Genomic DNA, 57,671 nt, shown 5'->3' on the forward strand with positions numbered 1-57,671 from the left:
TTATTAAATATACTTTTAACCTGTTGATGTCTTGCTAACGGTAAAGTCGCAATTGCGCATACACATAGTCTCATGGAAGAAAAATCTTTTGCGGAAAGACCAGGTTGGTCTGAAATTTCAAGCCACATCGGGGCAGAAAGCATCGTCCAAGTCGTCCTGTATTCTTCCATCGTATTCAATATCTTCGATGCATTATATCGTCTGATCAATACATTTGTCCCGCCTACCAAAATGTTTGGCAGAAGAATGCAGGTTAGTCCCCCTACATGGAATAAGGGCAACATAACGATGGAGGAATCATTATGATCCAATTTATATTGCAAAGCTGTGCTCATTGCAGAAAAGTAAATAGCAAGATGGCTTGTCTCTACTCCCTTTGGTTTTGAAGTGGTTCCAGAGGTGTACATTAATTGGAGAGTATCTCTATCTTCAATAATCACTTCAATTTCTGTATCATCCCCGGACTCCAGATGTGAAAAAGGGAGAATGTTCTTTCCGCTTAACATAAACTCTTCATCGGCTTCTGTCATGAAGAGATCTTGTAAGGAAGGAACTTCATCGATTAAAATCTCCACCTTATCCTTCGAGCTTTGCGTGAAAACAAGAACTTTGGTTTCAGATTGGTTTAACTGATAAGCAAGGTCGTCAAACGCCAGCTTTATATTCAGAGGCATGACGACTAAACCGCATTTTGCACATGCAAAATAAGTGATGACGAATTCATTCGTATTTTCACACAGGAGTGCTACAACATCGCCCTTTTGGTAGCCCCTTTGAAGAAGGGAACGAGCGACCTGATTTACTTTTTCATTTAATTCCTTATATGTTAAAGTGACATCCTCATCAACTAAAGCAACTTTATTGGGGAAACGTTGGGAAGTTCTTGTGAGCATATCTCCTACGCTGACTCTTTGAATAAGGTTTCTTTCCAAATGACTATTTACCATTAAAACATTCTCCATTCTCGACATTAGAAATGATCTGACTTCAAGGTCTCCGAACATTCGAATTCCAACAAGACCATTCTACCAAAGATTTGAAGATTATTCTCCCGATTATTCTCAATTAAAATACCTTTAAATGTAAATTTGTTATATGACATTACCATGACATCAAAAACTATCAATTAAGGAAAAATCATAATATAATCTATTAAGTCATTTAAATTACAATTAAAAGAAATTTAGTTCAGATGCGGATTAAGAATTTAGCTCTGAGATGAAATGGATTCTAGAGAAGGAATACGCTCAACAGGGTGGATGTGGCAGATATGAAAAAGATCCCGGACTGGTTATATATATGCGGATTGTCATTTATATTAATAGGCATTACTTTTATTATACAGGGCCATATTGGCATTAATTTAGCGGATGAAGGCTATCTCTGGTACGGTGCCATTCAAACATCAAGTGGAGAAATTCCATTAATGGATTTTCAGTCCTATGATCCTGGCAGATACTATTGGGTAGCCTTCTGGTTTATGATATTCGGTAACACCAGTATACTTACGCTTAGAATTGCCGTACTTTTATTTCTACTGATCGGACTGATAAGTGCCTTGCTTGCAGTAAGGCGCGTGACTAAATCATGGGGCTACTTATTGATCGTAGGAGCTCTCTTGATACTATGGGTATACCCTAGGCATAAAATGTTCGATATCAGCATCAGCATGATTGCGATATATATGGTTATTCTCTTATTGGAGAAACCTAAAATTGTGCGATACATATATAGTGGAATCATTATTGGTCTTGCTGCTTTCTTTGGTAGTAATCACGGCTTGTATCTACTTATCTCCTATGCTATTGCTTCTGTGTACATCTTCTTCAAAATAGACCGAACGAACATCATAAAGAAAATCGGTTGTTTAGGAATCGGCATCTTCATCGGGTATTCTCCGAGGCTTCTTATGTTTATTTTTATCCCCGGCTCTTTCAAGAACTATATTGATTCAATCATCTGGCTGTTCCGATCAGGGAATACCAATCTTCCTCTTCCTATTCCTTGGCCATGGAGAGTAGACTTTACCAACCTTCCCGTTATGAACATCGTCAGCGAACTCATTGTGGGCTGCTTGTTTGTTCTAGTATTCCTATTTCCTGTAGGATGGGCGATCCATAGCTTTAGATCAAAAAAAACAAACTTATATCTTGTCGCATCAGTATCTGTAGGCATTCCCTATATACATGTTGCTTTTTCGCGTGCAGATTTAGGGCACTTAGCTCAAGGAATTTTCCCGCTGCTGCTGGGAGCTTGTTTTTGGGCTTTAGAATATTTTAGACGAAGCAAGGTTAAATCCATCGTTTTTTTAACCGTCATGTTGATCGTCTCATCCTTGTCCATAGGCAGGGTTCAACCCTTGTATCAACAAATGCAGGCACCTCCGAATACGTTTGTGAGGTTCACGCTAACAAATAATGAATTATGGATAGATAAGTCTAGCGCTGACTTTATTCGAACCGTACAGGATATCAAGAATCAATATCTCAAAGAAGGGCAAAATCTCTTTATTGCTCCTCATACGCCTACGTTGTACCCCATACTGAATCTGAAAGCACCCTTGTGGGATATTTATTTACTGTTTCCTGAAACTGAAGATAGGCAACGTCAACAGATTCAAGAACTAAAGCAGAACAACGTAACTTTGGTTATTCTCGGAGATATCGCTTTGGATGGAAGGGATGATCTGCGTTTTCGAAATACGCACAAGATTCTATGGGAATACCTGAATAACAATTATGAGGTAATAGCTGTAGAAGCGATGCCCCCGAATTATACAGTACTGCGCCTTTTAGATACGTCAACGAGATGAACGGAGATGCAGTGAAATGATTCCTTTTAATAAACCCCTGATTACAGGGAAGGAAGAATTTTATATTCGTAAAGTGATGGAAACTGGGAAAATGGCAGGCGATGGCCCTTTGACCCAACAATGCAGTAGATGGTTTGAAGATACGTTAGCTTGTGACAGAGCGCTTTTAACCACATCTTGCACACATGCGCTAGAGCTAGCTGCCATCTTGCTTAATATTGCAGAAGGGGATGAAATAATCATTCCCTCCTTCACGTTTGTCTCTACAGCCAATGCCTTTATTCTCCGTGGTGCTAAACTCGTATTCGTAGATATTCGTCCAGATACGATGAATATTAATGAGATGCTAATAGAAAGAGCCATTACGCATAAAACGAAGGCGATTGTTGCCGTACACTATGCAGGTGTCTCCTGTGAGATGGACATCATTATGGGGCTCGCTCATCGATATAATCTGGTTGTTATCGAAGATGCAGCCCATGCATTAATGGGCAAGTATCAGGACAAATATTTAGGTACAATTGGCCATTTTGGGTGTTTCAGTTTTCATGAAACGAAAAATTATCAATGTGGCGAAGGCGGAGCATTGATTATCAATGACAAAAGATTTATAGAAAGAGCAGAGATCATTAGGGAAAAAGGAACCAATCGCACAAAGTATTTGCAAGGGGAAATCGAAAAATATACATGGATCGACATCGGTTCTTCTTATTTATTAAGCGAATTGAATGTTGCATTCTTATATCCTCAATTGTTAATGGCTGATCTAATTAATGCAGACAGGTTAACAAGTTGGCAAACTTACTATGATGCATTAGAAGAGTTACTGATTGACGATAAACTGGAATTGCCAGTTATTACGAATAACGCTAAACATAACGGACATATTTTTTACATCAAAGTTAGAAATCAAACCGTCCGCAACGGATTAATGTCTTATTTAAAACATTACGGGGTAGCGACTGCAGTGCACTATGCTCCCTTGCATAGTTCCGACATGGGAAAAAGATATGGACTCTTTCATGGCACGGATATCCATACAACTAGCGAAAGTGAAAAAATCTTGAGGCTTCCTATGTATTTTGGCCAGCAACAAGAAGATATTCATTATACGGCGAATTTGATTAAACAATATTTTGTAGATGATATAGTACATAAAGGAAGATAAGCTAAGGAGCCATGCAATGATAAAGATAGATGCATATTGGGAAGAACGGAATTTCGATAAAAAGGTGCTGGAAATCAAAATAGATGCAAACGATTCAGCGGATTGTTTGTTGGCTCTTGAGGATGATTATGCAACCTATGATTATATCGTGGCTAAAGTACCTAAGCTTAGACTAGATCTCGTGCATGGTCTTGAGGAAGTTGGGTTCAGATTTATGGAGTCGCAAATAGAAATGACTTTGAATCTAACGAAGTTCATAGAACCATCCCGATTCTCGAAAGTGATTTCGGAGCCCATTCAATTCCAAACGATAGATGCCATGGAGCAGTTGAAAGATTTGCTGTCCAAAATCGACGAGGATCTTTTTGTTACCGATAGAGTGTCGCTTGATCCGGCATTAGGTAGTGGCTTAGCGCTCAAACGTTATAAAAATTGGATCAGGGATGGATTTCTCAGCGGAAATGCGATCATCGTAGAGGCGACATTAAAGTCGAATAAGATCGGGTTCTATTTTTTTCTTAAAGGGAAAGATAAAACCATCCATGCGGTACTAGCCAGCCTATATAAAGATTATAGAAGAAGAGCGATTGGAGTGCGCTATATGAAGGAAATTCTCACCTGGTCGGCCAAGGAAGGATATACTAAAATGAATTTAATGGTCTCTTCTAACAACCTGGAAGCATTAAGAGCGTACTCATCTATCGGTTTTGAAATGAAGGAGATCTACTACATATTAAGAAGAGTGACACGATGACATACGGGAAAGAGAATAAAGAAGCGAAGCCCGCTGAATTATCTATAGTGATCCCCGTGTATAACTCACAGATCAGCATTGAGATCGTGGTAACATCGCTGCTTCGCTTATACAATCATTTATTTTCATTAGAGATCATTCTAGTAAACGATGGCAGCAAAGATGATAGCCGCCGAGTATGCGAGAACCTAGGGGACCAGTACACGAATGTTATTGTTCTTCATCACGAGACGAATAGGGGTCAACAGCTTGCATTAATGACCGGGCTTAAACATTGCAGGGGCGATCTTGTTGTTCTAATGGATGATGATATGCAAAATCCGCCCAGCGAGGTTATTAAGCTAATTAATAAGATTAACGAGGGTTACGATGTGGTCATGGGTCAAAGGATGATTAATAATCAATCCTGGATTAGACAGCTTGCATCTCGCCTGAATCATTTTATTGTGTTCATGAGCACGAACCGGAGGATATCGTTTAGTAACTTTGTAATCATGAGAAGAGCGATCGTGACGATGATTATTCAGAATCAATCGCCAAAACCCGTTATTCTAGGGCCACTGTTAAAAAGTAAAGCTAGCATGGCAAACACCTTAACTGAGCATCACCAGAGGAAGCACGGAAAATCAAACTATAATTTAATGAAACTATTGAATTACTGGATAAAGGCAGTACCTTATTACATGTCCCCGAGGGTAAAGTATTCAATATTACTGATGAGTATTATCTTAGTAGTGGGACTAACTGCCGGTGTTTATTTTATTATGGTACCAGGACACATTCGTCCTTGACGAATGTGTCTTTTTGTTTCAATTAAGCTATCGCGGAGAATCGTGCTGTGGTAGAAATTGCTTGAAATCCGGTGGTACTTCTGTTATTTTGATAGTAACAATATGTAAGTATCAAAATGTTACTAAGTTAAATTTGAGTTTGCGCTCCGAGAATGATCGGAGAAAGCGGAGGGGTTGCAACATGAAGAAGTATACGGGCAGTTGGAACTTGTTCGAAATCGCCTGGCTAGTTTTGTTTACCTTGATTGCTGTAGGGTTTACGGTTCTTTCCAAGGATTCTTTTTTCGGGTTCACGGTCTTTATCACCGGGGTGTTATGCGTGGTGCTCGCGGCGAAGGGGAAGCTGATGAGTTATGTTTTTGGCATGTATAATACCGTCGGGTACGCCTATTTGGCTTATATAAACGGTTTGTTTGGAGAAGTCATGCTGAATTTGCTCTTCTTTGTGCCTATGAATATCGTCGGCTTTTACTTGTGGAAAAACAACCTTCAAGGCGGCAAGCTGTCCATGCGCCAGATGGAGCTTAGGGGAATGTTTCTCGTGGGGGTTATCTGTATAGCAGGCTCCCTGCTGCTGGGGTTTGGCTTATCGTTCATTCCGGAGCAGAACTCGCCCTACATCGATGCCATAACGACGGTGTTATCCATCGTGGCCACTATTTTGATGGTGAGAAGGTTTAAGGAACAATGGCTCGTCTATATTGTGCTGAATATGTTCACGGTGCTGCTATGGGTGATCCGGACGCTGGATGGCAGCGGCGAAGGTCTTCTGATGATCGTCATGTGGAGCGCGTATCTGGTTAACGCGGCATACGGCTACTATAACTGGAACAAAGGGGTTAAGGAGGCATTGGCATGAAGACGTTGGGATTAACGTTGGGGAAGTTCGCCCCGCTGCATAAAGGGCATCAGTTCATGATCGAGACGGCACTGCAGGAAGTCGACGAATTGATCGTGGTGATTTATGAGACGACGGTCACCCCGATTCCGCTCCATATCCGGGCCAACTGGATTCGCAAGCTCTATCCCTCTGTTCGGGTAATCGAAGCCTGGGATGGTCCGGATGGGTACTCGGACGACCGGGAGCATGAGATCCGGGAAGAGCAGTACATTCTAGGGTTGCTGAAGGGTGAACAAGTGAGTCACTTTTACTCTAGCGAGTTTTATGGCAGGCATATGAGCGTCGCTTTAGGCGCGGTGGACCGGCGGGTGGATGAAGCTCGCCAGCATGTACCGGTATCGGCCACAATGGTCCGTTCCGATCCTTACAAATATCGGGATTTTGTTAGTGAAATCGTGTACAGGGATTTAATCACGAAAGTGGTTTTTGTGGGAGCGATGTCGACCGGGAAATCAACGATTACCGAAGCATTAGCCCAGCAGTACCGGACAACTTATGCAAGCGAGTACGGGCGGGATTATTGGACCGAGCATCAGGTGGACCGCAGAATCGGCTTCGATGCCTTTGATGAAATCGCCGTGGGCCATATCGAGAGGGAAGAGCGGGCAATGCTTAAAGCAAACCGGTATCTCTTTGTCGATACCAATGCGATTACCACTTATATGTTTGCCTTGGATTATCACGGACGTGCTCCGGAACTCCTAACCCGGATCGCCCTGGAAAACGCGCAGCGGTATGATTTGTTTTTCCTTTGCGACGACGATATTCCTTACGACGATACATGGGATCGCAGTGGGGATCAGAAGCGGCATATCTTTCATAAGCAAATCATCGCGGATTTGAAGGAGCGACGAATTCCCTTTATCACTCTAAGGGGAACATTGGAGGAGCGTATGCGCAAGGTAGACGAAGTGTTGGCGAAATTTGAGCCTTATAGCAACTATTTCGGAGAGCGGAACGATTAAAGAACCAGGGAGGCGAAGCCGTTGGATTTGTTGGACCGCAACGGACTTACGGAACGTGAATTTTTGGAGCAGTACCGGGCAGGTGATTACGAGCGGCCTTCGGTAGCGGCGGACATGGTTATTTTCACCGTCACGAACTTAGAGGCGGACAGCTACCGCAAACTCCCCGAAAAAGAGCTGCGAATTCTGCTTATTCGCAGAGGGGGGCATCCCTTCCTGGGAAAATGGGCGCTGCCGGGCGGCTTCGTCCGACCGGAAGAGTCCGCGGAGCAGACTGCGGCGAGAGAGCTTCGTGAGGAAACCGGGGTTAATGACGTTTACTTGGAGCAGTTGTACACCTTCAGCGATATTGGACGGGATCCCCGTACATGGGTGATGAGCTGCAGCTATATGGCCTTGGTCGACAGCGGCCGGTTTCAGTTAAAGGCGGGAGACGATGCCGACGATGCCGCCTGGTTCAAGGTAAGCTATCGGCTACTGCGGGAGCAAAAGGAATTGATCGGCGAAGGATATGTTAAAACATTGACATTCGAGCTCAAGCTCAGCACCGAAAGAGAGGAGCTTAATGCGGTTGTAAATCGGATTGTCACGGCAAAACCGACCTCGAGGTCAACCGTCTATTCTATCGTGGCGAATGACGGGTTGGCTTTCGATCATGCAAAAATGGTTGCCTGCGCGATCGAACGGCTGCGGAAAAAAACGAATGATACCGATATTGCCCTGCACTTGATGCCGAAGCTTTTTACCTTGACAGAACTGCAGCAAGTGTACGAAGTGATATTGGACAAAGAGCTGCTGAAGGCTGCCTTCCGGCGCAAGGTGGCCGATCTCGTGGCGGAGACCGATCACTACACGGAGAATGCGGGACACCGGCCTTCTCGTTTATATCGAAGAAATTGGGAGGAAACTTGAAATGAACCGAAAAGAAATAGCAGAAGAAACTTTACTGTTACAGCGGCAAGGCTTTTATAAATATGAGGGGCACCGGGTAGAATTCGCCGAGCTGCAAAAGCATTCGGAGGAAAACAGCGGACTGATAACGCCGGAACACGGGCAGGCGCTCGTGCGAGAAAGTGCCGGTTTGCTTCGGCGGTCGCAAGCTGCCGTTTATTCTGTCGTCAATGAAGCTACGGTGAAGGCGATTTTGGATTTTGCGGAGGCAGGGAAGGAACGGGTCGGTGTACTCAACTTTGCCAGCGCCAAAAATCCGGGGGGCGGTTTCTTAAACGGTGCGATGGCTCAGGAGGAAAGCCTTGCAGCATCCAGCGGATTATACGAAACGCAGTTGCGCAATGAAGGCTACTATAAGGCGAATCGGGCTTGCCAATCGATGATGTATACGGATTACGCCATCTATTCACCGGATGTGGTATTTTTTCGCAACGAGAAGTTTGAACTTATCAAGCGGCCGGTGACCGCTTCGGTACTGACGCTGCCCGCCGTGAATTATGGGCAGGTTCAACTTAAAGGAGAAGACTCCCAGAAGGCGGAACGCGTGATGAAAGACCGAATGCGTCTGGCCCTGGCGATATTTGCTCATATGAACAATGACAACCTTATCTTGGGAGCTTATGGCTGCGGGGTATTCCGGAACGATCCTGTGAAGGTGGCCGGGTGGTGGCGGGAGCTTTTGGAAGACGAAGATCTGGGATCGCTGTTTTCGGAAATTAGGTTTGCTGTATTGGATACTTCCAAAGACAAAAATTGCATAAATGCTTTTGAGAAGGAGTTCAAATAAAAGGTCGGGCGAGATGAGCTCAGATATTCATTCTCCGCGCGCAGCCTAAGAAGTTCGTCTTCCACACTTTGTTCTCTAGTTCGGGGTCTCCCCTTCAAGGCATCCAACGTCTCCTCGAAAGGAAAGACGCGATCGATGACGGGTTTGATCCGATGGTTGTCCAACACCCGGTTAACGGCTTGAAAGTGAGCGCGGCTACCGAGAGCAATTCTTCGAAGAGTAAACACGTTTGAAGCAAGGGCACTGATCGGGAGAGTGGTCACATCGTTCGCCAACCAACCTCTTACATTGAAACAAGCGGATAGGAAAATAGGAATGGATGAAAACGATGGAAGTGCGGAGGTAATAACTTGAGATATGAATTTGTGATTATCGGTGCGGGAGTAGCGGGTATTTTTGCTGCGCTTGAGTTAAAGAAGAAGGGGCGCAACGTATTCATTATCGACAAAGGCAAATTGCTGAAAGATCGAGATTGTCCTTCCGATCAGAACAAGGAGTGTAACTGCGATACTTGCGACAAGTACGTGGGCTTCGGAGGCTTGGGTTTATCGGAAGGAAAGTTTAACTATACAAACGATTTCGGAGGAGATCTTGAGCGTAAAGTCGGATATGAACGGGCGCTAGAGCTGATGAACGAAGTGGATGACGTGTTAACTGCTCACGGCGGAAACCGGGCGCAGATTTACAGCACCTATGACTCGGAGTTGACTGCTCGAGCACAGGAAGTGGGCTTCGGAATTTTATCAACAAGAACGCGTCATCTTGGGACGGATCTGTCTCGGATGATTTTGCGAGAATTTTATGAAGAACTAAAGCTAGGAACTGACTTCTGCTTCCAAATGGAGGTTCGAGCGATGATCCCGCAAGCGGCGGGAGGCTTCGAGTTGATCTTGGAGAATGGAGAGGTTGTCCAAGCGGATACGATTCTCCTCGCGACCGGTCGTAGCGGTAACGAGTGGCTCGCGCGGCAATGCGATATTCTTGGCATCGAACGGGGAGAAACGCGGATTGATCTCGGGCTGCGAATCGAAATGCGAGGCGACCAGCTAAATTCGATTCTTAGTCGATCTGTGGAAACTAAATTGCATTATGAAGGTAACGGATATTCGGCGACAACATATTGCATGAACCCGCGGGGACGGGTGATCCTCAAGAAACAGGAAAGACTCGCGATGCCGGACGGACAAAATTACCGGGAGCAAAAGGACGGAGGGACTTCGAATTTGAACTTCACTTTATTCGTACCGTCCTTTTTCCCATCGCTGGCAGAAGCGGACCGCTACCTTCACGACGTTGTCGGTAAAATTAATCGTGGACGTTCTCGTATTGCAGCGCAGCGACTTCGGGATCTTCAAGGGGTCCGAAGTTCCAATAACCTAGTATCGGATCGAGAGTCTAGCACCGTCATTCCAACTCTCGAAGCGGAGTTTACGGACCTGAGGTCAGAAGTGCCTGAGTTATACGTTCGTGCGACGCTCGAATTTTTGGACGCCTTAGAGAGGTTGATTCGCGAACCAATCGACAAGGAGACGATATTATACGCGATTGATGGCAAGCTGTACTCGCCGGGCATCAAGACTGATGAACGATTCGAGACCCAGATTCCTCGAATGTTTGCAATAGGAGACTGCTCCGGCACGACCCATTCTCTGTCACAGACAGCGGCAAGCGGCCTCTATGTCGGAAGATTGTTGTCAACAGAACCTCGACTAGATTAGGTTCAAGACCATATGTGACGGCGAAAAACTTCTTTTCCTCTAAATAATCCCGCTTTATTTTGCGGTAAACCGGAACGTTTTGACGACTTTTGGAACGTTGTCGTTCACCATACGCTTTATTAGTCTAATCTGTTTGCCGTATTTTCGATAATCATAGTCGTTGCCGGTTTTATTGAGAAACTCGTAAGGAAGCTCTTCCGGCGTCAAATAGGCAAAAGTGTTCCCGTTGCGGCTGGCAAGCATCACATAAGGAGAATCTTTGTAGCCTTTTTTGCGCCATTGTTGCAAGGTCATCCGGAAGACGTATATACCGAGAACCTCTTGATATACTTTCCCTTTGTACTTAAAACGGAAAAGTAGGGCACACCGCGCATCTCCGGGATGATTTGTCCTTTTTACGACGATATAAGGTTTCCACCATCTCGGAAGTTTAAGCGAGAAACTGTATTTTGGGTCAGCGTACATCCAGAAACGATCGACGATAACCACCTCCTCAAACTAATCAAGGCTGGACGATTATCATCAGGATATTCACTTTTATTTGCTAGTGATTGTGCGTTAGCTGAACCGCTTGATATCACTCACCGGAGAGAAGCCGAACAGGCGCGCATATTCCCGGCTGAATTGGGAAGGGCTCTCATAGCCTACCTCGAACGCGATATCTGCCACATGGGTAGATTCGGTTAACAGGCAGGCCTACCAGTCTGACGGCTGCATCGAGGAGAGCATGATTCATTTTGCCTACGAATAGCCCTCTGTGATATCTATTTCAATTGCGTGAAGAACTGGAAGCGAACAAGGACATTAGCTTCCGAACTGATTTTGTATCCTAGCCACGAAATCGAAAGCGGCGTTCAGCATGTCGCTGTATTAAAATGCTAGCCGGGTGGAAATAACTGAATCGTATAGCTGTCGAAGGAGGCTCAGCGTTGTCGGATCATATTCAATCACATTCTGAGAGTCCCTTATTTACAAATAGCGAGTCTGATGTTTTTGTCCAACAACTGGTAAATGAAATTGGGAATCCACCCGACTTAAAATACCTTGCGTTAGAGCTGCGCCCAGGTATTCTAGGGAGTTATTTATTCATCGAGACGTTAGTGGACAAAAATAAAATCGAAGATAACGTTCTTAAATTTTTATCGGAAAGTCGATTACTCGACGTATCAGAGAGCGTGTCGGATCTAATGGAAACGTTGAAGAGCAGAATCCCTGTTGCCTCGATTTCAAAGGTCTTCGATTTGATCTCCTGCGCGCAAGGGCTTCTGAAGGGAATGTGCCTGCTCGTCATTCCCGGGGCTGATCATGTGCTTATGCTGGATGTAGCAAAATCTCATCATCGTACGGTAACGGAGCCCAAAACGGAAACGACTGTACAGGGGCCGAACGAGGCATTTAATGAAGACCTATTAACCAGCATCGGCCTGATACGCCAAAGAATCCTCACTGCAGACTTGCGATTCGAGCAAATGAAGATCGGTAAATCCACCGAAACGAAAGTGTGGATTTGCTACATTCAAGATCTCGCGTCGGACGAAATCCTTAATGAGTTCCGCATCAGGATTCGTTCAATAAAGGCGGATAGCATATTGGACAGTACCTATGTAGAAGAGTGGATCCAAGATAAAACATTCACGCCTTTTCCGACACTTATGAAAACAGAGCGGCCCGATGTTCTGGCTTCTCACCTGTTGGAAGGACGTGTTGCGGTAGTGGTGGATGGCACCCCGTTCACGCTGATCGGCCCCGTCACTTTTATGCAGTTTTTTACTTCGCCGGAAGACTATTATCAACGAGCGGACATCGCCACTTTTTTGCTCTGGATCCGATTTCTTGCCTATTTATTCGCCGTATTCGTCCCTTCCCTCTACATTGCCGCTTCCTTATATCATCATTCCCTGCTCCCTCCCACGCTTCTTGTCAGTCTATCGGCTCAGAGGGAAGGGGTGCCTTTCCCCTCCTATGTGGAGGCTTTTTTGATGATGGTGCTTTTTGAAATGCTGCGCGAAGCTGGCCTCCGTATGCCGCGGATTTCCGGTCAAGCGATCGCGATCGTCGGGGCGCTTGTACTGGGGGAAGCGGCGGTTCAGGCCGGGCTCGTGTCGGCGGCGACGGTTATCGTGGTAGCCGTTACCGCAATCGCGAATTTTGTCACTCCTTTCTACAACTTTGGGATCTCGCAGAGATTTTTGCAATATGCGTACATGATATTGGCCGGATTTATGGGAATGTTCGGCATATTATGCGGCGTTCTGTTTACCGTCATCCATCTCGCCTCTATCAAATCGTTCGGTGTTCCTTATCTGGCCCCGATAGCGCCGACATTTCTGTCCGATTGGAAGGATGTTATCCTACGCGTACCGCGGCCATGGATGAAAACGTTGCCCCGCATGAACAAACCAAAACGCAAGAAAAGGTGACAAGCATGAAGGGACAACCAATTATCCAACATGGCAAGCGGTTCCTTATCGTAATAATATTCATCTTAAGTTTCGGTTTGACAGGTTGCTGGGATTTGGTGGAAGTCAATCGGCTCGCCATCGTCAACTTTGTCGGTTTGGACAGAAACCCTGTCGACGGGAAGTTTACCGTTTACTATCAAGTCATTAATCCAACAGGGGTAGCAGCGCAAAAAACGTCAGGCATCAAATCCCCCATTTACACGTATCGGATCGAAGCAAACACATCAACCGACATTGCCAACAAAATATTCGACATCATTCCAAGGCAGCCTTTCTTCGATCATTATTCGGCGATGATTGTGTCCGAGAGGACTGCGAGAGCAGGCATGAAGGAAATTCTAGAATTCATGGAGAAACAACGGGACAGGCGCGCTACGGTCACCCTGTTCGTAACCGATGATCCGCTCTCGGATATCATGAAAACCTATATTCCATTGGAACGATTACCCGGTCACGCCGTTGGCTCTATCAATGAAAGCGAATCAATGCAATCCGGTCGCGCAGGTAAACAGTCGCGGGTTAAAGATTTAGTCGAAAATATGGAAAGCGCCGCTTTTACCGTCCTGCCCTTTGTCCGTGTATCCGGCAAAGTGATGCCAAATACCGACCGATATGAAGAAATCGATGCCAATCAGGGGAATATCGTCCTGCAAGGTGGCGCCGTTTTCAAGCAGGATCGGATGGTAGGAGAATTAACTTTGGATGAAATGCCCTGGTTCTATTTGTTAAACGGGAAGATCGGAGTTTTCAATCAATCGCTCATCTTAGATAAGGCACATGTCGGTGTCCAGGCGACAAGAACTTCGGTCCGTAAACAACTGACCATGAGTTCCGGAAGACCCATTCTGAAAATCAATATCGAATCGAAGCTCCAAATTGTCGAAAATACGCAAGGTGAGAAATTAACCGTACAAAATTTGGCCAAAATCAAAAAGCAGTACAACCGGCAAATTTCGGATAAAGCCTACGAGTTCTATGAGAAAGCGAAGCGAAACCAATGGGATCTGCTCGGAATCGAGCAACAGATCATGCTTAAACGAGGAAAGCAGTGGAAGGATGCGAAAAAGGACAAGGAAATATGGCACCAAACGAAGCTTGATCTCACCGTAAAATGTACAGTCGATATGGTCGGCATTACAATCGATCCGTACTAAAGAGAAGAGGAACTAGCGTGGAAAACGCACGCATAAGCGGGTGGCAGTTTTTTTTATTGTCGCTGAATTTTATAGTAGGCACTGCTTTTTTTGTCCGGCCTGGAAGCATTATTGCCGTTTCCAAACAAGACGGCTGGATCGTTCCCTTAATCGCGGGAATATTTGCGGTGTTGATCGCCTGTTTGTGGTTGACACTGGCGAGTAGAAATCCGGGATTAAGCATCGTGCAGATATGCACGAAGGTAGCCGGGAAATATTTCGGGGGATTCATTGCGCTTCTTTATATTTGGTTTTTCATCCAACTCGCTGGTTGGGTCACCCGTAATCTTGGCGATTTCATGAAGACCATCCTTATGCCTCGTACGCCGATCTCCGTGTTTCACCTTATGTTTTTAATCGTTGTTTGTTATGCCGTGATCAAAGGCGTAGAGACGATAGCAAGAACGATCGAGTTTTTAGCCCCTTTGGTCGTATTGATTGTCGTTGTTATTTACTTGTTCACCCTATCTGAATGGAAATGGGAACGTTTCGAGCCCATGTTTCAGGTAAGTACTTGGCAGTTGATAAAAGATTCGCTCCCCGTGATCGGTTTTCCTTATATGGAGGCTGTCACGCTTATGATGCTCGTTCCCTATGTCAAAAGCAGAGTCAAAACAGGGCTGCTGCTTGGTATCACAGTGGCGACATTGCTGATAAGCGGTATCGTCTTTGTGACGATCGGCGTGCTAGGCGTGACACGTACTTCCCATTTTGCGTACCCGCTATATATCATCGTGCAGGAGCTTCAAATTGCGGAATTCATCGAACATGTGGAATCGACGATCGTGATCGTCTGGTTGATTTGGATTTTCATTAAACTTTGCATTTCGTATCATTGCGCGGTCACAGGAATTTGTCAGCTATTTCGGGTAAGTGATCGAACATGGATCGCGATCCCGCTAGTACTATTCATCTCCGGAATCGCGATTTTGACTCACGAGAATATCGTAGACAATATAGCGGTGGACACACGATACATTTTTCAATATACGAGTCTATATGGAATCGTACTCCCCGTTCTGCTTCTTTTCCTGACGTGGATTCGTCGATTTCGCAAGGGAGAGAGTGGAGGTTCGGCGTGAGCGGATTTATCATTTGTTTTCTTATCGGACTAGGGGGCAGTCTCGTCTATTTGTTGCGAAGAAAAAAATCAGTAAAAGAAATAAGTCTTTTCGTAACTTTCTCGCTGCTCGGTTTTATCGTTTGGCTGAGTATATTTCTTGGGTACAAGGTCAGTCCGGATCGATTTTTCGGGTGGATAATCGACAGCATAGGATTGTAGGTGACCATTAAGGCTATTGAATCTTAGAGACCTCGAACAAAATTTATTGAGAATAGAAGGACTCAAGAATGTTACGAATAACCTCCGAACGAGATCGTTTATTGTCTGTGCAATGATCGTCGATTTTTTTCCACATTTCCTCTGTTAGGGTTAAAGATACTTTTTTCGTCACACCGAAACCCTTTCTTCCTGAACCTTCTCGAAGACCACCTCTCGAAAAGACAAATCCTAACTGACCTTCTTTATTAGAGACACCAACTTTAATCTTATTATTGTTCAATTTACTACGCCCCATAATTTGATTTAGGTAACCTTATTCAAAAATGCTTCATACTCATCTTATCATGTCGCTGGCAGGTTTAAAATATTTTCAAACCTATATTTGAGAGATAACTCATATTTTGTCGAATTTTACAAACTTATAGTGTACAATTCCTATCAAAATAGTGTAGTATTAAAATACTCACATCATACAAACAAAAAGGTGGTCACGATGGCAAAAATTAAAAATGACTATTTAGTAATTGGTGATATAAATGCACCGGTGAAAATTGAAGTGTTTCTAAATTATGCTTGTCCGTATTGCGCAACATTCTATGAATTAGTAGACAACACGCTTCCGCAATATTTTGAACAAAACAAAGTTGCTCTAGTCGTAAAACATTATGATAAACCGCGCGAAATGCTATTACCTGGAACATTGATTAATGCTAACTTAGATTATTCAAATCCGGAAAGAACATTAGAAATCATAAGTGAATTATTTAAAAATCAAGCAACATGGGATAAATATTCAAACCATGAAATTAAAAAGTACATTGAAGAAAAGTACGATTTAAAAGAAGAATTTTCAAACATTGATCGCAGCTTATTAATTACAGCAGAGGCAATTGAACGTGGCGTAACAATGGTACCAACTGTATTCATTAATGAAATTGAGTTCCAATACCCGCGTGAAATTTTTGCAGATGAATTAGTAGAGGTTATAGAAAAAGAATTAGAAAAGGCAGGGGTTTAATTTGAGAAACTTTAAAAAATTATCGGTTCTATTAGTAATGAGTACATTAATTCTTATTTTAGCGGCATGCGGTGATAAAAAAGAAAATGTAGGATCACCTGAAGCTTCTGGCAATTCTAAGGCGAAAAAAGACGTATTAGTTGTTGGTTCATCCGGAATATATCCACCATTCATCTCAGTAGATAAGGATGGCAAAGCGCAAGGCTATGACGTAGATGTATTAGAATTAGTTGGAGAAGCATTAGGTTATAAAATTAAATGGGAGTTTGCGGAGTTCTCGGGTATTTTCGGCATGTTAGATACAGGTAAAATTGACACGGTAGCAAACTTAATTGCGATGACAGATGCACGCCGTGAAAAATACGATTTCTCTACACCGTATGCCTATTCTGGGGCAACATTAGTCGTTCGTGAAGACAATACTAGCATTAATAGCATTGAAGATCTAAAAGGTAAAAAAGTTGGCGTACTTTTAGGCAACAATTTACACACATTTTTAGAGAATTGGAATAAAGAGAACGGTAATGAAATCATTATTACTCCATACCAAGATGTAAGTGGTACATATAATGAAGTCGCATTAGGTCGCTTAGATGCATTCATTGATGTAAAAATTACAGCAGCTTCTCGAATTCGCAATGAAGGTTTACCATTAAAACTTTATGGTGAAGACTACTTAATTAATTTTGACTATGGCTTCCCATTCGTACGCTCTGATGAAAATAAAGAGTTTTTAGAAGCATTTAGCGTAGAAATTCAAAAGTTACAAGATAGCGGTAAGCTCAAAGAGCTTTCAGACAAGTGGAGTGCCATTGATGTAACGATTCCACACAAAAAATAATAATGATTTGAGGGCTGTTCAGAGGAAACTCTGTGCGGCCTTCACATGTTTTACGTGTTCTAACGATAGAAAAGAGGGGTTAATGTGAACTTCGATATTGGCTATATGTTTGATATTTTTCCAAGAATACTACAATATTTACCGATTGTTTTATATATGGGGACATTATCATTTGTTTTAGCAGTCATTGTGGGTTTAATTTTTGCAGTTATTATTAATGCGAAGGTGCCCGTTTTGTACCAGCTACTGCGAGTCATCATCTCCTATTTCCGCGGGGTACCCACGTTAATTCAAATTTTTATTTTTTATTTTGGTTTACCACAACTATTTCCGAGCTTAAGCTCCATACAAGCTATAACGGCGGTTATTATTGCATTAAGCATTAAAAATGCTGCTTATTTATCTGAAGTATTCCGCTCAGCATTTTTAGCGGTAGATAAAAGTCAATTTGAAGCTTGCGAGGCAGTGAATATGACGAAGTGGCAAGGACTGCGCACAGTTATTTTGCCACAAGTATTTCGTGTAGCTATTCCAGCTACGGGCAACTACTATATTATGATGATTAAAGAAACTTCATTGGCATTTACAATCGGCGTAGTCGATATGTTAGCCCGTGCTAAGCTTGAATCCGCTGTTACCTATAAATTTCTAGAGGCGTATTTAGCCGTTGGATTAATATATTGGGCAATTACAGTCGTATTGGCATTTTTACAGTCAAAGCTTGAAAAATATATGGAACGTCCGTACTTGAAGGAGGCGACAAAATCATGATTAAAATTCAAAACCTCCATAAAAGCTATGGGAATACAGCTATTCTAAAAGGCATTGATGTGGAAGTAAAAGATGGTGAAGTGTTGGCCATTATTGGCCCATCAGGTTCTGGGAAATCAACATTGTTACGCTGCTTAAACTTTTTAGAAAAAGCGGAAAAAGGGATCATTGAAATTGATGGAGCAAAAGTTAATGTAGAGCAGTATACGAAGGCAGATGTTGTTCAATTACGCAGCAAAACAGGAATGGTTTTTCAAAACTATAATTTATTTAAAAATAAAAACGCCTTACATAATGTTTCAGAGCCGCTGCGCTTAACGAAAAAGATGCCGAAAAAACAAGCAGAGCAAGTAGCGTATGATTTATTAGCTGAAGTAGGCTTAAAAGGAAAAGAGCTTAACTATCCAGTTGCCTTATCTGGTGGCCAACAGCAGCGTGTAGGAATCGCAAGAGCACTGGCGCTTAATCCGTATGTTGTTTTATTTGATGAACCGACATCATCTTTAGATCCGGAACTTGTAGAGGAAGTACTGAATGTGATGAAGGATGTTATGAAACAAGGTAGAACGATGATAGTTGTGACCCATGAAATGGAGTTTGCGAAAGAAGTAGCAGATCGTGTCATTTTTATGGCAGATGGGTATATTGTAGAACAAGGCACACCAGAAGAATTATTTACAAATCCACAAAATGAAAGAACGAAGCGATTCTTAAAAAACTATTTAACATTGCACAATTAGAGCCGGCTATTTGCGTAAGTTGAGAGGACGATTGCCCAGAGGGGTAGCCGTCCTTTTTTGCGAACAGTACGAGCCTTATCCTAAGCAGCTCTCGTTATGTGGAGAACACTCATTTAAGAACGATCGTTCAAAATTATTCTTGACCGATCGTTCTTAAAGTGCTAAATTTATTTTTGCAACGACGCACACATCTAAGAACGGTTTTTCAAATTCATTCTTGACCGACCGTTCTTAATTCTCTAAATTTGCTTTGAAAGAAGGGTTATGGATGGCCAGGACAAAGGAGTTTGATCATGATTCCGTTTTGCTTAAAGGCATGCGGTTATTCTGGGAACAAGGGTATGAGAAAACCTCCATGCAGGAACTCGTATCGCACATGGGGGTTCATAAAGGGAGCATGTATGATACCTTTGGCGATAAGAAATCCTTGTATCTCAAAGCATTGAATCGCTACAGTGAAAAGCTAGAGCAATCGTATAAGCTTCGTATAGCAGGCCTTTCTGCCACAGAAGCAATTCGAATGCTATTTGAAAGGGCAATTCATCCGGGAGAGGAGTCTCCTGTGGGCTGCTTCATAGTGAATACTGCGGTTGAATTGGCCCAACATGATTCAGAGGCAAGAGAATGTGTTCATCAGTTCTGGGACTATACGGAACAGTTAATACGTGATCTTATCATGGAAGGTCAACAATCGGGGGAACTTTCCAAGACGCTCGACGCTGAAAGCCTTTCTCAATATTTTAACAATGCACTGATTGGACTTCGCGTTATGGTCAAAACGATTACAGACGAAGATAAATTACGCCAAATTATTGAAATGAATATGTCTGTATTAAATGGCTGATATTTTATGATTTATAAGGATGTATGTTATGGGTTTAATTTGGAACAATATCAAAATGAAGCTTCTTCAACGAGTACGGAATCTAAGAAATCGGAAGGGAATGCTTATCCATGACAAAGATCTACCAACCAACTACAACAGGGCTGCTTTTGGTTGACCCATATAATGATTTCTTATCACCGGAAGGCAAGAGTTTCGCACGTGCGAAAGAAGTAGCTGACTCCGTAAACTTGCTTGAACATCTAAAAGAGATCCTTAATGCTGTTCGGGAAGCTGGCATTCAAGTCTTTTTTGTTCCTCATCATAGATCTGAACCGGATGATTACGAAAACTGGATGCACCCAACTCCTTATCAGCTTCTTACGAAACAAAGACAGGTATTTGCTAAAGGTTCTTGGGGTGGAGAATTCCATCCAGATTTTGAACCTCAGAAAAACGATGTGATTATTAAAGAGCATTGGGCCAGCAGCGGATTCGCGAACACTGACTTGGATCATCAGCTTAAAATGCATGGTGTACAAAAAATTATCGTTGTTGGTATGTTAGCCAATACGTGCATCGAAGCGACTGCACGCTTCGGCATGGAGCTTGGTTACCATGTCACACTGGTTAAAGATGCAACAGCTGCTTTCAGTAAAGAAGCCATGCATGCGGCGCATGAAATTAATGGCCCTACATTTGCACATGCCATTTTAACAACAGAAGAACTTCTTGCAGGCATATAAAATAGGAGAGATGTACCATGAAAACCGTTCAGCTAAAAAACACCCGTATCCCGGCTATTGCTCTCGGTACCTGGTCTTGGGGAACCGGCGCCAACGGAGGGGACGCGGTTTTTGGAAATGATCTGATGTCCGAGGATTTAAAGCCCATATTTAATGCGGCAATGGACGCCGGATTGAATCTTTGGGACACGGCCGCGGTTTACGGCATGGGCGCTTCGGAAGAAATTCTAGGAAAGTTCATTCAAGGAAGAGACGACGTCCTGATCTCAACGAAATTTACGCCTCGCATCGAGCAGTCAGACAACGCTATTGAAGAAAGCCTCGCAGAAAGCTTGCAACGGCTTGGAACGAATCATGCTGATATTTATTGGATCCACAATCCGAAAGACGTTCAACGCTGGACGCTAAAACTGATCCCATTAATAAAAAGCGGAAAAATCAAGTACGCAGGCGTATCCAATCATAATTTAGATGAGATTAAGCTCGCGGCGGACATTTTGGCTCAAGAGGGGCTCCAGCTCTCAGCAGTTCAAAACCATTACAGCTTACTTTACCGTTCTTCAGAAGAAGCCGGCATCATTGAGTATTGCAATGCCAATGACTTGATCTTCTTCTCCTATATGGTATTGGAGCAAGGTGCATTAACTGGTAAATATCATGCTCAGAATCCCTTTAAGGCGGGAACCCGAAGAGGAGATGCCTTTAATGAAGAGGTACTTGCCAAACTTGAAAACCTGACGGAGCTGATGAGAGAAATCGGCTTACGGCATCATGTCGCTCCTGCTGAAATCGCCATTGCTTGGGCAATCAACAAGGGAACGGTACCGATTATCGGCGTAACAAAACCATCGCACATTGCCAGTGCTATTTCTGCCATTGACGTCAAATTGACAAATAAGGAAATTGAAGAACTGGAACGAGCAGCGAAGTCGTCAGGCGTGGAAATTCGAGGTGCATGGGAAAATAACATGATCTAAATTGTAAAGGAGAGCAGCGAAAATGGATAAAATGGAAAAGAAGTTGTACGACTTGCAGAGCATTTGAATTTAAGAACGGTCGTTCAAAAATGATTTCTTGAACTGTAAAGGAGCAACGGTAATTATCGAGGTATAACAACACGACAGGACGGTATCCACATGAAAGATAAAATCGTCATACCGGTATGGACAATCGGTGTTTTCATCGTCATCATGAACACGACGATGTTTAACGTCTCCATTCCAAGCATCATTCGGGATATCGGCGTTTCAGCAGACCTTGGCTCTTGGATCGTTTCCAGTTACTCGATCGGCTACGCCTTGTCAACGGTCATTTATAGCAGGCTTTCAGACACGCTGCCAATTCGAAGATTGATGGCGGTCGGACTCGCGATACTCGGGCTATCTTCAATCTTCGGCATATTCGCGAATAGTTTTCATACGTTGCTGATTGCGCGGATCGCACAGTCCGCCGGCGCTGGTTCGATGGCGGGACTCGGTCTCGTCATCGCCAGTCGGTACATTCCTTACGAAAGGCGCGGCAGAGCAATTACGATGATTTCTGCGGGATCCGCCATGGCATTCGGGCTTGGGCCGATTGTAGGCGGGCTGATCAGCGAGTTCATCGGTTGGAACGGGTTGTTTGCTGTCACTTGCCTCGTGCTTGTGCTTCTTCCGATTTTGCTACGTCTGCTCCCTAAAGAGCAGCCCAAGCCGTTCCGGTTTGACATCGTAGGCGCCCTTCTGATCGTCGTGAATGCCGTGACGATTCTGACTGCTGTATCGCATCGCTCGATCGTATGGTTGGGAGTCGGGATTTTATCAATTGCGGTGCATGCTGCGTACATTAAACGTGCCAAAGCACCGTTCATCAATCCAGACGTATTGGCTATTCCTGCATATCGGAGATTGCTTCTGGTCGGTTTCTGCATTCTGTTCATGAATCTCGGCAATTTGTTTTTAATGCCGCTTGCGCTTGCGAACCTATTTGGCAAATCGCCGCTAGAAATCGGCTTTACGATCGCGCCGGGAGCTGTTTTATCCGCTATTCTGACGAGTTACGTCGGGCGCTGGATCGACCGATACGGAAATTTACGGTTTCTGTTGATCGGGCATGTCATTTTGGCTTTGGTATTGACGCTTTTTTGGACGAACGTCAGTGTGTCATCGGCTGTCTTTCTTATAGGATATCTATTCTTCTCTCCAGCGGTCTCGACATCGTTATCGTCCTTAAATAACGAAACATCCCGTATTTTACCAGCTGAGCTGATCGGCTCTGGCATGGGCTTTATGCAACTGATTCAATTTTTCGGCGGATCATTTTCCGTTGCGGTTTGCGGGATGCTGCTTACTTTTCAAGAGAAGATTTCACTGATTCACGCCTATAAATACGTGTACGGAGTTTTGACTGCGATTAGTATTTGCTCATTAATCGTGCTGCTGTACCATGCTTCCGGTCGTCAAAACGCACAGTCCAATTAAAGGAGTTTTTAATATGAATTCGAACACTCAATTAATTATCAATCGCAAAACACCATCATACTGGCGCATAACATTTCATAACCCGCCGATCAATTTGGTTGATCCGGATACGGTATATGAGCTGTTGGAGCTCATGGATCAAATCGAGAGCGACCCCGAGCTGAAGGTTGTCGTATTCGATAGCGCTGATCCTGATTTTTTTATCTCTCACTATGACATGACACGCGCCGGAGAGAAGCAAAAAACGCCGAAAGCCATTGATCTTCCGCCGCTTATTGACTTCACGACACGGCTTTCCAAATCCTCGGTCATCAGCATCGCTGAAATTCGGGGCCGGATTCGGGGAGTCGGCAGCGAGTTTGCCCTAGCATGCGACATGCGGTTTGCCAGCCTAGAAAAAGCCGTCTTCGGACAGCCGGAAGTCGCCGTAGGCATCGTGCCAGGCAGTGGCGCAATTGAGAGGTTGTCCCGTCTGTCGGGACGTGCGCGAGCGTTGGAAATCATTCTGGGCGCGAACGATTACGATGCCTTAACGGCGGAACGTTACGGATGGATAAACAGGGCGATCGCCGACGTGGAGTTGGAGGAGTTCGTCGAGAACTTGGCTCGTAGAATTTCGACCATAGATCGCCAGGCGATAAGCGATGCTAAACGGCTCATTAATCGTATCGGACTACCAGAGACTTCGGAATTGCTAGAATCCAGATCGGCGTTTATCCAGGGAGCGATGGCCCCGGGCACGCAGGATAAAGTATCAAAAGCGATGGCGCTAGGATTTGGACGACAAGGGGATTTCGAGCTTTATTTAGGTCAACGATTGTTAGATGTAGAATAAGAGGGGGAGAACCACCTCGTTTTAATATGAGCTTATGAAGGAATTGACAGCGCCGGTCATAGCAATGACCTCGGCGCTGTTGAAACACTTGGTCCGGATGTTGGTTACCCGCCACTTAATTTCATCATTTCGGAACATAAAATTGCATATACAAATGAATCGTGCCATTTGCCTTTGAAGAATCGATGTTCTCGTAAGTGGCCTTCTTTACGCATGCCGATTTTCTCCAAAACCCGAATAGAGCCCACATTGTTTGGTCTACATGTCGCATAGATACGATGAAGATTCAGCTCATTAAACCCAAAGTTGAGCATTGCTTTAGCAGCCTCTGTAGCAAAACCAAATCCCCAATAGTTACGATTTATGCTATAACCAATTTCCCCTTGATATCCGTCTCTTTTAAAACTGCAAGCTCCGATTAATCCATTCGTTTCTTTAACAATAATAGCAAGAGTAAATTGATTTCTTGGATGAATGCCTTGCTCTTCAACAACTTGTTCGATGAATGCTTCCGTGTCTTCGAGTCTGTTTGGTCCCCAGTCGGAATATCTACAAACCTCTTCATCAGAAGCATATTTGTGAACTTCCTGTAAATCTCCAGAAATAAAATCACGTAGAACTAATCGATCCGTCTTTACAATCAAGCCCTGCACCACCTTGCTATTTAATAACAATATACAAGTTGAGAAGTAGTTTGATAATAAAGCAATATTCATAAATGATAGTATTCTTGAAGAAGTAAATAAATTAAAGAATAAGCCTGGTAAAGACATCTGGCTTTATGGTGGAGCAAGTCTGATTACAACTTTTATCAAATTAGCAAGGCGACAATGGTCGCTACGGCGTTGTCCGCAAATGTTCGATCGGGGCGTGATTTCATCAACGTGGTAAGACCGATCATTGAAACGACGAGTGTCTGGGCGAGCGATTTGGCGCTCACATGATTCCCTAGTTCGCCGGATTGCATCCCCCGTTCAATGGTTTCCTGAAAGATCGCCGCCAAATACATCTGGTGCTCTCTGGTCAGCACTTCAAATTTGGCATCATGTGGAGCAAGCTCGACCATGACATTGAGGCAAAAACATCCCCGGTATGGACCATCCTCGTATCCTTCCGCCACAATGCCCGCAAAGAAAGTGCGAAACGCTTCTTTGACAGACGGCACGCTCTGCAGCCTAGCGCGCACATAAGAAGCATGGGATTGATTGTATTTGCGAAGTGAAGCTTCAAAAAGTTCCATCTTATCGCCGAACGCGGAGTAGAGACTTGGCCGTTGAATGCCCATTTTTGCCGTTAAATCGCTTAATGAGGTCGCTTCGTAGCCCTTTTCCCAAAACAGTTCCATCGCGGCATGCAATGCTTGCTCTTCGTTAAACGTCCGAGGCCGAACCATATGCAATCCTCTTTCTTTTTATATCGTTCAGTATATTAAAATGATATCTCAAGGCTAAAAAATAGTCAAATTCATATCATTTTGTGGTTGACGTCATGCTAAATCTTCATGTATATTAACCTACATTGATTTATATACCGATCAGTATATTATACTATTCGGTACGTAATTGATTGAAATTAACTCTGGTCAACCCAACCTGAAAGGTGAGAGTAGATATGGAAAAGCTTAAAGACATAGCGGAGGGAGGTGCCGGAGAAACCTGGATTACCGGGTCGGCTTCTGAGAGTAAACCCGTTACCAGTGCTTCCACGCCCCATTCATCGCTATCGCGTACACTTGGTTTGCTGTTTGCCATCGCTTGCGGGCTTGCTGTGGCCAATGTTTATTATGCACAGCCGCTGCTTGACGCGATGGCAGTCGAGTTCGGCATCCGCGAGTCGACTGTCGGGGTTGTCGTCACCATCACTCAGATCGGGTATGCACTTGGCCTTCTGCTGTTGGTACCACTTGGCGATTTGCTGAATCGCCGACGGTTAATCGTTGGTCAGTCAGCGTTGTCCGTAGCGGCTCTCGTCGCTGTCGGCTTTTCTCCCAATAGCACGCTGCTCTTTTTCAGCAGCGCTTTGGTTGGGTTACTCGCGGTGGTCACGCAGGTGCTGGTTGCATTCTCGGCCGTATTGGCAGCGCCGGCTGAGCGTGGCCGTGTAGTAGGAACTGTGACTAGTGGCATTGTCATTGGTATTTTACTGGCGCGGACCATCGCGGGGTTCATGGCCGATCTCGCGGGCTGGAGGGCGATCTATTTCGTATCGGCGACCTTGACGCTGCTCATCACCATACTGTTGTTTCGTGTGCTGCCGGAGCACGACAAGGTGAAGGGAACGATAACTTATCCGCAATTACTGCGCTCGGTTTTCATGTTGTTCTTGGAGGAGCCGATTTTGCGCATACGTGCTTTGATCGCCTTCCTGATCTTCACCTCAACTACGGTCTTGTGGACGCCGATGGTGTTTCCGCTCAGCGAACCGCCGCTTTCGCTCTCGCATACCGAGATCGGGTTGTTCGGCCTGGCTGGCGCCGCTGGAGCGTTGGGTGCGGCTCGGGCAGGGCAGATGGCGGATCGCGGCTGGAGTCAGCGGGTTACCGGCATCGGGCTGTTCATCATGTTGCTGTCCTGGCTACCGATTGGGTTCACTATTAATTCCTTGTGGGCTTTGATCGCTGGCGTAATCGTCTTCGACCTCGGTTTGCAGGCCGTGCATGTCACGAATCAAAGCATGATCTACAGTGTTCGCCCCGAGGCTCATAGCCGGCTTACTGCCGGGTACATGATTTTCTATTCCCTCGGCAGCGCTGCCGGCTCGATTATCTCGACGTTCGTGTATGCGTGGGCTGGTTGGACTGGTGTATGCCTATTGGGCTCGGCCATAAGCTTTCTGGCATTACTATTCTGGGCGTTTACCCGCCATTTGACGCCCACTGCTTATACTGATTCGGCCAGCCAGATTTTACGATTCAATTCTAAGGGGGAACATTTCTCATGAAGTATTCTTATAAACTCAACCGCGATCCGCTTGCGGATTGCGACGGTACCTACCCATTCACACCACACTTCACCGACGCTCCTGGGTTTGCCATGCACTATGTTGACGAAGGGCCGCACGGAGGTGATACCGTGCTTTGTCTTCATGGCGAGCCAACCTGGGGCTATATGTTTCGGCACCTCATCCCGGTCCTGAGCTCGGACAGTCGTGTCATTGTCCCTGATCATATGGGGTTCGGCAAAAGCGCGACTCCTCAGGATCGTAGCTACTGGCTGCAAGATCATATCGACAATCTCGAACGGTTCGTGCTTGCGCTCGACTTGAGGGATATCACGTTGATTATGCACGATTTTGGCGGGCCGGTGGGGATGGGATTTGCTGCCCGTCATCCAGATCGCATCCGCAGGCTGATCTCGACCAATGGGCCGACACCGTTCGGCCAGTCCAGCCTCGGAGACCGGTTGAGCGCCAATGTAGGCGTCTCGCCCTGGTTCCAATGGGTTATCCAGGCGGAGAAAGACGGGAGTCTCGAAGCCGTGTTGGGCCAACTCGGTTTTAATATTCTCAGCACGCTCAAACTGAACGGTTTTGAGAACAATACCCTAATTACCGACACCTGGCTGGCGGCTTACGGCTCACACTTTGCCGATCCGTCGGATTGTCTCGGAGCGATCGGCTGGGCAAAAGGATATGCTACAGGCGCACACCAGTTTGAATTACCTAATGCCGAAGCCGTCCGCATGATTCGCACGAAGCCTGCAATGGCCATTTGGGGAGAGTCTGACCGAACGCTGCATGCTGAACATTTTCTGCCGCTGTTCACAGAGTTGTTCCCCGATTCTCCCGTTCACCGACTAGCAGGCGTGGGTCATTATTGTCTAGAGGATGCACCGGATGAAATTGGACGTCTCGTTGCAGACTTCATCCGCCGGAACTGAAAGCTGTACCAGCTGCACATCGATGTGCAGCTTTTTTTCACCCTCATCTTGACTCTCCCCTTAACGGAAAAGTTATACTTCTGAAGAAGTGAGCAGAGGCGCAATATCTACAATTGAGGGGTGCATTTATGTTCAAAATCAGCGAGTTTTCGAAGATCAGCCAAGTGTCTGTCAAGACGCTACGGTACTACGACCAGCTGAATTTGCTCAAGCCGGCCCATACCGATCTTTATTCTGGATACCGATACTACACTGCCAATCAGTTATTTCAGCTTCACCGCATATTGGCCTATAAAGAACTGGGGTTCTCGTTGGAGGAAATCCGTCGGATGATCGACGAGCAAATTCCGCTTGAGCAAATCAGAGGGATGTTCCGGTTCAAGCAGCACGAGATACAGTCCAATGTGGACAAAGAGCAGGCCAAGTTGGTTCGCATCCAAGAACGGCTAGACGCCATCGAGTATGAGGGAAAACAGAGGTTCACGCATGATGTCGTGCTGAAGGAAGTGGAACCGCAATTGGTGGCGTCTTATCGGCAAAGAACTTGTTTTCGGCAAATTCCGGATATGTTTCGGCAACTGGACGATTATTTGGGCAATGCCGGTCGATCGTCCTTGTCGCAGATTATTTTGTGGCATGGCTCTGAGGAAAGTGATGAAGATATGGACATTGAAGCAGCTCGGCTGCTAACCGATAAAGTGCCAAGCCGGTCGCCCTTTGCAGTCCAACAATTGCAGGGCATCCCGCTAATGGCCACGTTGATCCATTATTGCCGGACGACGAGCCGTTGCACCGCAAGCACGGAACTGGCGCTGTGGATTGAGCGAAATGGTTATCGAATGATCGAAAATGAGCCGCGGCGCGAAATTTGCATCCCTCATGAACAGACAGGCGATCCGGAAGCTTATGTCGCGGAGGTGCAGATTGCCGTCGAGAGAGCTTAGATTAGACGTAGGAGGAGGAGAGAGGGTGGAAGTGTTGACAAGACACCATAAATTGTTGACGTTGAATTTGTTTCTATTAACCTTTGTGCTGGGGACGAGCGAATTTGTTATTGTAGGGCTGCTTACAGAAGTAGCGGCTGATTTTCAAATCGACATATCTACAGCCGGGGTGCTTGTATCGGCGTTTGCCTTGTCGTTTGCAATCGGCACACCGATCTTAACGGCTCTGTTCAGTCGGTTTGCCAAATATCCGCTCATGCTGACGCTGATCGCCATTTTTATAGCTGGCAATATCGCAACCGCCCTGTCTGAGTCGTATACACTTTTGCTTGTTTCCCGAATCATCACTGCTGTCGTAACCGGAGTCTTGATTGCGCTCGCGATGGTGGTTGCCAGCGAAACGATGCCCGCCGAAAAGCGGGGGGCGGTGATTGCCATCGTTTTTGCAGGATTTACCGTGGCCAGTGTCATCGGAGTCCCGATCGGCACTTCTATCGGGCAATGGGGCGGATGGCAAATGGCGTTTGGATTCACCGCCATGTTGGGGGCTATTTCCTTGATTTTCAGCTGGGCGACCCTTCCTAAGGGGCTGAAAGGGACGCGGAGTTCCTTAAAAAATCAGATCGGCTTGCTCGCCCATCCGCGTATTGTGATCGCATTCTTCATTCCGGCCTTCAGTATTGCGGCGACTTATACCGTATACACGTATCTGACGCCTTTGTTGCAAGTGGTGCTCGGGGTGCCCAAACGGTATATCAGCTTAGTGTTTCTGCTTTACGGGGCAGTGTCCATCTTCAGTACGTTGATTGGCGGAAAATTGGCCGCACGAGATGGGATCAGTAAGCTTCGATATGTGTTCCTGATTCAGGCCGTCATTCTTGCATCGCTGTATGTTTCCTCGAATTCGTTGGTCGGGGGGATGGTAAGCATCTCCTTTATTGCCCTGGTCCTCTATGCGATGAATTCCACGATGCAATTATACTTCATCGATTTGGCCGACCGGCATTTTCCGGCTGCTCGGGATCTGGCCTCGTCGCTTACGCCTGTATCCGTGAATGTCGGCATTGCGGTCGGATCGGCTCTCGGAGGATGGGTAACAACGAACATGAGGCTGATCGATATATCCTGGTCCGGAGGCATCGTGGCAATCGCCGCATCCTTGCTGGCTGTAGTCAGCTATCGTCTCGACCAGCAAAGACAGGATGGCCAGAAAGTTTTCGTGAATTGAACGTCTCTAAGGCGGTACTCGGCTGTCAGTCAATATGACTGGTCGATACGGGGGGGATCCTATGTCAAATGTTGCTTTGAATCAAGCCGTACCGTCGAAAACTAACGTTCGAAGCTGGCTGGCGATCGTTGTTCTCGGCATTGCCATGTTCACTGTTGTCGCCACCGAATTCGCTCCGATCGGACTGCTATCGTCTATCGCTTCCGATCTTGGGCGCAGTCCCGCAACGGTAGGGCTTATCGTAACGGCCTATGCGCTGATTGGAGCAGGCAGCGCGTTACTGTCCGCCGTACTGCCGAACCAGTTCCCGCGCAAGCCGCTACTTATCGGGCTGATGCTGATGCTGGCTGCCGCGAACGGACTTGCGATGATCGCCCATTCGTTCCCGTTTCTGATGCTGGCGCGGGTTATCGGGGCACTGTCGCATGGCGTTTTCTGGGCAATGGTGGCCGCTCTTGCGACACAGATGGCTCCTCCGAACCGGACGGGCCTTGCGACTTCGATCGTTTTCGGCGGCATGTCGATTGCGAACGTGCTGGGTGTTCCGCTGCTCAACGTGATCGGACAGTCATGGGGCTGGCGTGCGGCATTTGGTACCCTCGTCGCGGCCTGCATGTTCACGGCGCTGTTAATGGTCATCGTGCTTCCGCAAATAAAGACCGCAGGATCGGTCGGATTCGCCACCTTGGCCAGTGTGCTGCGCAGCGGCAAACTGTGGCGCGTCTATACGGTGGCGATCTTCACGGTAGCTGCGCATTTTGGAGCGTTCACATACATCGAGCCGTATCTGAGAAACGTTCCTAGCATTGCCCCCGCTATGATCGCCGCTATGCTCTTTGGCTTCGGGGCCGCAGGCTTGCTCGGAAATGTGCTTACTGGGGCGCTGATCGACCGCTTCATGAAGACGGTCATCGCCGTATCACTACTGCTTATGTGCGTATCGCTCATTGGTCTGGGCACATTCGGGCTGAGCTCCGGGGTAGGGCCGGTTTTGACACTGCTCGTTGTTTGGGGCGCGGCAATCTCGATACTTTTTATTGGTATCCAGACATGGGTATTGCGAACAGGTGGGGAGGCGGCGATACCGGCGTCAGCCGTGTATACGACCGTGTTCAACTCCTCTTCAGGCGTGGGAGCCGTACTCGGTGCATTCGTTTTGAATAATGCCGGTTTGTCTGCCGTTATGACCTCGGCTGGTCTGGCTATTGTCTTGGCTTTTGCTTTTGTCGTTTTGGATCGAGTCAAACATACAAGAGGAGGAAACATAGATGCTTGAAACCGTACTCACGATCACTTCGATGCAGACGCCTGAAGAGGCTCGGGCCTTCAAAACACTTAACGAGGAATGGATCTCCCTCCTCTTTGCCATCGAAGAGGAGGACCGGGTTATCCTCAATAACCCAGTGGAGAACATCGTGAACAAAGGGGGAGACGTACTCATCGCACGCGAAGGCGATTCGATAATCGGATGCGTTGCACTCGTTCCGAATGGGACCGGCGTGCTAGAGCTCTCTAAGATGAGCGTTACACCCGGGTCGCGGGGGCGCGGATACGGACGGAGAATCATCCATGCCGCCATTAACCGCGCACGCGGACTTGGCGCAACAAAGCTCTTTTTGGGCAGTAGCAACAAGCTGCCGAACGCTGTTCATCTTTACGAATCGGTTGGATTCAAGCACGTTCCTGTTGAGCAGATCGGGCCCATGCCCTATGTAAGAGCGGATGTGTTTATGGAGTTGGAACTAAAATGAATACGGAGACAAAATGGTGCAGAGGAAGCTATCGGTACTACCAGCTGGGGAATAGCGAAAAGCTTGGGATATCCGGATGGTGAAGCAATTGAATTTGATATTCTAGTAAATCGCATAAAAACGATATTGGATCATGTGAACATCCCTGTTTCTGCTGATATTGAATCAGGTTATGGAAAAGATGAGGAAACGATCGTCGAGAATGTGTTGAAGCTTGCGGATATAGGAGTTTCGGGGATAAATATAGAGGATTCTTGTAAATTGAACGAACAATGTATGCTTTTGTCGAAAATAAGAATGGCACTAGAGAAGAGCGGCTATAAAGATTTTTATATTAATGCAAGAACAGATACCTATTTGCTGAATATAGATCCGCGCAACGAAACGACGGTCCGGGCTCATGCCTACGTGGAAAGCGGAGCAAGCGGAATTTTTGTTCCTGGATTGAAAGACGATAACGAAATCAAAGCGGTTACAGCGCTAATAGCCGCTCCTCTTAACCTTATGTCTGTACCAGGGCTAACAAGTTGTAAAAAGCTCCGGGAACTTGGAGTCAAGCGACTAAGTCTCGGCGGCGCCTTATATCGGAAGCTTCAATCGTTGCTGGACACATGTGCGGCTCATATTTATGAATCTCAGGATACGTCTTTGCTATTCGATTGAATATAGAAAGAAAATCGCTTAACCATTGAATTAAAAATAAATTTTTTGAAGCCGGTATGGAGTGGTGCGATCAGGGCGGAAGCAAAAGTAATGAAGAAAGGACAAACCGTTGGATTCATTGATTGTAGTGTATTTGACGAGAACCAAAGTCTGGAAGAAGCTCAGACAACACACGCCCCAGCCTAAGATAGGAGCTATCTTAGGCTGGGGCGTGTCGTGAATACGACAGACGTTAGATGAAAGCCCACAAAGGCTGAAAATACCAAAGATATGGTATAATTTTCTTAATAAGCCTGAGAAATGAGGTGGAGCCGTGAATTGGGAAACTTTAAGAAGTCATTATCCAGATCAGTGGGTACTTTTCGAAGCAATTGAAGCACATTCTGATAACGGCAGAAGAGTGGTTGATCGAATAGCATTGATTAATCAATTTGATGAAGGCAAAGACGCTTTAAATGAATACAAATTAATTCATAAGACAGAACCTAAACGAGAACTTTATGTTGCTCATACAAGTAAGATTGAGCTAGAAATTATAGAACGCAAGTGGCTAGGGGTTCGGGTATGAATGCATCAATTGAACTTTCAAACAGTGATCTGCCTTTAATTGAGATTAAGATTTAGTACAATAATCAGAGCATTAGATTACCACGAGTACTGATTGATACCGGTTCATCAAGTACGATCTTAAAGTTAGATATAGTTGAAGAGATTGGATTGACTGTCGAACTAGATGATGTATTAGGAACAATTAGCGGTGTAGGTGGAAGTGAATTTGTATTTTTTAAGACTGTAGATGCAATTGAAGTAAATGGATTTAAGGTTGAAGATTTCAAGGTTGATATAGGAACAATGGATTACGGGATAGATATCGATGGGATTGTCGGAATGGACTTTTTATTAAAGGCAAAAGGGATAATTGATATGAGTGAATTAATATTGATTTGCAAATAAAGCAGGAAGAGTGGACCTTCGTATAACACCATATTCACGCTTCGGGCCATTTGGCCCTCGTTCTGCCCGAAGTATTTCAAAGTAAAATATTGAGCAGACACATCGATCCTCCTAAGATATAGAGCTATCTAAGGGGGATCGACGTCTTGGATCGATTGAAGCAATAATGCAGTAAGTACAATAATCAGAAAGCGGAGGAATTAACAGTATGCTTCGTTGTTCTTGGTGTATGAAGAAAATCAAAGAAAACAATGGATGCTTGGGCTTGGACGTAAAATTCAAAGATGGAGTAGATTTTAAACAAGCTCAAGGGACAATCCAATCAATTTTTCTAGCAACTAGGAATACAAGTGTTCCGTAAATTATTGTCGCGGATAACTCGGAAGCAAAGAAACAAGGACAAGATGGGATATTTGCTCTTTGTAGTGAAAAGTGTGGAGTACAGATGAAAAAGACATTAACTGATGAAACAAATATGTTTAAAGCAATAGGAGATATGATGGATCTAAAATAAAAAAAGTAAAAAATGTAATATCATAAACAACCGTACCCTGACGGGTCCTTAAGTCGGTGAGACGTGGTGAATACAAGAACGTTATAAGAAATTGGCGCAAGTGCATTTTAAGTTAGAATCTCAGGAAGTTGTATAAAAATCAAAGTTGGAGCATCATAATTTATTGGCGTATTAGACATATATAAATGACAACAAGCCCCGACATGATGAGTTAGGGTTATTTTTATTAAGCTAGAGAGGTGAGGAAATGAATACAAAGAACAACAACATAAATGATGTGTTATTTGTTACACCCGGTTTAGGACGTAAATACAATATGGGTTCTATGTCGAGTGTATTTTTAGCCGATGGTGCTGAAACTAATAGCCGGTACTCTGTTTCAGAATGGTGGCTGGATGCGCAAAGCGATGGTCCTGGACCACATTCACATGATGAAAATGAAGAATTGTTTTATGTATTAGAGGGTGTTATGACTTTTTTAGTTGGAGAAGAAATGATTGAGGCGCCTAAAGGATCGTTTATTAGAATTCCTGCTAATATAATTCATGATTTTATGAATAGGAGTAAGGAACGGTCAGGTATACTTAACATATTTATACCAGGTGGATTCGAAGAAATGATGCCTAAAATTGTTCAGTGGTATGAAGATAATTTGGAGAAATGAAAGAGCAATAAAATCAAATCATTCAATCTATGTAAGGAGTCCATCCAAATGACTACAATTGAATCTGTTCGTCATTTTTCATTATCGCTCCCCGAGTCAAAAGAAATTAATCATTGGGGGAAACCCTCATTCCGAGTGAATAATAAGATTTTTGCAGTAATACAGGATGATGGATTTACACTGACCGTGAAGACTGTTGCTGAGGATAGATCCATGCTCACTACACTGGATCCCGAGACATTTAAAGTACCGGACTCATTTTCGAATCTTAATTATATGAATATCAATTTGACACGTGTAGAAGAAAAGGAACTGAAAGGATTGATCTTAAAAGCATGGAGCAGTATTGCTCCCAAAAAACTGGTTAATAAGTATTTTGAGGGATTGAAGGAGTAGGGCCGAATTACACGTTTTGTTCAAGAGTATTGAAAGCGTTTATGAAAAATCTCTTAAACTATTGTCAAAAGAAGCTGAGCATATTATACTAGCTTCAAGCCACATCTGAAAACGATTCCAGAAACAACGCTTCAATCTGAAATCGATACCAGGAACACCAGAAGAATACAGGCTCGAAACGAGAAAAATTTTTTCACTGATTCTGGAATCGATACCAGAATCATAAGTTTCATCCCAATATGGAATCGATACCAGAATGTATATGAAGCGTGAACCGAGGAAAGCTGAAAGGGTGGTGGTGCAGGGCGCTTGAAGCCGTTCTGGGCGTTTGTTATCAGTAAGTCTGCTACAACAATTGCGAAGAGATGTATCATTGTTGAACCATCACGACAAAACTAAACAGAATCGGGGGAACAAACATCCATGAAACGCAAAGCCTTATCCAGTGCTTTACTAGCTCTATGCCTAGTCCTGATCTTATCTGCTTGCGGTCAGAATAATAAAAACGAAGCTGCTCCATCAAATGAAAGCGGTAAAGGCGGCAAGGTTACGCTCAAGATGTGGTATTGGAACGGAGCGATCTCGGATTCCACGATTGAAGCGGCTAAAGCCAAGTTCCCTAACATCGACCTGCAAGCGGAGAAACTGCCTTCCGGCGGAGATTTCCTGACCAAATTAAAGACGACGATTTCCGGCGGCGGCAACGGTCCCGATATTGTCACGATGGACAGCTGGGTTTCGACGATGCTGACTTACAAGGACAAATTCGTTAATCTGTACGATCAAGGCGCCAGCGACATCAAGCCCCAATACCTGGAGTGGAAGTGGAGAATGGGCGCAACGCAGGACGACAAATATTTGATCGGTTTGCCGATTGACGTTGCTCCCGTCGTGTTGTACTACCGCGCCGACTTGTTCAAGGAAGCTGGAGTAGCCAGCACGCCTGAAGAAATTAAGGATCAAGTGAAAACGGTGGATGATTATTTGGCTCTCATGAAACAAGTGAAAGAGAAGACAGGTACACAATCCGGTACGCTTGTCGATCTCTTCAGAAGCATTATGGGTCAGAGCAGTCTGAACTACTTCGATAACGACGGCAACTATATCGGTGACAAGGAGCACGTCAAGAAAGCTTGGGATTTCGCGGTTAAAGCTTACAAAGAAGGGGTAACCTTCCCATTCTCCAGCGATTCGGAGAAGAATGCGGCTATGAACAACGGCAAAATCTCTTCCTTTACGGGAGCTTCATGGGCAGTGGGCGATGTCATCTCGGCTGCGCCGGACACGAAAGGGAAATGGAGTATCGCTTATCCGCCGGGTGGGGTAGGCAATCAGGGGGGCTCCTTTATGGGCATCCTGAAATCCACCAAATATCCGAAAGAAGCTTATGAGGTCGTTAAGTTCCTCGTGAGCCCCGATAATCTGGTCGCAGGTTATAAGGAGTTCGGCAATTACCCATCCACTCCTGAAATTTACGCTAGTCCGGAGATGGTTAACCAAAGCGAGTTCTTCGGGGGCCAAGATCTGAGCACGGTATTCGGCGAAGCGGCCAAGGATGTTCAGACCGCACATACGGATTCCAGAGACGAACTGGTCATTAATGCCCTTGCGGCGGCACTCGGTTCCGTAGACGCTCAGAAGAAAGATCCGGAGAAAGCCTGGACGGATGCCCAACAACAAATTACGCGTCAACTGTCGCGTTAATCGAAGAGCAGACTTAACTGGCACTTAAATAGAAGATGAGGCGGGGAGGATACATGGACCCTGCCTCATCGAATTACGGAGGAGTAATATGGGAGGCCTTTTAAAAGAAATATACAAAAGCAGAACGCTTTATCTGTTTATTTCTCCTTTTTACATCTTGTTTCTGATCTTTTCTGTATTTCCCATCTTCTTCTCGATCTATTTGTCCGTGCATAAATGGGACGGCATCGGAGAGATGACTTCTGTAGGATTCAAGAACTTTTCTTACATGTTTAATGATCCGGTCTTCTGGCAGGCTTTAGTTAACAATATCGCGATCTGGCTGTTGGCTAACGGTCCGATGCTCGTTTGCGCTTTGATCGTCGCATTCATTATCAACTTGTCCATCGTCAAATTCAAAGCTTTTTTCCGCATCGCTTACTTTCTACCGAATATAACGGCTATGGTTGCTGTCGTCATCATATTTCAGTCCATGTTCGGGAATGAATACGGGCTGGTCAATTACTTCATGGAAATGGTCGGTCTGAACAAAATCGCTTGGTTTAATTCCAGTACGGGCGTTCGGGTCGTGATTGCGGTTATGATCGCCTGGAGATATTTAGGCTACAACGCCGTCATGTATTTGTCCGGTCTACAAAGGATACCTAAGGATTTGTATGAAGCAGCAGATCTGGACGGTGCGACGATGTTCCAGACCTTCACCAAAATTACGATTCCCATGCTACGTCCGATCATTTTGTTCACGGTAATGATGTCTACAATTGGCGGATTTCAAATTTTCACGGAACCTCAAGTCCTGGCGGGTAACCAGGCTCCATACCCAGGCTCGGAGACGATCGTTCTCTATATGTTCCGAGAGGGCTTCATTTACCAGAACTACGGTTACGCGGCCGCGGTTTCGTGGGTACTATTTGTCATCATCGGTCTCATTTCCATCTTGAACTGGAAATTTTTCAACAAGTCGGACGATTGATAAAAAAGGAGCAGACAAGATGACCGCAAAAAAGATATTTGTGCATACTTTTTTGTTAATCGGTGTTATATTTTCAATATTCCCATTTTATTGGCTCATCGTCATGTCGACGAACGAAACGAGCGCGATCTTTGCTTTTCCACCGAAGCTGACCTTCGGTAATTACTTCATGACGAACTACAATCATGTCATGGATAACATCAACTTCTACCGTGCGCTGTTCAACACGGTTCTTATAGCGGTCGTCAGTACGACGCTTCAGCTATTCTTCAACTCGTTGACGGGCTTTACGTTCTCGAAATTCAAATTTCCCGGTTCCAAAGTGCTGTTCTATCTGATGATGGCCACGATGATGATTCCTGCGCAGATGCTGCTTGTCCCGCAATTCATTATCATTAAAGAGCTGGGTTGGCTGGGCAGTTACAAGGCTCTCATTATTCCGGGAATGGCTACGGCGTTCGGGATTTTCTGGATCAGACAATATGCGCTGGCCATTCATGACGATCTGCTGGAGGCAGCCCGTATCGACGGGTGCAACAAATTCGGACTCTACTGGCGCGTGGCATTGCCAATTCTCCGGCCGGCGCTTGCTTTTCTGGCGATTACGACGTTCATGGGTGTCTGGGAGGATTATCTTTGGCCGTTGATCGTCTTGACGGATACTTCCAAATTTACTTTGACGTTAACCTTGCAACAGCTAAAATCGGTGCATACCGGAGATTATTCCATGGTAATGACAGGTACGCTGCTGGCAACGGTTCCGTTGATCGTGTTTTTCCTTCTGGTCAGCCGACAATTTATCGCGGGGATCATGGAAGGTGCGGTTAAAAGTTAAGATTCGAAGATAGGGTCATGTTCAGTTGACGGAAGGGCAGGGTGACGATGATGGCGCCGAAAATTAAGGATGTCGCCAAGCAAGCGGGTGTATCCGTAACAACGGTCTCCAGGGTGCTTAACGGTGAGAGGTACGTCAAGGACGATCTGAAAATCAGGGTGCAGCGGGCGATTGACGAGCTCGGATATTCTCCAAGCCATATCGCAAGAAGTCTCGTCCGAAGGAAGACCAATCTGATTGGCGTAATCGTTCCCGACGTCACTTCAAGTTTTTATTCTACAATCCTAAGCACCATTGAGAAAACCGCTAGCCTTAACGACTATAATTTATTGGTTTGCAACATCATCGAAGACACAGATAAAGAACTGAAATATTTGCAAGTGTTCCAGCAGATGCGGGTTGACGGCATTATTATCATGCATGAGAAGTTGAACGAAGAAATCCGGGAACTGATTAACAAGTTCTCTATTCCGATTATTTTCTCCAGCGTCAAGCCGGCCGATCAGAAGTTCATGTCCGTCATCATCGACGACTACGCGGCAGCTTATGATGCTACGCGGCATCTTATCGAGCTTGGGCACACGCGAATCGGTTTTATCGGCGGCGATATGAGGGATATTACCTCCGGGCAGAATCGTTATGCCGGTTACATCCGCGCTCTAGAGGATAGCGGCATCGAGGTGCCGGAAAGCTATATCCGCTTCGGCGATTACAAGACGCAGAGCGGATACGAGTTGATGAAGGAGATGCTGGCCTCAGAACCTTATCCCACGGCCGTATTCGCGGTTAGCGACGATATGGCGGTCGGAGCCATGAATTGCATTCATGACCACGGTCTGAAGGTTCCGGAAGATTTGTCAGTCATCGGCTTTGACGGCAGCCAATTGACCGAGCAAGTGCGCCCGCGCCTGACTTCCATGCAACAGCCGATTCTGGAAATGGGCAAGGTGACGGTTGACATGCTTCTCCGTTTAATTGCAGACAGTAAGAATTCGCCAGCAGAAGATGTCATTCTGCAACATAAGCTGGTTGTTCGCGACAGCTGTAACGACTTGAAGAGCAGCGAAGAGGCTTAATCATAAAGCGATTGGAAGAGGGAGAAGCAGTTGAAAACTATAGATGCGGTAGTGATCGGGGATGCCAATATCGATCTCGTGGTCGTAGGTGGCAACAAAGTTCCTGATGGAGGTCAGGAAGCGTTCGTGGACAATATGATGATGCATGTCGGCGGGGGAGCAGCTTTATTTTCCATCTCTCTCGCCAAACTCGGCGTTCGCGTGGCTTTTAACGGAGTGCTGGGAGAAGACGTTCATGGTCGCTATATTCGGGAACGTTTTGCCGAATATGGTATCGATACCAGAATGGTGCAGGCGAGTAAAATCCATAATACGGGTATCTCTATTGCCTTTAATCCCGAGACGGATCGTTCTTTTATCACCTACGCCGGCTCGAATTCGGAGCTTCGCATGGATAACCTGAATCTTGATGAAATCGCGCAGGGAAGACATGTTCATGTGACCGGGTACCAGGGAAGGCGCAATCACGACCAATATATGAGTTTAGCCAGAAAACTCAAGGAGAAGGGGCTTACCCTCTCTTGCGACGTAGGCTGGGACGATTCCGGCGAATGGGATAAGAGCGTATTCGAGCTGATGAAGTTTGTCGATGTTTTCTTGATGAACGAAACAGAGGCGCTTCATTATACGGGATTAGACAAGATTGAAGACAGCCTTAGGTATATGGGCCAGTTCGGCAGCAACGTCGTGGTGAAGCTCGGAGCGGATGGGGCTATCTCGATGAATAAGGGGATTTTGACCCGACTCCCCGGCTATTCGGTCCAAGCGGTAGACACGACGGGGGCCGGAGATTCCTTTAATGCCGGCTATTTGTTCGGGTTTCTGAACGGGCAGGATGCCGAGACCTGCCTCCGATACGGCAATGTATGCGGTGCGATGTCCGTCAGCGCTTTCGGCGGAAGCACGGGTACTCCGGATTTGGAAGGCTTGAAAGCCTTTTTGGATCAAAATGAAAAAAAGCAGGCGGTTCGGTTATGAATGCCGCGAAAAAGGAGAATCATCCCATGAAGCTGCCACATTCCGTTTCGCAATTGCTGATGGAAGCTAAGACGACACTGTCCGAGCATCCTAAGCTGCTCGATATGTTTACGAAATGTTACCCGAATACGCTGGAGACAACCGTTAAGCTGCTGGACGATCAAACGGCATTCGTCATTACGGGAGATATCCCGGCAATGTGGCTGCGGGATTCCAGCGCGCAAGTTCGGCACTATATGCCCCTTGTCGCAGAGGATAAGGAACTGCAGTTGCTGGTGGAAGGCTTGATCCGGAGACAGATTGCTTATATCCATATCGATCCGTACGCTAACGCTTTTAATGAGGAAGCGAACGACAACCGCTACGACCAGGATTTGACCGAGCTTGATGCCTGGGTATGGGAACGAAAATACGAGATCGACTCTCTTTGCTACCCCTTGCAGCTCTCTTATCTTTATTGGAAAGAAACCGGAAACGCAAGCCTCTTCGACGAGTCGTTCCGCGCCGCGGTAACGACGATTATCTCCTTGTGGAGAACGGAACAGAGGCATACGGAGCAATCTCCTTATCGTTTCGCCAGAATCGATTGCCCGCCAAGCGACACGCTGCGCAACAACCGGATGGGAATGCCGGTGAATTACACCGGGATGACTTGGTCCGGATTTCGACCGAGCGACGATGCTTGCACGTTCGGTTATCTGATTCCCTCCAATATGTTCGCCGTCGTCGTCCTTCGCTACGTGGAGGAGATCGCGGCGGAAGTGTGGGCCGATGCCGAGCTTGTTCGTCTTGCGGCGGAGCTTCGGGAAGAGATCGACTTCGGCATTCAAACCTACGGAACTTTTCTTCATCCGAAGTACGGCAAGATTTACGCTTACGAGACGGACGGATTCGGCAACTACATTCTGATGGATGACGCCAACGTGCCGAGCCTGCTATCTATTCCTTACCTGGGCTATGCGGATGAGAGCGATCCGATCTATCGCAACACTCGCAGGTTTGTATTAAGCGAAGATAACCCATATTACCATGAGGGGAAATACGCCAAGGGAATCGGGAGTCCGCATACGCCGCCAGGCTTTATCTGGCCGATCAGCCTAGCGATGCAGGCGCTCACTTCGCGGGACGACGCGGAAATCCGGGAACTGCTGGACATGCTTCAGCGAACGGACGGGGACACGGGGTACATGCACGAAGGATTCGACCCGAATAACCCGACGAACTATACGCGACCTTGGTTCGCTTGGGCGAATAGCCTGTTTGGAGAATTGCTTCATCGTCTGATGTTACGGGGATTTTTCAAATAAGCCATTTCGCGTTAAGGGAGGGGAAAAGTGATGATTAAATTGGAACGGTATTGGGAGAACTTGGACGTTCTCCAGGTGAACAGAGAGGCTTCGCGAGCCTCTTATGTTCCTTATGCGGATGAAAGCTCGGCGAAATCGGCCAAGCGCGGGCGTTCTCCTTGGTATCAAACTCTAAACGGAGCCTGGAAGTTCCAATACCATAGCAGCGTACTAAACGTGGAAGAGCCGTTCTACGAGACGACGGCGGACGTCGGCTCCTGGGACGATTTGATCGTTCCGTCCTGCTGGCAAGTGAACGGCTACGACCAGCTTCAATATACGAATATTAATTATCCGTTTCCCAACGATCCGCCGTTTGTTCCCGATCAAAATCCGGCCGGGCTTTACGTGCGGGAATTTAACGTCGCGGAGCAATGGGACGGCAAGGAAAAATATATCGTTTTCGAAGGCGTTAACGCCTGCTTCTACTTGTGGCTGAACGGGCAATTTGCCGGCTATAGCCAAGGCAGCCGCATCCCGGCTGAATTTAACGTCTCCGCTCTGGTCAAGCCGGGCAAAAACAGGGTCGCCGTACTCGTATTGAAATGGTGCGACGGCTCGTATTTGGAAGACCAGGATTTGTGGCGTTATTCGGGTATCTTCCGCGACGTTTACCTGCTCGCGCGCGATCGCGTTCACGTCAGGGACGTATTTAATAAGCAAACGTTCGAGAACGGCTTCGACAAAGCGATATTAACGACGGATATCGAGACGACCGGACAATTGCGCGTTAGCGGGGAGTTAAAGGATGCCGAAGGGAAGGTTGCCGCTTCGGCCGAAGCCGTTATCGACGAACAAGGTACCCTACGCTTCGAGATTGATCACCCTCATCTGTGGAATGCCGAGGAGCCGAATTTATATGAGCTGTACGTTCGCGCCGGCGATGAGGTGCTGCGGTTCCAGGTAGGATTCAGGCAAGTGAAAATCGAAGACGGGGTTCTATTGATCAATGGCCAGGCCGTTAAGCTCAAGGGCGTTAACCGGCACGACTCGCATCCGGAGCTTGGTCAGACGATTCCGGTCGCGCACATGATCAAAGACCTGGTTCTGATGAAAAAACATAACATAAATACGATTCGTACTTCGCATTATCCGAATGATACCCGATTCATGGAACTGTGCAACGAATACGGCTTTTACGTCGTGGACGAGGCCGATCTGGAGTGCCACGGAATCGGCAACGAGCATATAGAAGGATCGGGCCATTCCCTATCCCGCAGTCCCGAATGGAAGGCCGCGTTTCTGGACAGGGCGGTTCGTATGGTGGAGCGGGACAAAAACCACCCCTGCGTCGTCATGTGGTCGCTCGGCAACGAGTCGGGTTATGATGCGAATCACATCGCGATGGCTGAGTGGATCAAGGAACGCGATCCGTCGCTTCCGACTCATTACGAAGGCGCCGCTCCCCATTACAAAGGAAGTAGCAACACGGACAGCTTAGACATGGAAAGTCGGATGTATGCTTCGGTTCAAGATATTGAAGCGTATGCCCAGGACGAGAGCAACAAGAAGCCGCTCTTCTTATGTGAATACAGCCATGCCATGGGCAACGGCCCGGGAGATCTTAAGGACTACTGGGATGTCATTTACCGTTATCCGAAGCTGATTGGCGCCTGCGTGTGGGAATGGAACGATCACGGCATTCTCACGAAGACGAAGGACGGTACGCCTTATTTTGCCTACGGAGGCGACTTCGGAGATTCTCCTAACGACGGCAACTTCTGCATCGACGGGTTAGTTACCCCGGATCGTAAACCTCACGTCGGCCTTCTGGAGCTGAAGCAGGTGCTCTCGCCTATACGGATAGAGGATCGCAATGCGAAAGCCGGGGAGCTTAAAGTAACCAATCTGTACGACTTTATCGACCTATCCCATGTCGGATTTTTCTGGAAGGTTGAGCTCGACGGAAGGCTGATCAAGCAGGGAAAACTTGAAATCCCGCAGTTAATGCCTCACCAATCTTGTATCGTGACTTTGCCTTACAGCCTGCAAGAGAACCCTGGAAGGGTTGTTCTGACGATCTCTTGTTGGAACAACGAAGAGACGATATGGGCACAGGCCGGTCACGAGATCGCGTTCGCGCAGTTGGAATGGCGCAACGAGGCGCAAGAGGAAACCGTCCGAGAACAAGCTGTAGCCCAAACCCTTCCTGTACAGGCGAAAGAGGAAGGGCGCTTGCTAACCGTTGAAGGCTTCGACTTCCGTCATGTGTTCGATCTTGAGCGCGGGACGGTAAGCCAAATCTCGCGGAACGGTGTAATTATGCTGGATGCGCCTTCTGTCTATTCGATCTGGCGGGCACCGATGGACAACGATATGCAGGTGAAAGAGAAGTGGTTTGCGGAAGGCTACGACCGTGCAAGGATGAAAACGTACCGGACAGTGTGGAGCACAACCGAGGACGGAGGCGTCGAGTTGACGAGTCGATTCTCGTTGGGCGCGGACAGCTTGCCCTCCATTCTAACCGGGGAAGCCCGCTGGAAGGTTGGCGCGTCCGGAGAACTGGACCTGCTGCTGGACGTTAGCGTTCAAGAGGAATTGCCTTACCCTTATCTTCCGAGATTCGGACTTCGGCTCACGATGCCCCGGGGGATGGAAGAGGTGGAATACTCGGGCTTCGGGCCGCATGAAAGCTATATCGATAAACGTCAGAGCGTAAAAAGAGGCCGATTCCTGACAACGGTCGATGAGATGTTCGAGAACTATATCATGCCGCAAGAGAACGGCTCCAGATACGGTACAGATTGGGCAATCGTGTCCAACGCCCAAGGCATGGGCATACGCTTCTCTGCTCCGGAGAGCTTCTCCTTTAACGCTTCCCACTACACGCCGGAGGATATCGCCGAGGCGAAGCATGATTGGGAGCTGATGAGGAAGAAACGGGAAGAAACGATCGTGCACCTCGATTACATGATGAGCGGAGTCGGTTCCAATTCCTGCGGTCCGGAATTGGCCGAGCGATACCGGCTGAGCGAGAAGAAATTCCGGTTCGAATTAAGTCTGATGCCTTTGTTTAAAGAAGAAGACGAATAGAATCGCATGAGGAGGCCTACGAATGAAATACATCCAAATTCAAGGTGTCGAAAAGCCGATTTCCCGACTGTTCATGGGGACGGGAGATCTAAGGAAGATAGAGGAGCCGCAGCGGTTGATGCTCGATGCCTACATCAAGGCCGGAGGCAATGCCTTCGATACCGCGCATCAATATCGGGGTAAGGAACTTGTGCTGGGACAGTGGCTGGCGGAGACGAACCTGCGTGAAAAGCTGGTCATCTTGACAAAGGGCGCTCATCACGACGACGGAAGCCCGGGACCTCGCGTAAATCCGCAAGCGATCCGCAAGGACTTATCGGAGAGCCTGGAACGGCTGGGAACGGATTATGTCGATCTTTATGCCTTGCATAGGGATGATCCGACGGTAGCGGTCGGTCCGATTATCGAAGAGTTGAACGAGCATATTCAAGCGAAGAAGATTCGGGCCATCGGGGCTTCGAACTGGTCTTACAAGAGAATTCGGGAGGCGAACGAATTTGCTGCTTCCCGTAATCTGATCGGCTTTTCCTTCAGCAGCCCGAACCTCAGCTTAGCCAAGCCTAAAGAAGCGAGGTGGGAGGGGACCGTCTCGGCGGACGAGGAAACGTGCGACTGGCATGCCGAAACGCAGCTTCCACTGTTCGCATGGTCGGCGCAAGCGGGCGGATTTTTCTCGGGGAACTTCGCGCCCGATAAGTTGGACGATCCGGAAATGGTCCGGGTCTATTACAGCGACGAGAACTGGGAACGATATCGTCGCGCGGTGAAGCTGGCAGAAGAGAAAGGCGTGACGCCGATTCAGATCGCCTTGTCTTATGTTTTGTATCAGCCTTTCCCGACTTGCGCCATTATCGGACCTCGCAACCCGGAGGAATTCGAGTCCTCCATTCAAGCGATGAACCTGGTGTTAACCGCGGAGGAAGTCGAATGGCTGGATCTGAAAAAGGAGGAGATCGGGAGATGATCAGACATCAACTGGCAGCTCAGCTTTTCACCGTGAGGAACGAATTGAAGAAAGATTTCGAGGGCGTTCTAAGAGAGTTAAGTAAAATGGGCTGGGCGGCGGTGCAGATCGACGGGCTTCACGGCAACTCCGCTCGGGATATCGCGGCCGTTATGAAGGAACTTGGCTTAAAGACGGCAGGCATGCACGTAGGTCTGGAGCGAATGAAGAACGATCTGGATAACGTTCTCGAAGAAGCTCGACTGTTCGACACGAAGGATTTCATCTGCCACTCGCTGCCTGATGGGCTCCAGACTCCCGAAGGCTATAGAAGCGTCAAGAAAGACTTGCTTGCGGTGGCCGCCAAAGTACAAGGCACGGGATACCGCGCGGGTTACCATAATCACGACTTTGAATTCCATACTTCCATCGACGGGAAGTTCGCTCTCGAATATTTGCTCGACGATCCCGCTATTTATGCCGAGATCGATACCTATTGGGTAATGAAGGGGGGCCAAGATCCGCTGAACTTCATTCGCAACTACGCTTTCCGTATGCCGATTCTTCACCTGAAGGACATGACGTCCGACGGCAAGCAATATTTCGCCGAGATCGGCACAGGCCTGATCGATTTCGCTCCGATCCTCAGATGGGGGCTGGACAGCGGCGTGGAATGGTTTGCAGTGGAGCAAGACTATTGTCCGGGCAATCCGCTGGACAGTCTGGCGACCAGCCTAGAGAACTTGATCAAGCTTGAGGAATCCTTATAAATCGACTGATCGGAAAGAAGGGTGAGAATCGAGATGTTGTTTACTGAGAAGAAGCTAGAAGCCCGCCTCCGGGAGCTGAGTGCTACCCGCTATCGCGATGTTTTGCCGATGAACAGCTTTTCGGCTATCGAGGATGAAGCCGGCGCGACGGGAGCCCGGCCGCCTGCGGGTTCTCCCGAGTTTGAATTGAAAGCCGGCGAGACGTGGAAGGGTCGCGACCGTTACATCTGGCTGTCCCGCAGCGTCGAGATTCCCAAGGAGTGGTCCGGGAAAACCGTGCTTGCGCGCTTTGACCTCGGTGAAACCGGTGGAGGGAACAACGAAGGCTTCGAGTCGTTGCTGTATTGGAACGGCGCTCCGTATCAGGGCGTCGATTCCAATCACCAGGAGGTGTTCCTGCCGGAAGATTGCGCCGGGAAGAGCGGCAGAATCGACATTCGGCTGTGGTCGGGTCTTGACGGCGGCGGCAAGCCGCGCGAGATGAAGCATACGATCAACGTGGCCGAGCTGTGCTGGCTGGATGAAAAAATCGATGATTTTTATTATACGGGGCGCGCGATTCTCGAAACGATACAGGCGTTGGACGACAAGCATCCGGATCGCGTCGGTCTTCTGAAAGCGTTGGATCGCGCTTTCCTCAAGGTTGACTGGTCGCAGCCGGAATCCGATGCGTACCGCGAATCCGTGTATGAAGCGAGAGAGCAATTGCTGGCCGAGATGAACGGCTTCGAGAAGCATCATCCGGTTACCGTGACGGCGATCGGCCATACGCATATCGACGTTGCCTGGCTTTGGAGACTTAAGCATACGCGGGAAAAATGCGCCCGTTCGTTCTCGACGGTTCTGCGTTTGATGGAGCGCTTCCCGGATTACGTATTCCTGCAGACGCAGCCGCAGCTGTACGCGTACATCAAGCAAGACTATCCCGAGATCTACGAGCAGATTCGCGAACGCGTACGCGAGGGACGTTGGGAGATCGGCGGAGGCATGTGGCTGGAAGCCGATTGCAACTTGACCTCAGGGGAATCGCTCGTTCGGCAATTTCTGTTCGGAACGCGCTTTATGCGTCAGGAATTCGGGGTAGAAAGCACGTACCTATGGCTTCCCGACGTGTTCGGCTATAGCTGGGCGCTGCCGCAAATCTTGCGCAAATCGGGCTTCGAGACGTTCATGACGACGAAGATCAGCTGGAACCAGTTCAATAGAATGCCGCATGACACGTTTAAGTGGAGAGGCATCGACGGCTCGGAGGTGCTCACGCATTTCATCACGACGCCGGATGATTGGGAGGAAGCGAACTCCTTCTTCTACACGTATAACGGCCTGATTACGCCTCAGACGGTTAAAGGGGCTTGGGGAGGGTATCAGGAGAAGGAAGTGAACCAGGAGCTGCTGCTTTCCTACGGCTACGGAGACGGAGGCGGAGGCGTCAATCGCGAAATGCTGGAAATGCGCCGCCGCTTGGACGAAATGCCCGGATTGCCGAACGTGAAGACGGGCCGCGCGGACGATTACTTCCAGCGGCTTCAGACGACGTTTAAGGACACGGATCGCTACGTGCATACATGGGACGGCGAGCTGTACCTGGAATATCATCGGGGCACTTATACAAGCCAAGCCTACAACAAACGGATGAATCGCAAGCTGGAGCTGCTTTACCGCGAGACGGAATGGCTCAGCTCGTTGGCCAGCGTCCTGCGCGGCGATTGGAGCGGGTATCGGCAGAAGGAATTGAACGAGGGCTGGACAATCATTCTTCGCAACCAGTTCCATGATATTATTCCGGGCTCCTCGATCAAGGAAGTCTACGAAGACAGCCGCGAGGAATACGCCGAAGCGCTGGCTCTGGCCAGCGACGCATGGAAGGATGCGGCTGCCGTTGTTGGCGGCGCGAAAGCGGACGGAGCGGTTACCGTTCTTAACAGCTCGCCTTGGGAACGCAACGATCTTGTTGTCATCGACGGGGATCAGGCGCCTGCAGGAAGCGAATGGATCGATGCGGAGGGCCACGTGCTGCTGGCGCAGTATGCCGAAGATCGCTGGATTGTGGCGGCATCGAAGGTGCCATCGCTTGGACTGTCCGCCATCCGTTATCGGGAAGGCGGTTTGGACTCCTCGGAGAACGAGGCCGTTATCCCGTTCCGTCAGGAAGGAAGCACGCTTAAGACCCCTCATTACGAGATCGAGTGGAACGAAGCCGGACAGCTGTCCCGGATTTACGACCTGGACTACCGCCGCGACGTGCTTGCTCCGAATGCCTTCGGCAACGTGCTGCAAGTGTTCGAAGACAAGCCGCTTCATTTCGAAGCTTGGGACGTCGACATTTTCTATCAGGAGAAAATGCGCGAGATTACCGATCTCGTATCGGTGGAGTTGGCGGAAGTCGGACCTCTGATGGCAGTTGTCGCTTTCCGGTGGAAGTATGCCAACTCCGTCATTACCCAGAGAATGACCGTATATGCCGATAACAGACGGATCGATTTCCGTACGCACATCAATTGGCAGGATCATCAGCAGTTGCTGAAGGTCGCATTCCCGGTTGACGTTCGCTCGACGGAGGCAACTTACGATATCCAGTTCGGCAACGTCAAACGCCCGACGCACTGGAACACAAGCTGGGATTGGGCACGATTCGAGTCTGTTGGCCATCAGTGGGCCGATCTGTCCGAGCGCGGTTACGGCGTGAGCTTGCTGAACGATTGCAAATACGGCTACGACGTGAAGGATAACGTCCTGCGCCTGTCATTGTTGAAATCGGCGATCAGCCCCGACCCGGATGCGGATATCGGAGAACACGAATTCGTGTACGCTCTGTACCCGCATGAAGGCGACTGGTACGCAGGAGGCACCGTGCAGCAAGCTTGGTCGCTCAACAACCCGTTGACTGCTTATGCAGGCGCTCCGGCGAAGGATGCATTCTCCCTGTTCCGCTTGTCCGCAGCCAACGTGATGGTCGATGCAGTGAAGAAAGCGGAGGATGGAGATGGCCTGATCCTGCGCGTACATGAATTCGCCGGTGTCCGCTCGAAGGTCGAGCTGGGCAGCGATCTCACCATCGCCTCCTTGCAGGAATGCAATCTGATGGAGCAGCCGATGAGCGAAGCAGGTTCTTCCGGGTTGTCGTTCGAACTGAAGCCTTACGAGATTAAAACCTTTATCGTTCAACTTCAAGCCTGATTCCTGCGGGTAAAGGAAACCGAATCCAAGCCGAAAGCCCGCAAGCGCACGTAGAATTGCGGGCTTAGGCTGTCTGTATACGTTTGAAGAAACACTCGAACCATCCAAATTCACTATAAACCGAGGGCATGCGAATGAAAACGATACGATTGACAATGGCGCAGGCGTTGCTCAAGTTTCTCGACCAGCAGTACATTGCCGTCGACGGAGAAGAAACGAAATTCGTGCGCGGAGTCATGGGCATTTTCGGACATGGCAACGTCACCGGCCTCGGCGAAGCGCTGGAGCGCGAAGCCGGAGAGCTGATTTTCCTTCAGGGCAAGAACGAGCAGGGCATGGTTCATGCTGCGACCGCCTACGCGAAACAGAAAAACCGCAAGCAGATATTTGCCTGCACGACTTCCATCGGACCGGGCGCGCTCAACATGATTACGGGAGCGGCGACCGCAACGGTCAACCGGATTCCGGTATTGCTGCTGCCGGGCGATAACTTCGCCACCCGCCAGCCGGATCCCGTGCTGCAGCAATTAGAAGTGCCGAGCGATTATTCGATATCGGCCAACGATCCTTTCAAGTCCGTCAGCAAATTCTGGGACCGGATCGTTCGTCCGGAGCAGTTGATGTCATCCTTGCTTCAGGCGATGCGCGTGCTGACCGATCCGGCGGATACCGGAGCCGTGACGCTGGCTCTGCCGCAGGACGTTCAGGCCGAGGCGTATGATTACCCCACGGACTTCTTCATTAAGAGAGTGCATCGGCTGGATCGTCGGCCGCCTGCGCCTCAAGCGATAGAGAGAGCGGTGCAGCTGATTGTCGGCAAGAAGAAGCCGCTGCTGATTGCCGGCGGCGGCGTTCATTACTCGGAGGCGACGAAGGAGTTGCTCGCGTTTGCGGAGGCGTTCGGCATTCCGGTAGCGGAGACGCAAGCCGGTAAAAGCGCCGTGCCGTGGAACCACCCGTTAAGCGTTGGAGGCGTTGGCACGACCGGAACTCTGGCCGCGAATCGGCTTGCGGCGGAAGCGGACTTGATCATTGGCGTAGGTACGCGTTATTCCGATTTCACGACGGCTTCCAAATCCGCTTTCCGTAACGAGAACGCTACATTCTTGAACCTGAACGTCAGTTCGTTCGATTCGATCAAGATGCAAGGGGAGTTCGTCACGGCGGACGCCAGGGAAGCACTTGTCGCCCTTCAAGCAAGCTTGTCCAGTGAAGGCTATCGGGCTGGTTATGCGGAAGACGAGATTCAGAAACACAAAGCGGAATGGGACGCCGAGGTGGATCGGCTCTATGCGCTGGAAAGTCCCGAAGGATTTACGCAAACGCAAGCTTTGGGCATCGTAAATCGGTCAGTCGGCGCAAAGGGAGTAATCGTGGCGGCGGCGGGAAGCTTACCGGGCGATCTGCACCGCGTCTGGCGGACAACCGAGCCGAAAACTTACCATATGGAATACGGCTTCTCTTGTATGGGCTATGAAGTCAGCGGCGCATTCGGAGTCGCGCTTGCGGAGCCGGAGCGAGAAGTTTATGCGCTTCTGGGAGATGGCAGCTACCTGATGCTTCATTCGGAGCTTGTAACTGCCATTCAGGAAGGCGTCAAGCTGACGGTCGTGCTGTTCGACAATCACGGCTTCCAATGCATCCACAATTTGCAGCGCGGTCACGGCAGCGATAGCTTCGGCAACGAATTCCGCTTCCGCTCCAAGGAATCGGGGCAGTTGAATGGGGGATATATGCCGATCGATTTCGCGGCGCATGCCCGCAGCCTGGGCGCTGCAGCCTATACGGCCCGCAATGCAGCGGAGTTGGAGCAGGCGCTGCTGCAAGCGAAAGCCGAGCCGGGTCCCGTCCTAGTGGAAATCAAAGTGCTGCCGGGTACGAATACCGACGGTTACGAATCCTGGTGGAACGTCGGCGTGCCGGAAGTGTCAACGGATGACAAAGTATTGAAGGCACATGCCGAGATGAAGACGAAAATTCAAGCAGCTCGACCTTATTAATGGACGAAAGAAGGTATGCCCGATGGTGCCCGTAACTTTCCCAACCGACAAGCCGCTCGACTTTGTGGCAATCGGTCGGTTATGCATAGATTTGAACGCGAACGAGATCAATCGCCCGATGGAGGAGACGATGACGTTCACGAAGTACGTCGGCGGCTCTCCCGCCAATATCGCGATCGGAATGTCGCGGCTGGATATGAAATCGGCATTTATCGGCAAGGTGGCCGACGATCAGATGGGACGTTTTATCGTCCAGTATTTGCACAATAACGGAATCGACACGTCCGGCGTCCTGACGGATCGAACCGGTGCCGTGACGGGTTTGGCCTTTACCGAGATCAAAAGCCCCGAGGATTGCAGCATTCTCATGTACCGCGATAATGTAGCCGATCTCAAGCTGGAGCCTGGGGAAGTAGATGAAGCTCTCATTGCGAGCAGCAAAGTGCTGCTCGTCTCCGGAACGGCTCTCGCGAAAAGCCCGTCCCGCGAAGCGGTGCTGCTGGCGTTGCGTTACGCGCGCAAACACGGCACGAAAGTCATTTTCGATATCGACTACCGGCCTTATACGTGGACGAATCCGCAAGAAACGGCGATCTATTACCACGCGGCTGCCGAGAAGAGCGACATTATTATCGGTACGCGCGAGGAATTCGACATGCTGGAGCAATTCGATGGCAATGACGAGCGGAACGACCAGGTGACGGCATCCCAGTGGTTCAGCCATCATGCGGAGATCGTTGTCATCAAGCACGGCAAAGAGGGATCGATTGCTTATGCGAAGGATGGCAGCTCGCACAGAGGGTCGATCTTTCCGGCCAAAGTCATCAAGACGTTTGGCGCGGGAGACTCCTACGCCGCAGGGTTCATCTACGGGCTTATGCAGGGCTGGGAGATCAGCCGCAGCATGGAATTCGGCAGCGCCTGCGCTTCCATCGTCATTTCCAGTCATAGCTGCTCGGACGCGATGCCGAAGTTGGAACAAGTCGAAGCGTTTATGCGCCAATTCAAGCAAGCTTAAATCGAGAGGAGATTTTCCGATATGTCCAATACAAAAGCACCTGCAACGCTAAAAAACTTTATCGGCGGCCAATGGGTGGATTCGGGATCGGGTAAAACTGACGCGGTGTATAATCCGGCTACCGGAGAGGTAATTGCCCAAGTTCCAATCTCTTCCCGGAATGACGTTGACACAGCCGTTCTGAACGCCAAGGAAGCTTTCGAATCGTGGAGCCGCACAGCGGTGCCGCGCCGGGCGAGAGTGCTATTCAAATATCAGCAGCTGCTCGTGGACAATTGGGAAGAGCTGGCCCGGATCATCACTTTGGAAAATGGTAAAAATTACACCGAAGCTCACGGTGAAGTGTTGCGTGGCATTGAATGCGTCGAATTCGCGGCGGGAGCGCCGTCTCTCATGATGGGCAAGCAACTTCCGGATATCGCCACGAACGTGGAATCCGGCATGTATCGGTATCCGATCGGGGTTATCGGCGGGATTACTCCGTTTAACTTCCCGATGATGGTTCCTTGTTGGATGTTCCCGCTGGCGATCGCATGCGGAAATACGTTCGTGCTCAAGCCTTCGGAGCGCACGCCTCTACTGGCCAATCGTCTGGCTGAGCTGATCAAGGAAGCGGGCTTGCCAGACGGCGTTCTGAACGTCGTTCACGGCGCGCACGATGTGGTCAACGGTTTGCTGGAACATCCGGATGTAAAAGCCATCTCTTTCGTCGGCTCCCAACCGGTTGCGGAATATGTATACAAAACAGGTACGGCCCACGGTAAACGGGTACAAGCTCTTGCCGGCGCCAAAAACCATAGCATCGTCATGCCGGACGCCGATCTGGACGGCGCCGTGCAACAGATCGTCAACGCGGCGTTCGGTTCGGCGGGCGAGCGTTGCATGGCTTGCGCGGTAGTCGTAGCCGTCGGTGAAGCGGCGGATCCGCTCATCGAGAAGCTTGTCGCGGCAGCGAACAAGATTACGATCGGCAACGGCAATGACAAGGACGTGTTCCTGGGGCCTGTCATTCGCGGCTCGCAAAAGGAGCGGGCGCTGCATTACATTGAGGCGGGCATCAGCGACGGCGCAAGTTTGTTGCGCGATGGACGCGAGGACGAGGCGTCGCAAGGCGAAGGCTACTTCGTGGGACCGACGATCTTCGATCACGTCACGAGCGAAATGAAAATCTGGAAGGACGAAATTTTCGCGCCGGTTCTCTCGGTTGCGCGCGTTGACACCTTGGAGGAAGCGATCGCGCTAGCGAACCGTTCCGACTTCGCCAACGGCGCATGCCTGTTCACACAGGATGGAAGCAACGTTCGTCAATTCCGCGAGAATATCGAGGCCGGCATGCTGGGCATTAACCTGGGCGTTCCCGCGCCGATGGCCTTTTTCCCTTTCTCCGGCTGGAAAAATTCGTTTTACGGCGATCTGCATGCCAACGGCACCGATGGCGTCGAGTTTTACACGCGCAAAAAAATGGTCACCGCCCGCTGGTAAGCGACGTACGGAAAACGGAAGGAGGGGTGCGTTATGGCTCTCGTATCGATGAAGGAGATGCTAAAGGACGCATTGGACGGGCAATACGCGGTCGGTCAATTCAACCTGAACAACCTGGAATTTACGCAAGCGATTCTGATGGCCGCGAACGAAGAGAGATCACCGGTGATACTCGGCGTAAGCGAGGCTTATATTCCTTACATGGGCGGACTGTCCTGCATTGCAGGGATGGTCGAATCACTGATTGAGCATTATGGAGTTACGGTTCCGGTTTCCTTGCATCTGGATCATGGCTCGACTTACGAGGTGTGCATCCGCGCGCTTCACGCGGGCTTTACCTCGGTCATGATCAACGCGTCCCATCACGAGTTGGAGCGGAATATCGAGATTACCCAGCGAGTGACGGAAGCGGCGCATGTACTCGGAGCAACGGTAGAAGCCGAGCTTGGCCGGATTACGGGACGGGAGGACGATCTTGTCGTCGATGAAGCGGAAGCGATGTATGCCGTTCCCGAGGATTGCGTCCGTCTCGTCAACGAGACGGGCATCGACTGCTTGGCGCCTGCGCTCGGCTCCGTTCACGGTCCCTACAGGGGGCAGCCTAAGCTGGGATTCGATCGGATGGGCGAAATTCGCCAGCTAACTGGTCTTCCCCTTGTGCTGCACGGGGGGAGCGGCCTGCCGGATGAGGAGATCGTCAGGGCGATCGCGCTCGGAACCGCCAAGATCAACGTGAACACGGATAATCAGATCGCTTGCACGACGGCGATTCGCTCCTATTTGCAGGAGCATCCGGAGGCTTACGATCCGCGTCATTATTTGGTGCCGGCCAGAGAAGCGATTAAAGCGTCGGTTAAGGCGAAAATGCGTTTGTTCGGCAGCTCTGGCCGAGCGGGAGGAGAGGCATAAATGTCGAATTTGATTGTTAAACCCTTAAAGCAATCCAATGAAGAGGGCAGCGTGTTGGCGGTGACCCCGGAGTCCGCAGGATGGACTTACGTCGGTTTCGAAGTGGTCAAGCTGAAGGCAGGCGAGAAGCTGAAGAGGAACACGCAATCGCAGGAAGTTTGCCTCGTTCTGCTGAGCGGCAAGGCCAACGTATCGACAAAGGATGCTGAATGGACAAATATCGGCCAGCGGATGAGCGTGTTCGAGAAGACTCCACCGTATTCGGTCTATGTGCCGAATGAGGACTTGTATACGATCGAAGCGCTGACCGAACTCGAAATCGCGATCTGCTCCGCTCCCGGACAAGCGAATCACCCTGCGCGATTGATCGCGCCGGAACACGTCGGCGTCGAGACGAGGGGCAAAGGCAATGTCGAGCGGCATATCCATAACATTTTGCCGGAAGGGCAGCCTGCCGACTCCTTGCTTGTCGTAGAAGTGTTTACCCCGGAAGGCCACTGGTCGAGCTATCCACCGCACAAGCACGATCAGGACGCGCTGCCTGACGAATCTTTGCTGGAGGAAACCTACTATTTCCATGTACAGCCAGAGCAGGGCTTCGCTATTCAACGGGTGTATACCGACGACCGGTCTCTGAACGAGACGTTGGTCGTAAACGACGGCGAAGCCGTACTGGTTCCGCGCGGGTACCACCCGGTATCGGCCCCTCCGGGCTACGAGGTTTACTATTTGAACGTCATGGCGGGACCGAAGCGGATATGGAAATTCCGTAACGACCCGGATCACGCTTGGTTGATGTAAGAGGACCGGTTGGGGCCGAGAGAAATTCGGCTCCAACCGGTTTTGTCGTTTATGGCTCGAACCCTTCGCGGCTTAAATAGATCCGATTGTGCGGAAATACCCGATTTAATCGCTCTACGACGGAACGGTAAGCCGATGGGCAATTCCATTCCTCGAGCCCCAGCTCTTCGTACAAGGCATGAATGCCCAGCTTCCGAGTCCGCTTGCCGCCGCTGCCGTCGCCCATGAAGTAGTCGTCGATGCAAATACGGTTCGTGACTTGTCGGAGAAGCTCGGGGAACTCTTCGCTGCTGGGCAGTATGGGAGCGATCGCGGCCTGGGTCGGGATTTCCGCTTTTGACAGTTCGCGCAATGCGTTTAATCGCGCCGGAATAGGAGGGGCATACGGGGCGAATACCTTGCGTATATCCTCCCGGTCGGTCTCGACCGTCATGCTGACGCGAACCCTGTCTCCCAAGAGACGCAACAAATCAATATCTCTGCAAACTAACGGGCTGCGGGTCTGCAAGAGAAGGAAATCGGGCGGGTCCTCAGCCATGACTTCCAACAAAGACCTCGTAACTTGTTCCTTATATTCGACAGGCTGGTAAGGGTCCGTGCTGGACGACATAAAGATCGTCACCGGGCCCTTCGTTTTTGCCCTGCGGAGCTCCTTGCGCAGCAAATCAGCCGCCCCTTGCTTCACATCCACCCAAGATCCCCATCCTCCCTCCCGAAACAAGGACACCGGCATCTGCCGTACATAACAATACGTGCAGCCGAAGGCGCATCCGGTATAAGGGTTCAGGGAGTGGGTGTATCCGCCCAGGAAGCCGGTTCCTTTATTGAGAAGCGTCTTCGGGTGCTTGTACTGAACCTCCCGATTCACGTCCCCGTCCCCTCGGTGCTGGCACCGCTCGTTTCCAACTCCAGCAGTTTCTTTTTCATCTCCAGTCCGCCCCGATAGCCGGTCAGCGTCCCGTTCTTCCCGACGACACGATGGCAAGGCACCGTAATAAGGAGCGGATTCGCTCCGATCGCCGAGCCGACCGCACGAACCGCTGCCGGTTTCCGGATCGCATTCGCGATGTCGGAATAAGAGCGCGTCGCTCCGTACGGAACAGCGCCGAGCGCTTCCCAGACAGCAAGTTGGAACGGCGTGCCTCGCAGATCGAAGGGAACGGTAAATCGCTCGCGGGCGCCCTGTAAATATTGAATCAATTCCGCCGCGTAAGGATGAAGCATCTCATCGTCTCGTACGACGGCGCTGCCTGGGAGCCGTGCTTCGATCCAAGCGGTCATTTCCTCTAATGGATGATTCCTAGAGCCGACGAAGCAAAGCCCGTCCACTGTGGCGGCAATGTGCATATACCAATCGCCATGCTCGATGAGACTCCAATAAACTTGCGTTTTAGCGGGACGTGTCATTTAGAAAAACCTCCTTGTCGGATCGCATAGATTGGCGGTAACGAGCCGGTGTCATACCGGTTCGCTTCTTGAACAATGTCGTAAAATAGGGCAAATTAGGCAGTCCGACGTCCTGACCGATCTCTGTAATGGGCCGGGCCGAAGTGATTAGAAGCCTGATTGCCTGATTGATACGTTTTTGCTGAATATATTCGATAGGAGTTATGCCTT

General features: G+C 48.4%; 56 protein-coding genes and 2 pseudogenes (2 of these 58 running past the window's edge). 49 read left to right on the forward strand and 9 right to left on the reverse strand.

Translation table 11 applies throughout. From position 1 onward, the window contains the following. Nucleotides 1–947: the 5' portion of a class I adenylate-forming enzyme family protein gene (locus FPZ45_RS15170; RefSeq protein WP_222430781.1), read on the reverse strand. The gene continues 643 nt to the left of window position 1, outside the view; only the first 947 of its 1,590 coding nucleotides appear in the window; the start codon lies at nt 945–947; its stop codon lies off the left edge, out of view. Nucleotides 948–1,270: 323 nt separating this feature from the next. Between FPZ45_RS15170 and FPZ45_RS15175 the strand changes: the two genes are divergently transcribed. From FPZ45_RS15175 to FPZ45_RS15215, 9 genes are all read left to right on the forward strand, one after another. Then, nucleotides 1,271–2,812, forward strand: coding sequence for a hypothetical protein (locus FPZ45_RS15175; protein ID WP_144703398.1), 1,542 nt, complete (start codon nt 1,271–1,273; stop codon nt 2,810–2,812). A gap of 16 nt (nt 2,813–2,828) precedes the next feature. Continuing rightward, the gene (gene rffA, locus FPZ45_RS15180; RefSeq protein ID WP_144703401.1) at nt 2,829–3,980 is read left to right on the forward strand and encodes a dTDP-4-amino-4,6-dideoxygalactose transaminase; all 1,152 of its coding nucleotides are present in this window, start codon (nt 2,829–2,831) and stop codon (nt 3,978–3,980) included. A gap of 16 nt (nt 3,981–3,996) precedes the next feature. Beyond that, the gene (locus tag FPZ45_RS15185) at nt 3,997–4,734 is read left to right on the forward strand and encodes a GNAT family N-acetyltransferase (RefSeq protein WP_144703404.1); all 738 of its coding nucleotides are present in this window, start codon (nt 3,997–3,999) and stop codon (nt 4,732–4,734) included. Further along, complete coding sequence (locus FPZ45_RS15190) at nt 4,731–5,525, forward strand: glycosyltransferase family 2 protein (protein WP_144703407.1); 795 nt, start codon at nt 4,731–4,733, stop codon at nt 5,523–5,525. Before FPZ45_RS15185 ends, FPZ45_RS15190 begins: the two co-directional genes overlap by 4 nt. 181 nt (nt 5,526–5,706) lie before the next feature. Further along, nucleotides 5,707–6,384, forward strand: coding sequence for a nicotinamide riboside transporter PnuC (gene pnuC, locus FPZ45_RS15195; protein ID WP_144703410.1), 678 nt, complete (start codon nt 5,707–5,709; stop codon nt 6,382–6,384). Beyond that, nucleotides 6,381–7,391 carry an AAA family ATPase gene (locus tag FPZ45_RS15200; RefSeq protein ID WP_144703413.1) on the forward strand — a complete coding sequence of 337 codons (1,011 nt, stop codon included), beginning with the start codon at nt 6,381–6,383 and terminating at the stop codon, nt 7,389–7,391. Before pnuC ends, FPZ45_RS15200 begins: the two co-directional genes overlap by 4 nt. Before the next feature lie 21 nt (nt 7,392–7,412). Beyond that, nucleotides 7,413–8,303 carry an NUDIX hydrolase gene (locus FPZ45_RS15205; protein WP_144703416.1) on the forward strand — a complete coding sequence of 297 codons (891 nt, stop codon included), beginning with the start codon at nt 7,413–7,415 and terminating at the stop codon, nt 8,301–8,303. A gap of 1 nt (nt 8,304) precedes the next feature. Further along, the gene (locus tag FPZ45_RS15210; RefSeq protein WP_144703419.1) at nt 8,305–9,129 is read left to right on the forward strand and encodes a TIGR02452 family protein; all 825 of its coding nucleotides are present in this window, start codon (nt 8,305–8,307) and stop codon (nt 9,127–9,129) included. A gap of 350 nt (nt 9,130–9,479) precedes the next feature. Beyond that, nucleotides 9,480–10,847, forward strand: coding sequence for an NAD(P)/FAD-dependent oxidoreductase (locus FPZ45_RS15215; protein ID WP_144703422.1), 1,368 nt, complete (start codon nt 9,480–9,482; stop codon nt 10,845–10,847). Between the two features lie 54 nt (nt 10,848–10,901). Here FPZ45_RS15215 and FPZ45_RS15220 read toward each other — a convergent pair whose 3' ends face one another. Both FPZ45_RS15220 and FPZ45_RS15225 read right to left on the reverse strand, forming a co-directional pair. After that, complete coding sequence (locus tag FPZ45_RS15220) at nt 10,902–11,141, reverse strand: hypothetical protein (RefSeq protein WP_144703425.1); 240 nt, start codon at nt 11,139–11,141, stop codon at nt 10,902–10,904. Nucleotides 11,142–11,405: 264 nt separating this feature from the next. Beyond that, nucleotides 11,406–11,537, reverse strand: a pseudogene (locus FPZ45_RS15225) (AraC family transcriptional regulator); the annotation flags it as partial. Nucleotides 11,538–11,776: 239 nt separating this feature from the next. Between FPZ45_RS15225 and FPZ45_RS15230 the strand changes: the two are divergent. The 3 genes from FPZ45_RS15230 to FPZ45_RS15240 are packed head-to-tail and all read left to right on the forward strand — an operon-like array spanning nt 11,777 to nt 15,584. Continuing rightward, nucleotides 11,777–13,267 carry a spore germination protein gene (locus FPZ45_RS15230; protein WP_144703428.1) on the forward strand — a complete coding sequence of 497 codons (1,491 nt, stop codon included), beginning with the start codon at nt 11,777–11,779 and terminating at the stop codon, nt 13,265–13,267. A 5-nt stretch (nt 13,268–13,272) separates the two neighbouring features. Beyond that, nucleotides 13,273–14,463 (forward strand): Ger(x)C family spore germination protein, encoded by a 1,191-nt coding sequence (locus FPZ45_RS15235; RefSeq protein ID WP_144703430.1) that lies wholly within the window; start codon nt 13,273–13,275, stop codon nt 14,461–14,463. A 17-nt stretch (nt 14,464–14,480) separates the two neighbouring features. After that, complete coding sequence (locus FPZ45_RS15240) at nt 14,481–15,584, forward strand: GerAB/ArcD/ProY family transporter (protein ID WP_186438412.1); 1,104 nt, start codon at nt 14,481–14,483, stop codon at nt 15,582–15,584. Between the two features lie 243 nt (nt 15,585–15,827). On the opposite strand, the gene FPZ45_RS15250 is transcribed toward FPZ45_RS15240, so the two are convergent. Next, nucleotides 15,828–16,064, reverse strand: a complete 237-nt coding sequence (locus FPZ45_RS15250; protein ID WP_144703440.1) for a ribbon-helix-helix domain-containing protein — start codon at nt 16,062–16,064, stop codon at nt 15,828–15,830. Between the two features lie 213 nt (nt 16,065–16,277). Between FPZ45_RS15250 and FPZ45_RS15255 the strand changes: the two genes are divergently transcribed. From FPZ45_RS15255 to FPZ45_RS15295, 9 genes are all read left to right on the forward strand, one after another. Beyond that, nucleotides 16,278–16,802 carry a thioredoxin domain-containing protein gene (locus tag FPZ45_RS15255; RefSeq protein ID WP_144703443.1) on the forward strand — a complete coding sequence of 175 codons (525 nt, stop codon included), beginning with the start codon at nt 16,278–16,280 and terminating at the stop codon, nt 16,800–16,802. A 1-nt stretch (nt 16,803) separates the two neighbouring features. Further along, nucleotides 16,804–17,643 carry a transporter substrate-binding domain-containing protein gene (locus FPZ45_RS15260; RefSeq protein ID WP_144703446.1) on the forward strand — a complete coding sequence of 280 codons (840 nt, stop codon included), beginning with the start codon at nt 16,804–16,806 and terminating at the stop codon, nt 17,641–17,643. An 84-nt stretch (nt 17,644–17,727) separates the two neighbouring features. Then, complete coding sequence (locus tag FPZ45_RS15265) at nt 17,728–18,414, forward strand: amino acid ABC transporter permease (protein WP_144703450.1); 687 nt, start codon at nt 17,728–17,730, stop codon at nt 18,412–18,414. Beyond that, nucleotides 18,411–19,154, forward strand: a complete 744-nt coding sequence (locus FPZ45_RS15270) for an amino acid ABC transporter ATP-binding protein (RefSeq protein ID WP_144703453.1) — start codon at nt 18,411–18,413, stop codon at nt 19,152–19,154. Before FPZ45_RS15265 ends, FPZ45_RS15270 begins: the two co-directional genes overlap by 4 nt. Before the next feature lie 268 nt (nt 19,155–19,422). After that, entirely contained in the window at nt 19,423–19,998 is a 576-nt protein-coding gene (locus tag FPZ45_RS15275; protein ID WP_144703456.1) for a TetR/AcrR family transcriptional regulator, read from the forward strand. Between the two features lie 110 nt (nt 19,999–20,108). Next, nucleotides 20,109–20,723 carry a cysteine hydrolase family protein gene (locus FPZ45_RS15280; protein WP_144703459.1) on the forward strand — a complete coding sequence of 205 codons (615 nt, stop codon included), beginning with the start codon at nt 20,109–20,111 and terminating at the stop codon, nt 20,721–20,723. Nucleotides 20,724–20,740: 17 nt separating this feature from the next. Next, on the forward strand, nt 20,741–21,700 hold the full coding sequence (locus tag FPZ45_RS15285; protein ID WP_144703462.1) for an aldo/keto reductase: 960 nt from the start codon (nt 20,741–20,743) through the stop codon (nt 21,698–21,700). A 159-nt stretch (nt 21,701–21,859) separates the two neighbouring features. Next, nucleotides 21,860–23,182: an MFS transporter gene (locus FPZ45_RS15290; RefSeq protein WP_144703465.1), complete on the forward strand. Its 1,323-nt coding sequence runs from the start codon at nt 21,860–21,862 to the stop codon at nt 23,180–23,182. Nucleotides 23,183–23,195: 13 nt separating this feature from the next. Further along, nucleotides 23,196–24,017, forward strand: a complete 822-nt coding sequence (locus FPZ45_RS15295) for an enoyl-CoA hydratase/isomerase family protein (RefSeq protein WP_144703467.1) — start codon at nt 23,196–23,198, stop codon at nt 24,015–24,017. Nucleotides 24,018–24,121: 104 nt separating this feature from the next. Here FPZ45_RS15295 and FPZ45_RS15300 read toward each other — a convergent pair whose 3' ends face one another. Continuing rightward, entirely contained in the window at nt 24,122–24,661 is a 540-nt protein-coding gene (locus FPZ45_RS15300) for a GNAT family N-acetyltransferase (protein WP_144703469.1), read from the reverse strand. Nucleotides 24,662–24,713: 52 nt separating this feature from the next. Between FPZ45_RS15300 and FPZ45_RS15305 the strand changes: the two are divergent. Further along, nucleotides 24,714–24,836: pseudogene (locus FPZ45_RS15305) on the forward strand (dihydrofolate reductase family protein); the annotation flags it as partial. Here FPZ45_RS15305 and FPZ45_RS15310 read toward each other — a convergent pair. Beyond that, on the reverse strand, nt 24,829–25,410 hold the full coding sequence (locus FPZ45_RS15310) for a TetR/AcrR family transcriptional regulator (protein WP_144703472.1): 582 nt from the start codon (nt 25,408–25,410) through the stop codon (nt 24,829–24,831). The pseudogene FPZ45_RS15305 and the gene FPZ45_RS15310 overlap by 8 nt on opposite strands. Nucleotides 25,411–25,628: 218 nt before the next feature. Here FPZ45_RS15310 and FPZ45_RS15315 point away from each other — a divergent pair, with 218 nt between their 5' ends. The 27 genes from FPZ45_RS15315 to iolB all read left to right on the forward strand — a co-directional run bounded on the left by FPZ45_RS15315 (nt 25,629) and on the right by iolB (nt 56,054). After that, on the forward strand, nt 25,629–26,957 hold the full coding sequence (locus tag FPZ45_RS15315; RefSeq protein ID WP_144703475.1) for an MFS transporter: 1,329 nt from the start codon (nt 25,629–25,631) through the stop codon (nt 26,955–26,957). Continuing rightward, nucleotides 26,954–27,895, forward strand: a complete 942-nt coding sequence (locus FPZ45_RS15320) for an alpha/beta fold hydrolase (protein WP_144703478.1) — start codon at nt 26,954–26,956, stop codon at nt 27,893–27,895. Before FPZ45_RS15315 ends, FPZ45_RS15320 begins: the two co-directional genes overlap by 4 nt. A 128-nt stretch (nt 27,896–28,023) precedes the next feature. Further along, nucleotides 28,024–28,839, forward strand: a complete 816-nt coding sequence (locus FPZ45_RS15325) for a MerR family transcriptional regulator (RefSeq protein WP_144703481.1) — start codon at nt 28,024–28,026, stop codon at nt 28,837–28,839. Between the two features lie 34 nt (nt 28,840–28,873). Continuing rightward, nucleotides 28,874–30,067 carry an MFS transporter gene (locus FPZ45_RS15330; protein WP_144703847.1) on the forward strand — a complete coding sequence of 398 codons (1,194 nt, stop codon included), beginning with the start codon at nt 28,874–28,876 and terminating at the stop codon, nt 30,065–30,067. Between the two features lie 61 nt (nt 30,068–30,128). Then, complete coding sequence (locus tag FPZ45_RS15335; protein WP_144703484.1) at nt 30,129–31,343, forward strand: MFS transporter; 1,215 nt, start codon at nt 30,129–30,131, stop codon at nt 31,341–31,343. Further along, nucleotides 31,336–31,818: a GNAT family N-acetyltransferase gene (locus tag FPZ45_RS15340; RefSeq protein ID WP_144703487.1), complete on the forward strand. Its 483-nt coding sequence runs from the start codon at nt 31,336–31,338 to the stop codon at nt 31,816–31,818. Before FPZ45_RS15335 ends, FPZ45_RS15340 begins: the two co-directional genes overlap by 8 nt. A 30-nt stretch (nt 31,819–31,848) precedes the next feature. Further along, nucleotides 31,849–32,481, forward strand: a complete 633-nt coding sequence (locus FPZ45_RS15345) for an isocitrate lyase/PEP mutase family protein (protein ID WP_281284908.1) — start codon at nt 31,849–31,851, stop codon at nt 32,479–32,481. Nucleotides 32,482–32,505: 24 nt separating this feature from the next. Continuing rightward, a complete protein-coding gene (locus FPZ45_RS15350) occupies nt 32,506–32,667 on the forward strand; it encodes a PaaI family thioesterase (RefSeq protein ID WP_144703850.1) in 162 nt (53 codons plus the stop codon). 127 nt (nt 32,668–32,794) lie between these two features. Next, nucleotides 32,795–33,049 (forward strand): hypothetical protein, encoded by a 255-nt coding sequence (locus FPZ45_RS15355; RefSeq protein WP_144703493.1) that lies wholly within the window; start codon nt 32,795–32,797, stop codon nt 33,047–33,049. Between the two features lie 92 nt (nt 33,050–33,141). Further along, a complete protein-coding gene (locus tag FPZ45_RS15360) occupies nt 33,142–33,435 on the forward strand; it encodes a retropepsin-like aspartic protease (RefSeq protein ID WP_281284909.1) in 294 nt (97 codons plus the stop codon). 761 nt (nt 33,436–34,196) lie between these two features. Continuing rightward, on the forward strand, nt 34,197–34,613 hold the full coding sequence (locus FPZ45_RS15370; protein WP_144703496.1) for a cupin domain-containing protein: 417 nt from the start codon (nt 34,197–34,199) through the stop codon (nt 34,611–34,613). A gap of 48 nt (nt 34,614–34,661) precedes the next feature. Further along, a complete protein-coding gene (locus FPZ45_RS15375; protein WP_144703499.1) occupies nt 34,662–35,009 on the forward strand; it encodes an MmcQ/YjbR family DNA-binding protein in 348 nt (115 codons plus the stop codon). Between the two features lie 423 nt (nt 35,010–35,432). Beyond that, nucleotides 35,433–36,713 (forward strand): ABC transporter substrate-binding protein, encoded by a 1,281-nt coding sequence (locus FPZ45_RS15380; RefSeq protein WP_144703502.1) that lies wholly within the window; start codon nt 35,433–35,435, stop codon nt 36,711–36,713. Nucleotides 36,714–36,801: 88 nt separating this feature from the next. Then, nucleotides 36,802–37,686, forward strand: coding sequence for a carbohydrate ABC transporter permease (locus tag FPZ45_RS15385; protein ID WP_144703505.1), 885 nt, complete (start codon nt 36,802–36,804; stop codon nt 37,684–37,686). Nucleotides 37,687–37,705: 19 nt separating this feature from the next. Then, nucleotides 37,706–38,521, forward strand: a complete 816-nt coding sequence (locus tag FPZ45_RS15390) for a carbohydrate ABC transporter permease (protein ID WP_144703508.1) — start codon at nt 37,706–37,708, stop codon at nt 38,519–38,521. A 47-nt stretch (nt 38,522–38,568) separates the two neighbouring features. After that, on the forward strand, nt 38,569–39,597 hold the full coding sequence (locus tag FPZ45_RS15395; protein WP_246120464.1) for a LacI family DNA-binding transcriptional regulator: 1,029 nt from the start codon (nt 38,569–38,571) through the stop codon (nt 39,595–39,597). 30 nt (nt 39,598–39,627) lie between these two features. Next, complete coding sequence (locus FPZ45_RS15400; RefSeq protein WP_144703511.1) at nt 39,628–40,575, forward strand: carbohydrate kinase family protein; 948 nt, start codon at nt 39,628–39,630, stop codon at nt 40,573–40,575. A gap of 26 nt (nt 40,576–40,601) precedes the next feature. Next, nucleotides 40,602–41,882 carry a glycoside hydrolase family 125 protein gene (locus FPZ45_RS15405; RefSeq protein WP_144703514.1) on the forward strand — a complete coding sequence of 427 codons (1,281 nt, stop codon included), beginning with the start codon at nt 40,602–40,604 and terminating at the stop codon, nt 41,880–41,882. Between the two features lie 30 nt (nt 41,883–41,912). Next, entirely contained in the window at nt 41,913–44,954 is a 3,042-nt protein-coding gene (locus FPZ45_RS15410; RefSeq protein ID WP_144703855.1) for a glycoside hydrolase family 2 TIM barrel-domain containing protein, read from the forward strand. A gap of 22 nt (nt 44,955–44,976) precedes the next feature. Beyond that, entirely contained in the window at nt 44,977–45,918 is a 942-nt protein-coding gene (locus FPZ45_RS15415) for an aldo/keto reductase (RefSeq protein ID WP_144703517.1), read from the forward strand. Then, a complete protein-coding gene (locus FPZ45_RS15420) occupies nt 45,915–46,667 on the forward strand; it encodes a sugar phosphate isomerase/epimerase family protein (RefSeq protein ID WP_246120465.1) in 753 nt (250 codons plus the stop codon). The genes FPZ45_RS15415 and FPZ45_RS15420 overlap by 4 nt, the downstream gene beginning before the upstream one ends. Before the next feature lie 33 nt (nt 46,668–46,700). Continuing rightward, nucleotides 46,701–49,844: an alpha-mannosidase gene (locus tag FPZ45_RS15425; protein WP_144703861.1), complete on the forward strand. Its 3,144-nt coding sequence runs from the start codon at nt 46,701–46,703 to the stop codon at nt 49,842–49,844. 134 nt (nt 49,845–49,978) lie between these two features. Beyond that, nucleotides 49,979–51,844, forward strand: a complete 1,866-nt coding sequence (gene iolD, locus FPZ45_RS15430) for a 3D-(3,5/4)-trihydroxycyclohexane-1,2-dione acylhydrolase (decyclizing) (protein ID WP_144703520.1) — start codon at nt 49,979–49,981, stop codon at nt 51,842–51,844. A gap of 22 nt (nt 51,845–51,866) precedes the next feature. Continuing rightward, nucleotides 51,867–52,862, forward strand: a complete 996-nt coding sequence (gene iolC / locus FPZ45_RS15435) for a 5-dehydro-2-deoxygluconokinase (RefSeq protein ID WP_144703523.1) — start codon at nt 51,867–51,869, stop codon at nt 52,860–52,862. A gap of 21 nt (nt 52,863–52,883) precedes the next feature. Then, nucleotides 52,884–54,344, forward strand: a complete 1,461-nt coding sequence (locus FPZ45_RS15440; protein WP_144703527.1) for a CoA-acylating methylmalonate-semialdehyde dehydrogenase — start codon at nt 52,884–52,886, stop codon at nt 54,342–54,344. A gap of 33 nt (nt 54,345–54,377) precedes the next feature. After that, nucleotides 54,378–55,253 carry a class II fructose-1,6-bisphosphate aldolase gene (fba, locus tag FPZ45_RS15445; RefSeq protein WP_144703530.1) on the forward strand — a complete coding sequence of 292 codons (876 nt, stop codon included), beginning with the start codon at nt 54,378–54,380 and terminating at the stop codon, nt 55,251–55,253. Beyond that, nucleotides 55,254–56,054: a 5-deoxy-glucuronate isomerase gene (gene iolB, locus FPZ45_RS15450; protein ID WP_144703533.1), complete on the forward strand. Its 801-nt coding sequence runs from the start codon at nt 55,254–55,256 to the stop codon at nt 56,052–56,054. It abuts the gene before it with no gap. Nucleotides 56,055–56,103: 49 nt separating this feature from the next. Here the strand turns inward: iolB and FPZ45_RS15455 are convergent, their stop codons facing one another. The 3 genes in view from FPZ45_RS15455 to FPZ45_RS15465 are tightly spaced (each overlapping or abutting the next) and all read right to left on the reverse strand, a layout consistent with a single transcriptional unit that may run on beyond the window. After that, nucleotides 56,104–56,922 carry an SPL family radical SAM protein gene (locus FPZ45_RS15455; protein WP_144703536.1) on the reverse strand — a complete coding sequence of 273 codons (819 nt, stop codon included), beginning with the start codon at nt 56,920–56,922 and terminating at the stop codon, nt 56,104–56,106. Then, nucleotides 56,919–57,461, reverse strand: coding sequence for a methylated-DNA--[protein]-cysteine S-methyltransferase (locus FPZ45_RS15460; RefSeq protein ID WP_144703539.1), 543 nt, complete (start codon nt 57,459–57,461; stop codon nt 56,919–56,921). The genes FPZ45_RS15455 and FPZ45_RS15460 overlap by 4 nt, the downstream gene beginning before the upstream one ends. After that, nucleotides 57,445–57,671 carry the 3' portion of a bifunctional transcriptional activator/DNA repair enzyme AdaA gene (locus FPZ45_RS15465; RefSeq protein ID WP_144703542.1) on the reverse strand. Its footprint extends 370 nt past the window's final position, so 227 of the gene's 597 nt are visible here — the last part of the coding sequence; its start codon lies beyond the right edge, outside the window; it ends in the stop codon at nt 57,445–57,447. The genes FPZ45_RS15460 and FPZ45_RS15465 overlap by 17 nt, the downstream gene beginning before the upstream one ends.

The organism is Cohnella terricola (assembly GCF_007786475.1).
GTDB lineage: Bacteria > Bacillota > Bacilli > Paenibacillales > Paenibacillaceae > Cohnella > Cohnella terricola.

Excerpts from the sequence above, each read along its gene's own strand:
- FPZ45_RS15420 (WP_246120465.1), top strand. The coding sequence starts at position 45,915 with ATGATCAGACATCAACTGGCAGCTCAGCTTTTCACCGTGAGGAACGAA.
- FPZ45_RS15185 (WP_144703404.1), top strand. The coding sequence starts at position 3,997 with ATGATAAAGATAGATGCATATTGGGAAGAACGGAATTTCGATAAAAAG.
- FPZ45_RS15210 (WP_144703419.1), top strand. The coding sequence starts at position 8,305 with ATGAACCGAAAAGAAATAGCAGAAGAAACTTTACTGTTACAGCGGCAA.
- FPZ45_RS15385 (WP_144703505.1), top strand. The coding sequence starts at position 36,802 with ATGGGAGGCCTTTTAAAAGAAATATACAAAAGCAGAACGCTTTATCTG.
- FPZ45_RS15370 (WP_144703496.1), top strand. The coding sequence starts at position 34,197 with ATGAATACAAAGAACAACAACATAAATGATGTGTTATTTGTTACACCC.
- FPZ45_RS15285 (WP_144703462.1), top strand. The coding sequence starts at position 20,741 with ATGAAAACCGTTCAGCTAAAAAACACCCGTATCCCGGCTATTGCTCTC.
- FPZ45_RS15390 (WP_144703508.1), top strand. The coding sequence starts at position 37,706 with ATGACCGCAAAAAAGATATTTGTGCATACTTTTTTGTTAATCGGTGTT.
- FPZ45_RS15440 (WP_144703527.1), top strand. The coding sequence starts at position 52,884 with ATGTCCAATACAAAAGCACCTGCAACGCTAAAAAACTTTATCGGCGGC.
- FPZ45_RS15290 (WP_144703465.1), top strand. The coding sequence starts at position 21,860 with ATGAAAGATAAAATCGTCATACCGGTATGGACAATCGGTGTTTTCATC.
- FPZ45_RS15220 (WP_144703425.1), bottom strand. The coding sequence starts at position 11,141 with ATGACCTTGCAACAATGGCGCAAAAAAGGCTACAAAGATTCTCCTTAT.
- FPZ45_RS15175 (WP_144703398.1), top strand. The coding sequence starts at position 1,271 with ATGAAAAAGATCCCGGACTGGTTATATATATGCGGATTGTCATTTATA.
- iolB (WP_144703533.1), top strand. The coding sequence starts at position 55,254 with ATGTCGAATTTGATTGTTAAACCCTTAAAGCAATCCAATGAAGAGGGC.
- FPZ45_RS15270 (WP_144703453.1), top strand. The coding sequence starts at position 18,411 with ATGATTAAAATTCAAAACCTCCATAAAAGCTATGGGAATACAGCTATT.
- iolD (WP_144703520.1), top strand. The coding sequence starts at position 49,979 with ATGAAAACGATACGATTGACAATGGCGCAGGCGTTGCTCAAGTTTCTC.
- iolC (WP_144703523.1), top strand. The coding sequence starts at position 51,867 with ATGGTGCCCGTAACTTTCCCAACCGACAAGCCGCTCGACTTTGTGGCA.
- FPZ45_RS15320 (WP_144703478.1), top strand. The coding sequence starts at position 26,954 with ATGAAGTATTCTTATAAACTCAACCGCGATCCGCTTGCGGATTGCGAC.
- FPZ45_RS15315 (WP_144703475.1), top strand. The coding sequence starts at position 25,629 with ATGGAAAAGCTTAAAGACATAGCGGAGGGAGGTGCCGGAGAAACCTGG.
- FPZ45_RS15405 (WP_144703514.1), top strand. The coding sequence starts at position 40,602 with ATGAAGCTGCCACATTCCGTTTCGCAATTGCTGATGGAAGCTAAGACG.
- FPZ45_RS15415 (WP_144703517.1), top strand. The coding sequence starts at position 44,977 with ATGAAATACATCCAAATTCAAGGTGTCGAAAAGCCGATTTCCCGACTG.
- FPZ45_RS15190 (WP_144703407.1), top strand. The coding sequence starts at position 4,731 with ATGACATACGGGAAAGAGAATAAAGAAGCGAAGCCCGCTGAATTATCT.
- FPZ45_RS15460 (WP_144703539.1), bottom strand. The coding sequence starts at position 57,461 with ATGACACGTCCCGCTAAAACGCAAGTTTATTGGAGTCTCATCGAGCAT.
- FPZ45_RS15235 (WP_144703430.1), top strand. The coding sequence starts at position 13,273 with ATGAAGGGACAACCAATTATCCAACATGGCAAGCGGTTCCTTATCGTA.
- FPZ45_RS15275 (WP_144703456.1), top strand. The coding sequence starts at position 19,423 with ATGGCCAGGACAAAGGAGTTTGATCATGATTCCGTTTTGCTTAAAGGC.
- rffA (WP_144703401.1), top strand. The coding sequence starts at position 2,829 with ATGATTCCTTTTAATAAACCCCTGATTACAGGGAAGGAAGAATTTTAT.
- FPZ45_RS15340 (WP_144703487.1), top strand. The coding sequence starts at position 31,336 with ATGCTTGAAACCGTACTCACGATCACTTCGATGCAGACGCCTGAAGAG.
- fba (WP_144703530.1), top strand. The coding sequence starts at position 54,378 with ATGGCTCTCGTATCGATGAAGGAGATGCTAAAGGACGCATTGGACGGG.
- pnuC (WP_144703410.1), top strand. The coding sequence starts at position 5,707 with ATGAAGAAGTATACGGGCAGTTGGAACTTGTTCGAAATCGCCTGGCTA.
- FPZ45_RS15325 (WP_144703481.1), top strand. The coding sequence starts at position 28,024 with ATGTTCAAAATCAGCGAGTTTTCGAAGATCAGCCAAGTGTCTGTCAAG.
- FPZ45_RS15395 (WP_246120464.1), top strand. The coding sequence starts at position 38,569 with ATGATGGCGCCGAAAATTAAGGATGTCGCCAAGCAAGCGGGTGTATCC.
- FPZ45_RS15200 (WP_144703413.1), top strand. The coding sequence starts at position 6,381 with ATGAAGACGTTGGGATTAACGTTGGGGAAGTTCGCCCCGCTGCATAAA.
- FPZ45_RS15295 (WP_144703467.1), top strand. The coding sequence starts at position 23,196 with ATGAATTCGAACACTCAATTAATTATCAATCGCAAAACACCATCATAC.
- FPZ45_RS15280 (WP_144703459.1), top strand. The coding sequence starts at position 20,109 with ATGACAAAGATCTACCAACCAACTACAACAGGGCTGCTTTTGGTTGAC.
- FPZ45_RS15410 (WP_144703855.1), top strand. The coding sequence starts at position 41,913 with ATGATTAAATTGGAACGGTATTGGGAGAACTTGGACGTTCTCCAGGTG.
- FPZ45_RS15335 (WP_144703484.1), top strand. The coding sequence starts at position 30,129 with ATGTCAAATGTTGCTTTGAATCAAGCCGTACCGTCGAAAACTAACGTT.
- FPZ45_RS15425 (WP_144703861.1), top strand. The coding sequence starts at position 46,701 with ATGTTGTTTACTGAGAAGAAGCTAGAAGCCCGCCTCCGGGAGCTGAGT.
- FPZ45_RS15310 (WP_144703472.1), bottom strand. The coding sequence starts at position 25,410 with ATGGTTCGGCCTCGGACGTTTAACGAAGAGCAAGCATTGCATGCCGCG.
- FPZ45_RS15255 (WP_144703443.1), top strand. The coding sequence starts at position 16,278 with ATGGCAAAAATTAAAAATGACTATTTAGTAATTGGTGATATAAATGCA.
- FPZ45_RS15380 (WP_144703502.1), top strand. The coding sequence starts at position 35,433 with ATGAAACGCAAAGCCTTATCCAGTGCTTTACTAGCTCTATGCCTAGTC.
- FPZ45_RS15375 (WP_144703499.1), top strand. The coding sequence starts at position 34,662 with ATGACTACAATTGAATCTGTTCGTCATTTTTCATTATCGCTCCCCGAG.